60 protein-coding genes and 2 tRNA genes (2 of these 62 cut by a window edge) are annotated in these 57,671 nt (G+C 42.9%); 12 read left to right on the forward strand and 50 right to left on the reverse strand.

What is annotated here, in order from left to right:
- The 21 genes from rpsH to C8D84_RS08670 form a co-directional block, all read right to left on the reverse strand.
- Positions 1 to 79, reverse strand: partial view of a 30S ribosomal protein S8 gene (rpsH, locus tag C8D84_RS08565; protein ID WP_045446631.1) — the start only. The gene continues 320 nt to the left of window position 1, outside the view; 79 of the gene's 399 nt are visible here — the first part of the coding sequence; its start codon is at positions 77 to 79; its stop codon lies beyond the left edge, outside the window.
- An 11-nt stretch (positions 80 to 90) separates the two neighbouring features.
- Positions 91 to 396: a 30S ribosomal protein S14 gene (gene rpsN / locus C8D84_RS08570; protein ID WP_021813378.1), complete on the reverse strand. Its 306-nt coding sequence runs from the start codon at positions 394 to 396 to the stop codon at positions 91 to 93.
- A gap of 12 nt (positions 397 to 408) precedes the next feature.
- Positions 409 to 945 carry a 50S ribosomal protein L5 gene (rplE, locus tag C8D84_RS08575; protein ID WP_011512858.1) on the reverse strand — a complete coding sequence of 179 codons (537 nt, stop codon included), beginning with the start codon at positions 943 to 945 and terminating at the stop codon, positions 409 to 411.
- A gap of 21 nt (positions 946 to 966) precedes the next feature.
- Complete coding sequence (rplX, locus tag C8D84_RS08580; RefSeq protein WP_045446626.1) at positions 967 to 1,284, reverse strand: 50S ribosomal protein L24; 318 nt, start codon at positions 1,282 to 1,284, stop codon at positions 967 to 969.
- A gap of 8 nt (positions 1,285 to 1,292) precedes the next feature.
- On the reverse strand, positions 1,293 to 1,661 hold the full coding sequence (rplN, locus tag C8D84_RS08585) for a 50S ribosomal protein L14 (protein ID WP_010196702.1): 369 nt from the start codon (positions 1,659 to 1,661) through the stop codon (positions 1,293 to 1,295).
- 181 nt (positions 1,662 to 1,842) lie between these two features.
- The gene (gene rpsQ, locus C8D84_RS08590; RefSeq protein WP_045446623.1) at positions 1,843 to 2,115 is read right to left on the reverse strand and encodes a 30S ribosomal protein S17; all 273 of its coding nucleotides are present in this window, start codon (positions 2,113 to 2,115) and stop codon (positions 1,843 to 1,845) included.
- On the reverse strand, positions 2,112 to 2,309 hold the full coding sequence (rpmC, locus tag C8D84_RS08595) for a 50S ribosomal protein L29 (protein WP_011279794.1): 198 nt from the start codon (positions 2,307 to 2,309) through the stop codon (positions 2,112 to 2,114). The genes rpsQ and rpmC overlap by 4 nt, the downstream gene beginning before the upstream one ends.
- Entirely contained in the window at positions 2,309 to 2,722 is a 414-nt protein-coding gene (rplP, locus tag C8D84_RS08600; protein WP_055125273.1) for a 50S ribosomal protein L16, read from the reverse strand. Before rplP ends, rpmC begins: the two co-directional genes overlap by 1 nt.
- A gap of 3 nt (positions 2,723 to 2,725) precedes the next feature.
- Complete coding sequence (gene rpsC / locus C8D84_RS08605) at positions 2,726 to 3,454, reverse strand: 30S ribosomal protein S3 (RefSeq protein ID WP_045446618.1); 729 nt, start codon at positions 3,452 to 3,454, stop codon at positions 2,726 to 2,728.
- Positions 3,455 to 3,457: 3 nt separating this feature from the next.
- The gene (gene rplV, locus C8D84_RS08610) at positions 3,458 to 3,787 is read right to left on the reverse strand and encodes a 50S ribosomal protein L22 (protein ID WP_045446615.1); all 330 of its coding nucleotides are present in this window, start codon (positions 3,785 to 3,787) and stop codon (positions 3,458 to 3,460) included.
- Between the two features lie 10 nt (positions 3,788 to 3,797).
- Positions 3,798 to 4,073: a 30S ribosomal protein S19 gene (rpsS, locus tag C8D84_RS08615; protein ID WP_010196682.1), complete on the reverse strand. Its 276-nt coding sequence runs from the start codon at positions 4,071 to 4,073 to the stop codon at positions 3,798 to 3,800.
- Positions 4,074 to 4,085: 12 nt separating this feature from the next.
- On the reverse strand, positions 4,086 to 4,913 hold the full coding sequence (rplB, locus tag C8D84_RS08620) for a 50S ribosomal protein L2 (RefSeq protein ID WP_055125272.1): 828 nt from the start codon (positions 4,911 to 4,913) through the stop codon (positions 4,086 to 4,088).
- Positions 4,914 to 4,924: 11 nt separating this feature from the next.
- Positions 4,925 to 5,275, reverse strand: coding sequence for a 50S ribosomal protein L23 (gene rplW / locus C8D84_RS08625; RefSeq protein ID WP_010196677.1), 351 nt, complete (start codon positions 5,273 to 5,275; stop codon positions 4,925 to 4,927).
- The gene (gene rplD, locus C8D84_RS08630; protein WP_045446611.1) at positions 5,272 to 5,874 is read right to left on the reverse strand and encodes a 50S ribosomal protein L4; all 603 of its coding nucleotides are present in this window, start codon (positions 5,872 to 5,874) and stop codon (positions 5,272 to 5,274) included. The genes rplW and rplD overlap by 4 nt, the downstream gene beginning before the upstream one ends.
- 14 nt (positions 5,875 to 5,888) lie before the next feature.
- A complete protein-coding gene (gene rplC, locus C8D84_RS08635; protein WP_055125271.1) occupies positions 5,889 to 6,527 on the reverse strand; it encodes a 50S ribosomal protein L3 in 639 nt (212 codons plus the stop codon).
- A gap of 48 nt (positions 6,528 to 6,575) precedes the next feature.
- The gene (gene rpsJ / locus C8D84_RS08640) at positions 6,576 to 6,887 is read right to left on the reverse strand and encodes a 30S ribosomal protein S10 (RefSeq protein WP_010196670.1); all 312 of its coding nucleotides are present in this window, start codon (positions 6,885 to 6,887) and stop codon (positions 6,576 to 6,578) included.
- A 441-nt stretch (positions 6,888 to 7,328) separates the two neighbouring features.
- Entirely contained in the window at positions 7,329 to 8,939 is a 1,611-nt protein-coding gene (locus C8D84_RS08645) for an Rne/Rng family ribonuclease (RefSeq protein ID WP_109591473.1), read from the reverse strand.
- Between the two features lie 178 nt (positions 8,940 to 9,117).
- Positions 9,118 to 9,783 carry a Maf family protein gene (locus tag C8D84_RS08650; protein WP_109591474.1) on the reverse strand — a complete coding sequence of 222 codons (666 nt, stop codon included), beginning with the start codon at positions 9,781 to 9,783 and terminating at the stop codon, positions 9,118 to 9,120.
- A 131-nt stretch (positions 9,784 to 9,914) separates the two neighbouring features.
- A complete protein-coding gene (gene mreD / locus C8D84_RS08655) occupies positions 9,915 to 10,400 on the reverse strand; it encodes a rod shape-determining protein MreD (RefSeq protein ID WP_045446600.1) in 486 nt (161 codons plus the stop codon).
- Positions 10,401 to 10,561: 161 nt separating this feature from the next.
- Entirely contained in the window at positions 10,562 to 11,422 is an 861-nt protein-coding gene (gene mreC, locus C8D84_RS08665) for a rod shape-determining protein MreC (RefSeq protein WP_087814671.1), read from the reverse strand.
- Between the two features lie 189 nt (positions 11,423 to 11,611).
- A complete protein-coding gene (locus C8D84_RS08670) occupies positions 11,612 to 12,649 on the reverse strand; it encodes a rod shape-determining protein (protein ID WP_055125266.1) in 1,038 nt (345 codons plus the stop codon).
- A 633-nt stretch (positions 12,650 to 13,282) separates the two neighbouring features.
- On the opposite strand from C8D84_RS08670, the gene gatC reads away from it, so the two are divergent.
- The 5 genes from gatC to C8D84_RS08695 all read left to right on the forward strand — a co-directional run bounded on the left by gatC (position 13,283) and on the right by C8D84_RS08695 (position 18,095).
- On the forward strand, positions 13,283 to 13,597 hold the full coding sequence (gene gatC, locus C8D84_RS08675) for an Asp-tRNA(Asn)/Glu-tRNA(Gln) amidotransferase subunit GatC (RefSeq protein WP_045446594.1): 315 nt from the start codon (positions 13,283 to 13,285) through the stop codon (positions 13,595 to 13,597).
- A gap of 68 nt (positions 13,598 to 13,665) precedes the next feature.
- On the forward strand, positions 13,666 to 15,162 hold the full coding sequence (gene gatA / locus C8D84_RS08680) for an Asp-tRNA(Asn)/Glu-tRNA(Gln) amidotransferase subunit GatA (RefSeq protein ID WP_109591478.1): 1,497 nt from the start codon (positions 13,666 to 13,668) through the stop codon (positions 15,160 to 15,162).
- The gene (gatB, locus tag C8D84_RS08685; RefSeq protein WP_109591480.1) at positions 15,162 to 16,688 is read left to right on the forward strand and encodes an Asp-tRNA(Asn)/Glu-tRNA(Gln) amidotransferase subunit GatB; all 1,527 of its coding nucleotides are present in this window, start codon (positions 15,162 to 15,164) and stop codon (positions 16,686 to 16,688) included. Before gatA ends, gatB begins: the two co-directional genes overlap by 1 nt.
- A 114-nt stretch (positions 16,689 to 16,802) precedes the next feature.
- Positions 16,803 to 16,879 (forward strand) — tRNA-Pro (locus tag C8D84_RS08690).
- A gap of 211 nt (positions 16,880 to 17,090) precedes the next feature.
- Positions 17,091 to 18,095: a hypothetical protein gene (locus tag C8D84_RS08695; RefSeq protein ID WP_109591482.1), complete on the forward strand. Its 1,005-nt coding sequence runs from the start codon at positions 17,091 to 17,093 to the stop codon at positions 18,093 to 18,095.
- Positions 18,096 to 18,486: 391 nt separating this feature from the next.
- On the opposite strand, the gene C8D84_RS08705 is transcribed toward C8D84_RS08695, so the two are convergent.
- A complete protein-coding gene (locus C8D84_RS08705; RefSeq protein ID WP_109591486.1) occupies positions 18,487 to 18,789 on the reverse strand; it encodes a monooxygenase in 303 nt (100 codons plus the stop codon).
- A 140-nt stretch (positions 18,790 to 18,929) separates the two neighbouring features.
- Between C8D84_RS08705 and C8D84_RS08710 the strand changes: the two genes are divergently transcribed.
- Positions 18,930 to 19,892 (forward strand): DUF1853 family protein, encoded by a 963-nt coding sequence (locus tag C8D84_RS08710; protein WP_109591488.1) that lies wholly within the window; start codon positions 18,930 to 18,932, stop codon positions 19,890 to 19,892.
- Positions 19,893 to 19,959: 67 nt separating this feature from the next.
- Here C8D84_RS08710 and C8D84_RS08715 read toward each other — a convergent pair whose 3' ends face one another.
- The 10 genes from C8D84_RS08715 to C8D84_RS08755 form a co-directional block, all read right to left on the reverse strand.
- On the reverse strand, positions 19,960 to 21,222 hold the full coding sequence (locus C8D84_RS08715) for a DUF5723 family protein (protein WP_146192887.1): 1,263 nt from the start codon (positions 21,220 to 21,222) through the stop codon (positions 19,960 to 19,962).
- A 118-nt stretch (positions 21,223 to 21,340) separates the two neighbouring features.
- Entirely contained in the window at positions 21,341 to 22,798 is a 1,458-nt protein-coding gene (locus tag C8D84_RS08720) for a hypothetical protein (RefSeq protein WP_109591492.1), read from the reverse strand.
- A 247-nt stretch (positions 22,799 to 23,045) separates the two neighbouring features.
- Positions 23,046 to 23,576: a DUF2726 domain-containing protein gene (locus tag C8D84_RS08725; protein WP_109591494.1), complete on the reverse strand. Its 531-nt coding sequence runs from the start codon at positions 23,574 to 23,576 to the stop codon at positions 23,046 to 23,048.
- A 298-nt stretch (positions 23,577 to 23,874) separates the two neighbouring features.
- On the reverse strand, positions 23,875 to 25,071 hold the full coding sequence (locus C8D84_RS08730; RefSeq protein WP_109591496.1) for an SPOR and LysM peptidoglycan-binding domain-containing protein: 1,197 nt from the start codon (positions 25,069 to 25,071) through the stop codon (positions 23,875 to 23,877).
- Positions 25,072 to 25,147: 76 nt separating this feature from the next.
- Positions 25,148 to 25,273: a hypothetical protein gene (locus C8D84_RS13965; protein ID WP_265090312.1), complete on the reverse strand. Its 126-nt coding sequence runs from the start codon at positions 25,271 to 25,273 to the stop codon at positions 25,148 to 25,150.
- 56 nt (positions 25,274 to 25,329) lie between these two features.
- A complete protein-coding gene (gene folC / locus C8D84_RS08735; protein WP_109591498.1) occupies positions 25,330 to 26,733 on the reverse strand; it encodes a bifunctional tetrahydrofolate synthase/dihydrofolate synthase in 1,404 nt (467 codons plus the stop codon).
- 234 nt (positions 26,734 to 26,967) lie between these two features.
- Positions 26,968 to 27,930: an acetyl-CoA carboxylase, carboxyltransferase subunit beta gene (gene accD, locus C8D84_RS08740; protein ID WP_211181277.1), complete on the reverse strand. Its 963-nt coding sequence runs from the start codon at positions 27,928 to 27,930 to the stop codon at positions 26,968 to 26,970.
- Between the two features lie 256 nt (positions 27,931 to 28,186).
- A complete protein-coding gene (gene trpA / locus C8D84_RS08745) occupies positions 28,187 to 29,011 on the reverse strand; it encodes a tryptophan synthase subunit alpha (RefSeq protein WP_109591499.1) in 825 nt (274 codons plus the stop codon).
- A gap of 130 nt (positions 29,012 to 29,141) precedes the next feature.
- On the reverse strand, positions 29,142 to 30,416 hold the full coding sequence (gene trpB, locus C8D84_RS08750) for a tryptophan synthase subunit beta (protein ID WP_227679482.1): 1,275 nt from the start codon (positions 30,414 to 30,416) through the stop codon (positions 29,142 to 29,144).
- Positions 30,417 to 30,517: 101 nt separating this feature from the next.
- Entirely contained in the window at positions 30,518 to 31,201 is a 684-nt protein-coding gene (locus C8D84_RS08755) for a phosphoribosylanthranilate isomerase (protein WP_211181273.1), read from the reverse strand.
- Between the two features lie 210 nt (positions 31,202 to 31,411).
- Here C8D84_RS08755 and C8D84_RS08760 point away from each other — a divergent pair, with 210 nt between their 5' ends.
- A complete protein-coding gene (locus tag C8D84_RS08760; protein ID WP_109591503.1) occupies positions 31,412 to 33,094 on the forward strand; it encodes a cryptochrome/photolyase family protein in 1,683 nt (560 codons plus the stop codon).
- Between the two features lie 115 nt (positions 33,095 to 33,209).
- Here C8D84_RS08760 and C8D84_RS13755 read toward each other — a convergent pair whose 3' ends face one another.
- Both C8D84_RS13755 and C8D84_RS08765 read right to left on the reverse strand, forming a co-directional pair.
- Entirely contained in the window at positions 33,210 to 33,371 is a 162-nt protein-coding gene (locus C8D84_RS13755; protein WP_170108294.1) for a hypothetical protein, read from the reverse strand.
- Positions 33,372 to 33,539: 168 nt separating this feature from the next.
- A complete protein-coding gene (locus C8D84_RS08765) occupies positions 33,540 to 34,277 on the reverse strand; it encodes a DUF4230 domain-containing protein (protein ID WP_109591506.1) in 738 nt (245 codons plus the stop codon).
- 558 nt (positions 34,278 to 34,835) lie between these two features.
- Here C8D84_RS08765 and C8D84_RS08770 point away from each other — a divergent pair.
- Positions 34,836 to 36,554, forward strand: coding sequence for a proline--tRNA ligase (locus tag C8D84_RS08770; RefSeq protein WP_109591508.1), 1,719 nt, complete (start codon positions 34,836 to 34,838; stop codon positions 36,552 to 36,554).
- An 87-nt stretch (positions 36,555 to 36,641) separates the two neighbouring features.
- Here the strand turns inward: C8D84_RS08770 and C8D84_RS08775 are convergent, their stop codons facing one another.
- The 8 genes from C8D84_RS08775 to C8D84_RS08810 all read right to left on the reverse strand — a co-directional run bounded on the left by C8D84_RS08775 (position 36,642) and on the right by C8D84_RS08810 (position 43,377).
- Complete coding sequence (locus tag C8D84_RS08775; protein ID WP_109591510.1) at positions 36,642 to 37,043, reverse strand: lysozyme inhibitor LprI family protein; 402 nt, start codon at positions 37,041 to 37,043, stop codon at positions 36,642 to 36,644.
- 106 nt (positions 37,044 to 37,149) lie between these two features.
- Positions 37,150 to 38,025, reverse strand: a complete 876-nt coding sequence (queF, locus tag C8D84_RS08780; protein WP_109591512.1) for an NADPH-dependent 7-cyano-7-deazaguanine reductase QueF — start codon at positions 38,023 to 38,025, stop codon at positions 37,150 to 37,152.
- A gap of 63 nt (positions 38,026 to 38,088) precedes the next feature.
- Complete coding sequence (locus tag C8D84_RS08785) at positions 38,089 to 38,928, reverse strand: hypothetical protein (RefSeq protein ID WP_109591514.1); 840 nt, start codon at positions 38,926 to 38,928, stop codon at positions 38,089 to 38,091.
- Positions 38,929 to 38,955: 27 nt separating this feature from the next.
- Positions 38,956 to 39,825 carry a hypothetical protein gene (locus C8D84_RS08790; protein WP_109591516.1) on the reverse strand — a complete coding sequence of 290 codons (870 nt, stop codon included), beginning with the start codon at positions 39,823 to 39,825 and terminating at the stop codon, positions 38,956 to 38,958.
- Entirely contained in the window at positions 39,826 to 40,683 is an 858-nt protein-coding gene (locus C8D84_RS08795; protein WP_109591518.1) for a hypothetical protein, read from the reverse strand. It abuts the gene before it with no gap.
- Positions 40,684 to 40,746: 63 nt separating this feature from the next.
- Positions 40,747 to 41,520 (reverse strand): ABC transporter permease, encoded by a 774-nt coding sequence (locus tag C8D84_RS08800; protein ID WP_045446727.1) that lies wholly within the window; start codon positions 41,518 to 41,520, stop codon positions 40,747 to 40,749.
- Between the two features lie 29 nt (positions 41,521 to 41,549).
- Positions 41,550 to 42,512 carry an ABC transporter ATP-binding protein gene (locus C8D84_RS08805; protein ID WP_109591520.1) on the reverse strand — a complete coding sequence of 321 codons (963 nt, stop codon included), beginning with the start codon at positions 42,510 to 42,512 and terminating at the stop codon, positions 41,550 to 41,552.
- Positions 42,513 to 42,744: 232 nt separating this feature from the next.
- Entirely contained in the window at positions 42,745 to 43,377 is a 633-nt protein-coding gene (locus tag C8D84_RS08810; RefSeq protein WP_109591522.1) for a c-type cytochrome, read from the reverse strand.
- 358 nt (positions 43,378 to 43,735) lie between these two features.
- Here C8D84_RS08810 and C8D84_RS08815 point away from each other — a divergent pair.
- Positions 43,736 to 43,812, forward strand: a tRNA-Arg gene (locus C8D84_RS08815).
- Between the two features lie 162 nt (positions 43,813 to 43,974).
- On the opposite strand, the gene C8D84_RS08820 is transcribed toward C8D84_RS08815, so the two are convergent.
- Positions 43,975 to 44,343 (reverse strand): hypothetical protein, encoded by a 369-nt coding sequence (locus C8D84_RS08820; protein WP_109591524.1) that lies wholly within the window; start codon positions 44,341 to 44,343, stop codon positions 43,975 to 43,977.
- A gap of 35 nt (positions 44,344 to 44,378) precedes the next feature.
- Between C8D84_RS08820 and C8D84_RS08825 the strand changes: the two genes are divergently transcribed.
- Positions 44,379 to 45,179: an NAD-dependent deacylase gene (locus C8D84_RS08825; RefSeq protein WP_109591526.1), complete on the forward strand. Its 801-nt coding sequence runs from the start codon at positions 44,379 to 44,381 to the stop codon at positions 45,177 to 45,179.
- Positions 45,180 to 45,306: 127 nt separating this feature from the next.
- On the opposite strand, the gene C8D84_RS08830 is transcribed toward C8D84_RS08825, so the two are convergent.
- From C8D84_RS08830 to C8D84_RS08845, 4 genes are all read right to left on the reverse strand, one after another.
- Entirely contained in the window at positions 45,307 to 46,305 is a 999-nt protein-coding gene (locus C8D84_RS08830) for an adenosine deaminase (protein WP_109591528.1), read from the reverse strand.
- A 211-nt stretch (positions 46,306 to 46,516) separates the two neighbouring features.
- On the reverse strand, positions 46,517 to 47,041 hold the full coding sequence (locus C8D84_RS08835; protein WP_109591531.1) for a TPM domain-containing protein: 525 nt from the start codon (positions 47,039 to 47,041) through the stop codon (positions 46,517 to 46,519).
- Positions 47,042 to 47,126: 85 nt separating this feature from the next.
- Entirely contained in the window at positions 47,127 to 48,305 is a 1,179-nt protein-coding gene (locus tag C8D84_RS08840; RefSeq protein WP_109591533.1) for a TPM domain-containing protein, read from the reverse strand.
- Positions 48,306 to 48,567: 262 nt separating this feature from the next.
- On the reverse strand, positions 48,568 to 49,200 hold the full coding sequence (locus C8D84_RS08845; RefSeq protein WP_045456163.1) for a LemA family protein: 633 nt from the start codon (positions 49,198 to 49,200) through the stop codon (positions 48,568 to 48,570).
- 1,194 nt (positions 49,201 to 50,394) lie between these two features.
- Here C8D84_RS08845 and C8D84_RS08850 point away from each other — a divergent pair.
- The gene (locus tag C8D84_RS08850; RefSeq protein ID WP_109591535.1) at positions 50,395 to 51,942 is read left to right on the forward strand and encodes an alanine/glycine:cation symporter family protein; all 1,548 of its coding nucleotides are present in this window, start codon (positions 50,395 to 50,397) and stop codon (positions 51,940 to 51,942) included.
- 359 nt (positions 51,943 to 52,301) lie between these two features.
- On the opposite strand, the gene C8D84_RS08855 is transcribed toward C8D84_RS08850, so the two are convergent.
- The 3 genes from C8D84_RS08855 to C8D84_RS08865 form a co-directional block, all read right to left on the reverse strand.
- Complete coding sequence (locus C8D84_RS08855; RefSeq protein ID WP_109591537.1) at positions 52,302 to 52,907, reverse strand: fasciclin domain-containing protein; 606 nt, start codon at positions 52,905 to 52,907, stop codon at positions 52,302 to 52,304.
- 183 nt (positions 52,908 to 53,090) lie between these two features.
- Positions 53,091 to 54,041 carry a fasciclin domain-containing protein gene (locus tag C8D84_RS08860; protein ID WP_109591539.1) on the reverse strand — a complete coding sequence of 317 codons (951 nt, stop codon included), beginning with the start codon at positions 54,039 to 54,041 and terminating at the stop codon, positions 53,091 to 53,093.
- Positions 54,042 to 54,383: 342 nt separating this feature from the next.
- Positions 54,384 to 54,938 (reverse strand): fasciclin domain-containing protein, encoded by a 555-nt coding sequence (locus C8D84_RS08865; protein ID WP_109591541.1) that lies wholly within the window; start codon positions 54,936 to 54,938, stop codon positions 54,384 to 54,386.
- A gap of 561 nt (positions 54,939 to 55,499) precedes the next feature.
- On the opposite strand from C8D84_RS08865, the gene metH reads away from it, so the two are divergent.
- On the forward strand, positions 55,500 to 57,671 hold the 5' portion of the coding sequence (gene metH, locus C8D84_RS08870) for a methionine synthase (RefSeq protein WP_109591543.1). Its footprint extends 1,617 nt past the window's final position; 2,172 of the gene's 3,789 nt are visible here — the first part of the coding sequence; its start codon is at positions 55,500 to 55,502; the stop codon falls past the right edge of the window.

The raw sequence follows: 57,671 nt of genomic DNA on the forward strand, positions 1-57,671 counted from the left end.
TTGCTACCGATACTTTGTTAGCCATTTGTGCGTTACGGATACGGGTTAGCATATCCCCAACGGTATCTTGCATACTCATATAGTTACCCCTTACCAGCTTGCTTTACGAACACCAGGCACATCGCCTTGCATGACACGCTCACGCAGCATATTGCGTGATAAGCCAAACTTGCGGAAGTAACCGTGAGGACGACCGGTGATAGCACAACGATTGCGCAGACGTACTGGCGATGAATTGCGTGGAAGAGCTTGTAGCTCTAGCATCGCTTCCATACGAGTTTCGTCACTTGCAGTCATATCACTGATAGTTTCTTTTAGCTTGATACGCTTATCAGCGTACTTAGCAACCATTTTTTCGCGCTTTAATTCGCGGTTAATCATGCTCTTCTTTGCCATAACGTCTTTACCTTATTTAAATGGGAAGCCGAATGCTTTAAGCAACGCGCGACCTTCTTCATCAGATTGAGCTGACGTGGTGATTGTCACATCCATACCGCGGATACGATCAATCTTGTCAAAATCTACTTCTGGGAATACGATCTGTTCTTTGATACCCAATGAGTAGTTACCACGTCCGTCAAAGGCTTTAGGTGAAAAACCGCGGAAATCACGAATACGAGGAATTGCAATGGCAATGAGACGATCTAAAAATTCGTACATTTGCTCACCGCGTAGCGTTACTTTGCAGCCAATTGGCCATTCTTCACGAATTTTAAAGCCAGCAACTGATTTACGCGCTTTGGTGACGACAGGTTTTTGACCAGCGATAGCGGTCATGTCAGCTACTGCACCTTCAAGCAATTTCTTGTCTTGAGACGCGCCGCCTACACCCATGTTAAGTGTGATTTTAGTGATTTTAGGCACTTGCATCACATTAGCCAAACCAAGCTCTTCTTTGATTTGCTGCTTCAATTCTTCGTTATATAAAGATTTTAATCTTGCCATTACCATTACACCCTTAGTGTCTTACGCAGTCGCCACTACTTCACCGTTCGAACGATAGACGCGTTGTTTCTTGCCGTCTTCGCCGAACTGATAAGTAATACGATCAGCTTTTTGGGTTTGCGCATTTAATATTGCGACATTTGAGATATGTAGAAAAGCTTCTTTCTTAAGAATGCCACCTTCAACGCCAGTTGCCTGATTTGGCTTCTGATGTTTAGTGACAATATTAATGCCTTCAACTTTAATACGATCATTTTTTACAGCTTGTACAGTACCTTGCTTGCCTTTGTCTTTCCCAGCAATCACGATAACTGTATCGCCTTTACGTAATTTTGACATGGATTACCTCACAATACTTCTGGTGCTAGTGATACAATTTTCATAAACTGATCACCACGTAGTTCACGAGTTACCGGTCCAAAAATACGAGTTGCAATCGGTGCTTTATTTTGGTTCAACAATACCGCAGCATTGTCGTCAAAACGCAGAACAGAACCATCAGGACGACGAACGCCTTTTTTGGTGCGTACAACTACAGCATTCATCACGTCGCCTTTTTTAACACGACCGCGAGGAATGGCTTCTTTAACCGTTACTTTAATAATGTCGCCAACTGATGCATAACGACGATGAGAGCCACCCAGTACTTTAATGCACTGAACTCGTCTTGCACCGCTATTATCTGCAACTTCCAGCATCGATTCAACCTGAATCATAGCGTTACTCCACACGTATGAGCAATAAAAACCAGTTGCTGCCGCTAGCACAGTATGAGTAGTCGGCATTTTAATAATAATAACCGCTGCTACTCTTAATGTGAGTGATATACGCTCGGCGCAATCAGCATCCTTAAAAAGGCGGCTATTTTAACAGCTTCTGGCTTTTAATGCAATTTACTTAGATTTTTTCTACTTTTTCAACCACTTCAACCAAAGTCCAAGACTTGGTTTTAGAGATTGGACGCGTTTCTTTGATGCGGACAAGGTCGCCTTGTTGGCAAACATTATTCTCATCATGGGCTTTGATTTTTGTAGAACGACGAAGCTGCTTGCCATACAAAGGATGACGAACCAGACGCTCAATCAAAACTGTGATGGATTTGTCCATCTTGTCACTGACAACTCGTCCTGTCAATACGCTAGCATTAGCTGTTTGATTGTTATCGCTCATGAGTCGCCTCGTTGTTTCTCGTTAATCAAAGTCTGAAGCTGAGCAATCGCACGACGATTAACACGTACTTCATGGGTATTACCCAACTGACCAGTTGCTTTAGCCATACGAATACGGAAAGCATCAAGTTGCTTTTCATCAAGTAACTGAGTCAGTTCTTCTAATGATTTATCACGTAATTCACTGATCTTCATTACATTATCGTCCGCTTAACAATGGTAGTTTTAAAGGGCAGTTTTGCTGCAGCAAGCGTAAACGCTTCGCGAGCAAGTTCTTCTGAAACCCCTTCGAGTTCATATAGCACTTTACCAGGTTTGATTTCGCATACCCAATATTCTACAGGACCTTTACCTTTACCCATACGTACTTCTAGTGGTTTATTGGTAATTGGTTTGTCTGGGAATACACGAATCCAAATCTTACCACCACGCTTAATTTTACGAGTGATGGTACGACGTGCTGCTTCAATTTGACGGGCAGTCATACGACCACGAGTCAACGATTTTAGACCAATTTGTCCGAATGCAACGGTGCTTCCACGATGAGCTAGCCCAGTGTTACGACCTTTGTGCATTTTACGAAACTTGGTACGTTTTGGCTGTAACATAGTTTAACCTCTGTCTGTGTTTCGACGGTTTCCGTTTCCACGACCACGGCGTTTTGGCGCACGAGTCTGCTCTTCTTTAACGGGATTGTATACACTGTTCATACCGTCAAGGATTTCGCCACGGAAGATCCAAACTTTTACACCGATGGTGCCGTAAGTAGTTTCCGCACGTACTGACGAATAGTCGATATCAGCGCGTAGTGTATGCAATGGCACACGACCTTCACGGTACCATTCAGTACGAGCAATCTCAGCACCGCCAAGACGGCCAGACAGCTCAACTTTAATACCTTTAGCACCAGAACGCATGCTGTTCTGTACGGCGCGCTTCATAGCACGGCGAAACATAACACGACGCTCAAGCTGACTTGCGATACCTTCCGCTACTAAATGAGCATCAAGATCAGGCGAGGTGATTTCTTCAATGTTGACCTGAGCAGGTACGCCCATAATTTTGGTCAATTCTTTTTGAAGTCTTTCAATGTCTTCGCCTTTCTTACCGATAACAATACCAGGACGCGCAGTGGCGATGGTAATCTTAGCAGCACCTGTAGGACGCTCAATCATGATTTTGCTAATCATAGCACTATCAAGCTTTTTGCGCAGATATTCACGAACTTGAATGTCGTTGATTAGGTATTCTGAGTATTGTTTAGGGTTAGCATACCAGTTTGCGTTATGCTTCTTTACAACACCAAGACGAATTCCGATTGGATGTACTTTTTGACCCATAACTTATTCTCCTACCTTTATAGTGATGTGACAGGTACGCTTACTGATACGATCAGCGCGACCTTTAGCACGTGGTAGGATACGTTTTAGCGTAATGCCTTCATCAACGTAGATGGTTGATACTTTAAGGGTATCAATATCTAGACCGTTATTATGTTCGGCATTGGCGATGGCTGAGTTAAGACATTTCTTAACAAACACAGCGCCTTTTTTATTACTATACGTTAGGATATCCAAAGCACGCTCGATAGATTTGCCACGAACTTCATCGGCAACGAGTCTAACTTTTTGTGCCGATATGGCGGCACCGCGTAATTTTGCAGTTACTTCCATGGTAAGCACCTTATCTCTTAGCTTTTTTGTCAATGCCATGACCACGATACGTACGAGTCGGGGCAAATTCACCTAGTTTATGACCAACCATCTGTTCACTCACGATAACCGGTACATGAGTACGGCCATTGTGAACAGACAAAGTTAAGCCAACCATTTGTGGTAGGATCATCGAGCGGCGCGACCAAGTCTTAATTGGCTTGCGTGAGTTGGTGTCTAATGCATTCTCAACTTTGGCAAACAAATGCGCGTCTATGAATGGACCTTTTTTCAATGAACGAGGCATGAAATTCTTCCTTTATTTCTTCTTGGCGCGACGGCGGATGATCATATTGTCAGTACGCTTATTACTACGCGTTTTAAGTCCTTTAGACTTCTGACCCCAAGGGCTGGTTGGATGGCGACCTTTATTACGACCTTCACCACCACCATGTGGGTGATCAACCGGGTTCATAGCAACACCACGAACAGAAGGACGAACACCACGCCAACGTGAAGCACCGGCTTTACCAAGTGATTTCAAGTTGTTTTCAGTGTTAGAAACTTCACCAATAACGGCACGGCAGTTCACGTGTACACGGCGAGTTTCGCCAGAGCGCATACGTAGAATAGCATAAATACCTTCACGACCTAACAACTGAACGCTAGCACCCGCAGAACGAGCCATCTGTGCGCCTTTACCGATTTTAAGTTCGATATTATGGATCACAGTACCCAATGGGATGTTTTTCAGCGGTAAACAGTTACCTGGACGAATTGGTGATAGCTCACCTGACATTACTGTATCGCCAACTGCTTGTTTTTTAGCAGCAATGATATAGCGACGTTCGCCATCAGCGTACTTAAGTAAAGCAATGTGTGCAGTACGGTTAGGATCGTATTCAATACGCTCTACCGTTGCTGGGATATTGTCTTTAGTACGTTTGAAATCGATAATACGATAATGCTGCTTATGACCACCGCCAATATGACGAGTCGTTATGCGACCATTATTGTTACGACCACCAGTTTTACTTTTTGATTCGAGAAGCGCTGCAAACGGACGACCTTTATAAAGGTGTGGATGCACCACTTTTTCAACAAAACGACGGCCTGGTGATGTTGGCTTTGCTTTTACGATAGGCATGAGTGTAATCCTTATTCGTTGTTCGCTGTTTCACTAGTAGAAGCAGTCGTATTCGCGACCTCTTCACCAGCATCAGCCATTTGTACATCTTGACCAGCTTTTAAGGTAACGTAGGCTTTTTTGTAGTCATTACGACGGCCGATACTTTTACCAAAACGCTTTGTCTTACCTTTAACATTCAAAGTGTTTACTTTTAATACTTCAACACCTTCAAACATCATCTCAACCGCTTTTTTGACTTCAAGCTTAGTAGCGTTAGAGTCAATTTTAAATACCTGCACACCAAGTGAGTCGCCAAGCATTTGAGATTTCTCTGAGAATACAGGTCCTCTTAGGATCTGATAAAGTCTTGCGTTATTCATGCTAGTGCTTCCTCAAATTGTTTCGCAGCTTCGACTGTCATGATCACTTTATCAAAAGCGATCAAGCTCACTGGATCCACTTCACTTGTATCAAGTACATTGACATGTGGGATGTTGCGAGCAGCTAAGTATAAGTTTTCGTCAACTTCTTTAGTGACGATTAATGCACGTGATGCATTTAACTCACCTAACTTTGCAATCAACTCTTTAGTCTTAGGTCCAGAAACGCTTAGCTCTTCGACCAAAATCAAACGCTCTTGGCGAATCAATTCGGCTAAGATACACTGCATAGCACCGCGATACATTTTACGGTTAACTTTCTGTGACCAATCTTGTGGTTTAGCCGCGAATGCACGACCGCCCCCACGCCAGATTGGGCTACGAATAGAACCTGCACGAGCGCGACCAGTACCTTTTTGGCGCCATGGCTTAATGCCACCACCAGAAACTTCGGCACGGGTTTTTTGAGCGCGTGTACCTTGACGAGCACCAGCAAGATATGCGGTGACGACTTGATGCACTAGTGCTTCGTTGAATTCACGACCGAAAGCCGTATCAGAAAGCTCAACTGCCGCCCCTGTAACTGTTTTTAAATCCACGTTAATCCCCTTGCTTAGGCTTTGACTGACGGACGTACGATGACATCGCCACCGGTGGCACCTGGGATAGCACCCTTGATGACAAGTAACCCTTTTTCAACATCAACCGATATCACTTCTAGGCCCTGAACGGTAACGCGTTTGTTACCCATCTGACCTGGCATTTTCTTGCCTTTGAAGACTTTACCTGGTGACTGGTTTTGACCAGTTGAACCAATGGCACGGTGAGATACTGAGTTACCATGAGTGGCATCTTGCATGCTGAAGTTGTGACGCTTCACGCCGCCTTGAAAGCCTTTACCTTTACTGTTACCTGTGACATCAACCATCTGACCTTGTTCGAACAAGTCAGCTAGGATCTCACCACCAATTTCACGACCTTCAAGATCGCTATCATTGGCACGAAATTCCCAAACACCACGACCAGCGGCAACGCCAGCTTTAGCGAAGTGACCTTTTTGAGCTGCTGCTACGCGGCTGTCACGACGGGTACCTGTGGTAACTTGGATGGCTTGATAGCCATCTACATCAGTATTTTTTACTTGAGTAATGCGATTAGCACTGATCTCAACCACTGTTACAGGGATAGATGCGCCTGCTTCAGTGAAGACACGGGTCATGCCGCATTTTTTACCGACTAAACCGATCGCCATTTTAGACCTCTTTATATCTTATATTAATGGGTTGGGTGTTTATGTGCATTAACCCAAAGCAATTTGAACGTCAACACCCGCCGCCAAGTCAAGCTTCATTAGCGCATCCACAGTTTTGTCGGTAGGTTGAACGATGTCAACCATACGCTTATGAGTACGGATTTCGTACTGATCACGAGCGTCTTTGTTTACGTGTGGTGAAGTTAGAACGTTGAAGCGCTCAATGCGAGTCGGCAACGGTACAGGACCACAAACTTGCGCACCGGTGCGCTTTGCAGTATCAACAATCTCTTGTGCAGATTGATCAATCAGACGATGATCAAAAGACTTAAGACGGATACGGATTCTCTGGTTAGCCATGCCAGCAAGCTCCTAATATGTGCTTTTGTCATTTTTGCTTTGCAAAGATATGATCAAAAGCCGTTTGGTTAAATATTCACTTCAAGCGGCCTTCTGTTCTTAACCAGAATGAGTTCTTTATCCGAACTTGTAGCGTGCCAAAAGCAAAATAGTTTAAAGCCCCGCCGACCCTTCCATTATAGGATGTCAGCAAAGGCATAATGAAATAGTGCTAGAAACGATGCTCTAGCTGTCATAGCGCCCGCTGTTTGATTGGCGGCGCATATATAATTCAGTGGTGTATATTATACATAGTATTTCAGTCATTGCAAGGGTAATATCTGTAGCGAATTAGGATATTACCCTTTATAAACAGTAATATGTAAACAACAGTATCTGTGCTTAATAATCACGCTTATATGAATCAATAACTATACACTGTTAATCTAAAGCTATGAAACATCAATCCAAAACAATGTCATATTGCTCTTGAGTATAGAGATTTTCGACATCAAAGGTAATCACTCTACCAAGTAAATACTCTAAATCTGCCACCGTGTCTGACTCTGAAGTGAGAAGTAAATCAATGACTGCGGCATGGGCAACGACCGTAAATTTCTTGGGAGAGTTATAAGTACGAGCACAACGCATGATTTCACGGAATATCTCAAAGCACACTGTCTCAGCCGTTTTGACAAAGCCGCGTCCTTGACAGGTCGAGCACGGCTCACATAGCTGCTGTCCAAGCGACTCACGCGTACGTTTACGCGTCATCTCTACCAACCCAAGCTCACTGACCTGAGTAATCTTAGTTTTGGCATAGTCTTGTACTAGCTGTGATTGCAGGCTCTCTAACACATCATCTTTATGCTGCTGTTCAAGCATGTCAATAAAGTCTAGGATGATAATACCGCCTAGATTACGCAAACGCAGCTGACGGGCGATTGCATGAGTTGCCTCAAGATTGGTTTTATAAACCGTATCTTCTAACGAACGCCCGCCTACGAATGATCCCGTATTGACATCGATCGTGGTCATCGCTTCTGTTTGGTCGATAATCAGATAGCCACCTGATTTTAAATCTACGCGGCGTTTTAAAGCATCACGCAAATCATCTTCGACACGATGGACATCAAACAAGGATGGCTCAGCGGTATAATGGACAATGCGGTCATAGACAAAAGGCACAAACTCTTTGGCAAAGGATCTGACTTGTTCATAAATTTGTGCATTATCAATGATGACTTTCTCGGTATCCGCGTGTACCAAATCACGGATAGAGCGCAGCGGTAATGATAGCTCTTGATAAATAAGCTCAGAACTTTGATGTTGTTTCATCTCTTGGCGACGCGCGCAGATGGTACGCCACAGCTGCAATAGATAATAAATGTCTTCTTCAAGCTTATCGACAGGGACACGTTCAGCAGCGGTACGAGCGATGAGACCGCCTTTTAGATTGACCGTTTGCATCAGGCTACTAAGCTCAGTCTTCAGACGAGTGCGCTCTTCTTCGCCATCAATGCGCTGAGAGATACCAATGTGTTCGCTTGAGGGCAGATACACTAAATAGCGAGATGGCAAGGATATATTGGTGGTCAAGCGAGCGCCTTTACTGCCCAACTGATCTTTTGTCACTTGCACTAAAATACGTTGGCTTTCATGCAAGCGATGTTGAATCAACGTTTTAGACACAGGGATGACTTCGGTATTTTGTATACTAACCACCGGTGGCGTGACAGCCAAGTTATCAGTACTATTTTCTACCACAGCATCTTCTATATTGCTATCCGAGTTTTTATCGCTATTGTCAGCCGCTTTACTTTTATTTTCTGCTACTGGACGCGGCTCACGCTGCATATCATTGACATGTAAAAATGCTGTCCGCGACTGCCCGATATCAACGAATGCTGCCTGCATACCAGGTAAAACGCGTACGACTGTACCCAGATAGATATTGCCGACCAGACCCAATTTATGATGACGTTCAATATAAATTTCGCCCAAGATGCCATTGTCTAAAACTGCGACACGGGATTCCATTGGACTAATATTAATCAGCAGCTCTTCGGACATAATGTTTTTCTCTTATCTCTCAGCTTTCTTGTTAGACGTTCATCGTCTATTACCTTTATAGTGTAACAAATGCAGCTGGCTCTCGCCCATTACTCTCGCGTGTTATTATGTGCAGCAGGTTAGAGTGACAACCAATCTCTGAGAGACAAACAATCTCCATCAGGGTCTGTCTCGTATTTTACTTGACACTAATATCTGTGACGTTTTTAATTAACGCCAGCGTTTGTGGAAGTGGTAAACCCACGACATTGGTATAGCTCCCATTAATACGGCTGACCCAAATAGCACCCAAACCTTGTATACCATAACCACCCGCTTTATCAGCAGGCTCGCCACTTTCCCAATAGTTACTCATCATCTCTGCAGTGAGCGCTATAAAGGTCACTTCGGTACGCTCAGTGATTCGTTGCTGATTAATGATTTGAAATACTGGTTCATGAGTTGAGCTGTTAGCCACTTTAGAAGATAATGATACATAAGTTGCTTGAACTGCTGTCCATACTTCATGGACATTATCAGACATCTGTTGCCACATGCTATAAGCGTGCTCACGATCGACTGGCTTGACCAGCACTGTTTGACCATCTGCCAGCACACCGATGGTATCAGACGTTAGAATGATAAGTGAGTCAGAAAAACAGCTTTTATCCGTTTTCAAGCGTGATGCTAGTTGCTGTATGGCAGCCTCAGCTTTAGTGGCGACCATGCGCTCGATATAGTCTGTAGGTGACTCATCATCATGCTTTGTTTCATCGACATCTACACTCAATGTGCTAAATTCTAGTTGTGCTCTTTCTAACAGCTCACGACGGCGCGGCGAACCAGAAGCTAAAATAATATCCATCGCTACTCTCTTTATATCTGTATTTATCTACCTACTACCGAAAACTGCTGCCTGTTAGTGCATTAATATTAGTTAGTCATGATTAATAAACACCAGCGCTACAATCTTATGGGTTGGCAGCAGAATTTTTCTTATGACGCGAATTTGCGCAAAGCCAGTAGTACCAATGGCCAGCTGATGATACTCATCAACAGTGATAAGGCAGATTGTGCGACAAAGACATTCTGGATAAACATCTGCAATATCCATAAACATAATTGAAAAACAACCAATCCTAAGCTCGCTAATAACCATGCACTGATGGTATTTAGTTGCCTAATATAAATACTGGTTATTTTTATGAAGAAGGCGACTGCCACGGCGGCAAAGGCTTGCTGTCCCAAATGGGTATCCATGAGTAAGTCAGCAATGAGACCGATGGTAAATGCTGTAAAAATACCAACATAGCGTGGCTGAAATAACAACCAAAAAATTAACACCATGATCATGACCATAGGGCGTAAGGTAGCCATACTAGGACTTAACGGATAGACATTAAGCGATGACGCAATAACAAAACTTAGAATGATGGTAGCAATCAGTAGTACCGTTGCATTCTCAGAATCAGGATACGACATGGGTACTTACCTTAACGAATGTATTGATGGCTGCTGTTAAAGCATGAGTGGGCATTGATGGGATAAAAACCATGGCTAAAAATGTATCGACAAACAGACCAGTTAATAAATAGATGCCAGCCATTATCTGATTGGTGCTTACGTATTGAGCGCCTAACTTCTTAACGGTCATTGAGAGTCATATTATTTTTATTCACCAGCTTATCTTGCAGGACTAATACATACGCATTATCGATAAAGTTCGCTGCTGGGGTCACTTCTATACTTCTAAAGTTATCGGCTTGAGTATCTTTAATATGGGCGATACGCCCGACACGATACCCTGCTGGAATACGCCCACCCAATCCTGATGACACCAGCTCATCACCCACACGCACGTCTGAGGTTTTGAATACATAGTCAAGGCTTAATGAGGTTGGTATACCTTGCCCTGTCACGATAGCGCGTTGACCTGTGCGCTTGACTGTAACTGCAACTGATTGCTGCTCATCAGTAATCAATAGTAGGCGACTAGTATTGGGATAGACATTAATAATCTGCCCTAAAATACCGTCCTCATCAATCACTGTTTGTCCAACTTGAACCCCGTCTTGAACGCCTTTATTGAGCACCACGATTTGTCTGAGTAAGTTGGTGTCTGTACCGATTACCTGTGCCAAATTAAGATCAAATTGTTCAGGCTTGGTCGTTGATAAAATACCTTGCAGCCGCGCATTTTGTGCCAAAATATAATCTTGCTGCTGCAACTTGGCTTGCGCATGGATCAGTTGCGACTTTAGCTGCATATTTTCGCGGCGCAGCGCTTCTTTAGACTGTAAGCTGCCACCTGCCCAATGCTTGGCATAACTCGGTAACAGTGACAGCTCATAAATAGGCTGCATAGCGGCATGACTGGTACTACGTACTGGATTAAACCATTCTGAATTTTTGCTATCGAACCACATCAGTATTAGAGCTGCTATTAATACAATGGCAGTCTTACGAAGTGCTAACGGCTGGCGCGCAAAAATACTTGGGGTCATAAGTCGTCTAACTCAGGAGTTATAAAATAAGCAGTAGCCAGTACTGGGTTCTAGTTGATTAATGCAATTAAAGGCAGCGCAACTGGCTACCTTTAATTTTATACTGTTTTGACCCACTATTTTTACGCAAGCTATCATCAAGCACGACGAAGATAATTTATCAATACCGCAGTGCTTAACTAAAGCAATCTAAACAAAAATCATGTTCAAGCTTTTGTTATTGATAAAATCAAGCGCAATACCACCGCCGCGGCTAACACAAGTCAATGGATCTTCAGCAACGGTCACAGGTAGACCTGTCTCTCTTGAAATTAATTTGTCCAAATCACGTAACAGCGCACCGCCGCCCGTCAAGACAATACCACGCTCTGCGATATCTGATGAAAGCTCAGGTGGCGTCTGCTCAAGTGCAGCTTTCACTGCACTAACGATACCGCTTAGCGGATCACTCAGGGCTTTTTGTACTTCTTCTGAGTTGACAGTAAAGGTTTTTGGCACGCCTTCTGCCATGCTACGACCGCGAACTTCGACTTCTAGCTGACTGTCTTCATTCAAAGCAGAGCCAACTTCGTGTTTGATACGCTCAGCTGTCGTCTCACCAATCACACAACCATGGGTACGGCGCACATGGGTGATAATAGCGTCATCAAACATATCGCCACCGATACGAATCGACTCAGCATAAACGCAACCAGATAACGCGATAACGGCAATCTCCGTCGTGCCGCCACCAATATCAACCACCATCGAACCGCTGGCTTCATGAACTGGCAAGCCAGCACCGATGGCAGCAGCCATTGGCTCTTCTAACAATAGTACTTTACTCGCACCTGCCGAAGATACCGCTTCACGAATCGCTTTACGCTCAACCAGAGTAGATTTGCAAGGCACACAAACCACCACATTAGGCTGCGCCATAAAACGCTTGGCTTTTACCTTCGTGATGAAATGCTTGAGCATTTTTTGCGTCACTTCAAAGTCAGCAATCACGCCGTCTTTTAATGGGCGAATCGCTGTAATATTGGCAGGTGTACGACCAAGCATCTGCTTGGCATCAATACCAACAGCCGCAACGGTAGGATTTTGTGTACGATTACTTCGTAACGCAACCACCGTAGGCTCGTCAAGTACGACGCCTTTATTAGGAATAAAAATGAGAGTGTTCGCAGTACCGAGGTCGATAGCGATATTATTTGATAAAAATCCAAACAGGTTCATGACTAATATTTCCAGCGTATTACAAATGAGGCGAATGAGGCGAATGAGATTGACTGAGGCGTTACTCGTCAGCGTTGAGCAGGTCGTCGTTAGACATCACTTATGGCGAAATTTGAACCTCGCAACAAGTCAAACCTAAGCAATAATGATGAAATGGAAAAACTGAGCTAAATTATACCGATTTGGCTCAAAAAAAACACAGATATTTGCATCAGTAAGTCAGGATTTTGGTCTTAAACGCTAAAAGTTGTTACAAAGTTTAAAATAGCAGTAAACACCATTCGACTTAATGAAACATCATTTAATTCAATAACTAACAAGGCTCTACAGGCAAATGATAATTTTGCTTAGCAGCACAGGTGCATACTGTAACGTATTTCAGAACGTAATGGGTAAGCAATTGAGAATCAATCGTGAATTATACGGTCAATTTTGCAAATCATGCCATCTTGGTTGATATTGTGCATCAATCAAGCGTCATGCTCTGTAAACTTAAGCCAGATGCTTTATAATAAAGCCACTATATATACATCTTAAGATAAACCCCTTGTTTTAGTTTGTGTTAATAATTATCTATATCTAATGCTTGCCTATTTTAGCCGCATTCTACTCTAACAAAAACTGTCCTTCACTGGAGAAACTATGTCACAGCAACCAGCAACGTCTGACAGCAACGTCAGCCGTGAAGAAATCCTAGAAGTTGCCAACCTTGCACGTTTGGGTGTCGATGAAAGCACAGCCGATAGCTATGCCGACGATATTAGTAAAGTATTAAAACTTATGAATACGCTATCTAACGTGGATACTACAGGCATCAAACCCTTAGCAAACATTCATGAAGCTTGCCAAGAATTGCGGGCTGATGTGGCCAAACACGATATCAACCGCGCGCGCAATCAGTCAGTCGCCCCAGCTGTTGAAGATGGCTTATATTTGGTTCCACAAGTGATTGAATAAGCAGCGCGCTGCTTTAACCGCTACTCTATTTTACTTTATGCTATTCACATTTTGACGGACGACACCTTATGTCAGAACTTCATTTATTAAGTACCCAGCAGCTTATTACGGGCTTGCAAGACAAACAATTTAGCAGCGCGGAATTAACCGAACACTATATCAAGCGCATCAATGCGTTAGATGGCAAGATAAACAGTTTTATCACTCATACTTCTGAGACAGCACGCGCGCAAGCAAAGGCAGCAGACGAGATGCGCGCACAAGGCGATCAGCGTCCATTACTTGGCGTACCGATGGCGCACAAAGACATTTTTTGTACTCAAGGTGTACTGACGACTTGTGGCTCTAAGATGCTGCATAACTTTATCTCGCCTTATGACGCTACCATCGTTTCTAATATCGACAAAGCAGGCATGATTAGTTTAGGCAAGCTCAATATGGATGAGTTCGCGATGGGCTCAGACAACAGCAGCTCTTACTATGGCACTGTGCAGAACCCTTGGAACCTAGAGCGCGTCCCTGGTGGTTCATCAGGTGGTAGTGCAGCAGCCGTTGCCGCTGGTTTTACTCCTGTCGCAACAGGCAGTGACACTGGCGGCTCTATCCGTCAGCCTGCCTCATTTTGTGGTTTAACCGGTATCAAGCCAACCTATGGTCGCGTCTCTCGCTTTGGTATGATTGCCTATGCCTCAAGTCTGGATCAAGCTGGTAGCATGGGGCGCAGCGCTAAAGATTGTGCCTATCTATTGCAGCCAATGATTGGTCACGATCCACGCGATGCGACTTCTATCAAATATGACATGCCTGACTACGTACAAGACATCAATGATGCTGAAGGCGCGGCTGGTGATAAGCCATTTTCTGGCTTGCGCATTGGTGTTGCCAAAGAATACTTTAGTGCTGGACTAGACGCTGAGGTAGAAACAGCCGTACGTGCTGCTCTGAAAAAATATGAAGAGCTGGGTGCGACGATTGTGGAGGTGAATATCACTGACCCTGAGATTACCCTTGCCACTTACTACATGCTCGCCCCTGCCGAAGCATCATCAAACCTATCACGCTTCGATGGTGTACGCTTTGGCTATCGCTGTGAGAATCCAACCGATCTACTCGATCTATACACGCGTTCACGCTCTGAAGGCTTTGGTCCTGAAGTACAGCGCCGTATCTTGACCGGCACTTATGCGCTCTCGGCTGGCTACTTTGATGCTTACTATACCAAAGCACAAAAAATCCGCCGCTTAATCGTCAAAGACTTCGATGAAGCCTTTGCTAGCTGTGATGTGATTGCTAGCCCAACAGCACCAACCGCTGCTTACAAGCTTACTGACAACCTTGATCCTGCGACCATGTACTTGGGTGACGTTTATACTATCGCGGTCAACTTAGCAGGTCTACCTGCGCTCAGTCAGCCAGTTGGTCTAACCTCAGAAGGTTTGCCTGTTGGCTTACAATTAATCGGTAAGCATTGGCAAGAGAGCCAATTACTCACGACTGCTCACTTATTCCAGCAGCATACCGACCATCATCTACAACACTCTACCATCGCAAAGGAGACGGTATAATGAGTACAGCTACTACTGATAACAATGCCGTGCGCGAGCATGCCGTGCGTAAAGAGCTTTTCGTTGATGGTTATGAAGTGGTCATCGGCATTGAGATTCACTGCCAGCTCAATACAGAGAGTAAAATATTCTCAAGTGCGCCAACTGACTTTGGCCATGAGCCAAACAGCCAAGCCAGCATTGTCGACTTGGGTTTACCTGGCGTATTACCAGTTCTCAATGCTGGCGTGGTCGATCGTGCCTTAAAATTCGGTATCGGTGTTAACGCTGAGTTGGGTCTATTTAATACGTTTGACCGTAAAAACTACTTCTATCCAGATTTGCCTAAAGGCTATCAAATCACTCAGATGGCCAACCCTATCGTTGGCGAAGGCTATATCGACGTGGTGGTCAATGAAGGGGAAAAGAACGAATATCCAAAACGTATGGGCATCACCCGCGCACATTTAGAAGAAGATGCGGGTAAATCTGTACATGATGCCGTCGATGGTATGACGGGTGTTGACCTTAACCGTGCTGGTACGCCTTTAATTGAAATCGTCTCTGAGCCTGATATGCGCTCTGCTCATGAAGCGCTTGCCTATATCAAAGCCATTCATCAGTTGGTTACGTGGCTTGGTATCTCTGATGCGGTCATGGCAGAAGGCTCATTCCGCTGTGATTGTAACGTCTCTATCCGTAAGCCTGGTGCTGAATTGGGTACGCGTACTGAGCTAAAAAACCTCAACTCGTTCCGCTTTATTGAGCGTGCCATCAATCGTGAAATCGAGCGTCAAATTGATATTTTAGAGGACGGTGGCAAAGTACTGCAGGCAACGATGCTTTATGATCCAGAGCGCGACGAAACTCGTGTGATGCGTACCAAAGAAGACGCCAACGATTATCGTTACTTCCCTGATCCTGACTTACTGCCTGTGCGTATCGAACAGCATACGGTTGATAGCATTCGTGCAGCAATGCCGGAGCTACCCGTTGCTCGTCGTGCCCGTTTTGAAGAGGCGCTTGGTCTATCAGAATATGATGCTCGTATCTTGACTGGTAGTCGTCAAATTGCTGATTACTTTGAAGCTGTGGTCGCAGAAATTGGGCAAGCAGATGCCAAAATGGCTGGCAACTGGGTGATGGGTGACCTACTCGGTGCGCTAAATAAAGATGATAAAGAAATCACTGACTCCCCTATCAGCGCCAAGCAATTGGCTGGTATGCTAGCGCGTATCAAAGACGACACCTTGTCTGGCAAATTGGCGAAGAAAGTCTTTAGCGCCCTATACGAGCGCGAAGGCGGCGATGCTGATGATGCCGCTGACAAAATCATCGAAGAAAAAGGGCTTAAGCAAGAAACCGATACGGGTGCTATCAAAGCCATCGTTGAAGACGTCATCGCTAAGAATGCAGCCATGGTTGAAGAATATCGTGGCGGTAAAGAAAAAGCTTTTAACGGTCTGGTCGGTCAAGTCATGAAAGCCAGCCGTGGTAGTGCGAACCCGCAGCAAGTCAACCAAATCCTAAAAGAGCTACTCGGTTAAGGATAATTGCTGATTGGTTATGCTGACTGTGATACGTAAATTGGGGTTATAGATTTTGGCTAAAATAAATAGCTCTTGCAATATGCATAATTTTGCGTAAAATAGTCAGTCATTCGGGGCGTAGCGCAGTCTGGTAGCGCACTACACTGGGGGTGTAGTGGTCGCAGGTTCAAATCCTGCCGTTCCGACCAAACATAGCAGTAAAGAGAAAAGCCAATCATTGATTCAATGGTTGGCTTTTTTTTGTGCTAAATTTGGCAGGTGGTTGTATGATAGTTAATAAAGTAAAAATAATAAAAATCTTGCAAGGCATCATAGTAACCGAAAGCCAGCCGATCACGCACCTTTGGGCTGGCACTGCCTTGCACCTACTTTGATTTAAGGGTGTGTAAAGGTGTGAAAATGAGTAATAACGATATAGCATTAAGTTTTGATACTGCAGAATATTACAGCTTGCAAGAAGCTTGCGACTACTTAAATAGAAAGCACAAAACTAATAATATCACTCCAAAAAAGCTGTTGAAAAAAATATCTAGCAGGAATATTAATACGTTCATCTATTTTCGTATGGATAACCTTTTAAATAAGCCATTACGCTTACAAATAGATTTTTATGACTCAAATATACTTCCTTTAGATACGAGCATTTATAGTTTACCTGAAGAAGAGTTAAAGCCCATTGTTGACAGTCTTAATAAATTAGAAAAATTCGTATCTAATAGAATTATAGATGATTTATATATGGGTTCATTTTTATTTAGAGTGAGCAAGGAAACCTTATCTAATATGGCGTTGAGTAATAATCCTAACGATAAAATATTGTTATTTGGGTTCGAGGGCTTCATTCAAAGACCTAACTATAATGATGATCCATCTAAGCCGAGACAACTTGCAGAGTGGAAGATAACTGTAGAAGATAAAAGATATCACTTGCTCGAAATTGATTCTTTTTACTTTGTTATCGATTCTATAGACGACAAAGATTTAGCTGAGTTTTCTGAAAAATCACCTTTTTTATGTTCGTTCAATAAAAGAGGTGACTTCTCCTTCCCTGAATTTAACATCAGACTAAGCGACATAATAATATTACATAATGACTTATTAACCCTTGAAGAAGAAACTTTGAATAACAAACCTATTGAAAATAAAGGTAAATTTGAAGCTAGAAAAGGTATCAGTCATAAGAAAGTCTTAGCAAAAGAAATTGCAAAACATATAGCAGAGGAACAATGGATTCAAGATACTGAAAATAAAATAAAAATTGGGGAAATGTGCAACATAGTATGGGCTAAGCTAATAGAGTATAACCTTTCTAAAGAACTGCCTAACCATATAGACAACCTAAGACCTTGGATTAAAGAAGTATCACCTAGCTATGCTAGTGAAGCAGGCAGACCAAAGTCATAACTTAAATATACTTCAACCTAGCTTAATCTGTATAAACGTAGGTTTAGGGAATTTTCTTAATCAACTCTATTTCATAGAATAAATCCATACCAACCGTATCAATCAAGTTACGGCAAATATGGAGCTATGACATGAAACACTTAGAAAAAGCTAGAGTCTTAACCAGTACAAAATCAACAGTCCAAAAGCTATTTAATAAGCCACCCAAATGGTCGTTTGCTATATTGAAATTTCTGATTATTATCCTAGTGCCTTTACGATCAAATGCACCTGATATCCAGCTTAATTTTTATACCGTTAACATTCTATTTTAAGTTGAAAATCCACATAAAAAACCAGCCATTGAACCCAATGACTGGCTTTTTTATGCTCAATTCTTCTTCATTTATTACTACAAAGACGCTTTAGTAATCGCACTCAGCGCTTCATTGATGATAAATACTTTAGACCTAATATCAGTAAAACCAAATGAGGTCAGTCTTTGAGTATGCTTCTCTAAGTATCTGTTGGCATCCTCTAAGTTATCAAACACATAAATACCGCCCGCTTCTTGCGTTGCTTCGTTTTCTGTCCATAGCTTATAGACTAGACCGCTCTCGTTTGCGATGTCTTCAGCCAACTCTTTCATAGACTCAAAGAATTGATCGCCAAAAGGTCCGCTATAAGGAAAGTCGATTTGCAAAAGATATTTCATAAGTTAATCCTCATTATTATTAAATAGTCGGCAAAATATATGCTGCCAGATACTTTCAATCTTAACATAGTACGATTGACTATAGACTTTTGGCAAGCGAGCAGCTAGGGTAAATGTACCACTTTATGAAGGTTCAACCCATGTCTGAGGCTATCGCTCAGCCCCTCTCGACTTACCTTATAGATGACGCACCTTGGGACGTATACCAGCGACCTTATGTGCGTGATTTGGCTTATGCGCTGGCTTGTCCTAACGTCTTGACACAGTGGATAGACTTTGCACCGCATGAGAATACACATGCGATTTCAGTGCATAATGCCAGCTTTTGGCAGGCGCAGTTTGCAGCGTATCAGCCGCGCTTAAAAGAGTTGGATACCACTAAAGACTATCAAGAGCTGACCCGCTACTTATTAAAACGTCCTAGCCCAAATCGCTTGGGCTTTCATTTTGAAGGGTTACTATCGTTTTGGCTAGAAGATGGCTTTGCACGCAAGTTGCATCCATACGAGACGCTTGCCAACAACATTCAGCTATATAATGGCAAGCAGACAACAGGCGAGCTTGATTTGATTTTATACAATCATCAAGACAAGCTCACCGAACACTGGGAATTGGCGATTAAGTTTTTTATGGGCTCAGCGCCGTTTGCTCCTGAGAACTGGGTTGGAATTAACTCCAATGACAATCTACAGCGCAAAATGACCCATATGCAAACCAAGCAGTTTCGTACCGTATGGGTAGATACCGAAAATCATGGGCAAGTTAACATTGATAAGCGTTATGGGGTGATTAAAGGGCGATTCTTTTTGCCAATCAACACCACTAACTTTAATTATCCATCTTGGTTAGCACCAAGCTTTCCGATGCACGAATGGTGTGATAAAGATGATAAGCTTAATCTTGCGAAGATTGATATAAGGGCATTACGAGCCGCCCATTATATCGAATGGTTTACTAGGCGCGACTGCTATGATGGACGACAGCCGCAGGTAGCTTGGTTAAACGACGCAATGCCTATGCCTACGACAGGACTATACTTCGAAGGTCATAGTCCGATCGTCATTTATCCTGAACAGCGCGACAAAACGCATGACAAATTTTAGTAACGTCCACCGCATTATATGTACATCGACGCTTTAGCCATCTGCTTTATTAATGCAATGAATCAAGCTACCAAGCATAGCGTCCATACAAACTAATCTCACTGCGTTTGGCTTTTTCTGAATCGAGACTGTCAGTCAGCAATTTGATGCCAGCATAGCGACTGTCTACAGCGAGACCCAATGCTTGCGTTTGCGGCTCTATTAAGCCCGTCACCGTAATGGGGAAAGCATCATTGGACGTTTGGTAGCCTGCGGATAATTGATACAAGTCTTGAATGTCATTCACTTGACCATGTAGACCGAGCTGCCATTGACTGTCTAGCTGATGCTGAAGGCTACCTTCCACTCTCCATGGCAATGTCTGTGTGACATGGTCAGTACTAAGCTGCCCTTCAATCGTATAGAGAGGTCTGCCGTTGACGTCATAATCCAATGCATAACGAGTGCTTGGCATGTCTTTCCAGCGCATGCGTCCAAGGATATCGTAGCCACTCAGAGACAACTGCGTACTATCAGACAACTGACCTGTGAGCTGCAAATCGAGCGAATAACCATATCCCGAAGGTTTCGCGGGGTTCCAGTCTAGGTTTTCCTCCCCTAAAGCTGGTTCATCATAGTAATAATCGATGTAAGCGTTGGTTTTATCCAAACTGTCTCGTATGTCTGTCACCTCATTATTTGGTAACACTCTGGTGCTTAAATCGCCAACTATCTTACCTTCTAATGCATGCAGTCCTTGCCAGAGATTGGCCCGAGTCGTCAATTGCCAGTTAGGCATGAGCTGCTGCGTCAGACCAATATTAGCACCGAATCTTTCATTGTGCTTGGCTTCCAAAAATAACGGATAAGTTTGACTGGTACTTGAGGGCTGTTTATTTTCATACTGCCAATAAACTTCGGCAGTCTCTTTGCTAAACGTCATTAAATAATCATAACGCCAACCTAGACCGTAGCTAATCGCACTGTCCGCAGGACGAATCTCAAGCGACGTCCGACCTTGGGCATAAGCATGATCACCCGAATCCAGCGGTGCACTCCAATCGTCCAAAAATGCTGAGATAGGCTGTGTTGGACTATGAGCCGTTGCCATCACACTCCACTCTATCTGCGCGTTTGACTGAGCAATATGACTGTCTAGCAACCCTGTCGCTTGGGGGTAGAAATAAAAATTCGTATCAGCAGCTGATATATCTGCACTATCAGCAACCGCAGCGCTGGATATCATCATAGCGGCAATCGCTGGCGTAGTGATTAACTTGGTACGGCTGTATAAATGCGATGCTAAGCTTTTAGGTAAAAAACCATAGAGACTTGAAACGTTATATGGCATAAATTTCTCACGTTTATTAGAGAGCATAAAAAAGAGACAGGAATCTGTCTCTTTTTTTTGTTGCTATACCTCAATCGCTACTAACAACGGTTGAGAGTCGATGTGACACATGATTTGATTATAGAATAATTAAACTATCATCAGTAAACTTGGCAGTAACTTTGCCATCATTATCCATTAAATCACCGTAGTCCTTACCGTTAACCATGATATCGCCAAGCTTACCCATTTTATCTTTGATAAAATCACCATTGGCATCAACATTTAACTTGATCGACGCTTTATTTTGCTCAACGGTAAACTGGGTGCTAACCACATCATAGTTATTATCTAAGCTTGACTTACCGGTTACAAATAGCTTCTTACCCTCTACGCTAGCAGTCAGACCTTGTAGCTCAATAACATTACGAGCAGTACGTTTAAGATTGGCTTGGAAATCAAGTGGAATCGTCGTTGTATTCTCTTTCGTTACCTTGCCCTTAATCGCCAATACTATTTCCATACCTACGTATTTATTGGCGGCCTCTTCGATATCACCGACTTCATCGATTATGATAAATTTCTTTATATCAGCGTCATTGGCAGTCGCATTCAGTGTAATCTCTACATCAGTCATCGGTTTTTGCTTGGTCATCTTGCCCGTTATAGCAAACTTATAAGGAATTGTTCTAACCACCAGACTGTTATCTGCCAGCTTTCTGCTGACATCCAGTGCGGCAAATTCAAAATCTTTTGCTTCAATCACGCTATCATTAGCCGTCAACTTCAGACTGCTTAATTTGATGACCGCCTTTTCTAGCGTGATGCCTTCTCTATTTGCATCATTGATATCAAACTCATCATTGACCAAGACTTTATCACTGAATTGACCACTGACTGTTGCGCCTTTAGTACTTGAGTTGAGGGCAACGATATCAGTGCCAGTACCAATTTTAATACTCTTGAAACCCAAGCTGCCGTTAAAGTTATCTGTACTGGTGTTTGAGCTTAACGCATCTTCAAAACCATCAAATGCTGCCTTAAAATTGTCTTGATTGACGACAACAGGTCCGTACAAACCTGTTTGCGGGTTATACACATAATCGTATTCTTCGACATCTACTTTGGTTGTACCATTCAAGGTAAACTTACCGTCAGTACTTAGCGTTGCGACAAAACCATTTTCGGGCGTTAAAGTGATATTGCCTAATGCGACCTCAAATTTTGCATCATTGGCTAATGCTAAGATATCAGCTGCCGTGAGCTGTGATACATCATTCTCTTCCATATAGTATTTTAGATCACTTGGGATATCAAAGGTATAACCCAGACGTGTATCTTGCTTTTCTGTAAGGATATCACTTACATCTTCGTAAGCATCTGTAACCGCTTTATTGTCACTGACAAATAACTTGGCGGTACGAATCATCTCTTTCGCTTGCTCGATCTCAGACAAACTATTATCGACAGGCGGTTTGACTGGCACATCTGGCGTATTAGTACCATTACCAGAAGAGTTATTATTGTTGTCATCACCACAGCCTGCTAACGCTAACGTGCTGGCTAAGGCTAATGCGCTCAATTTAAAAAATTTCATAACACAGTCCTTTATAGAATGTTTTAAAAACGAGAAGCACCAAAATCTTTATCTAATTAAGCAAATAATGCCTTAATTCAAAAAAGCGCCTCTTAATTTAGAAAACTTAAGTTTGCTTTAAAATAAAATAATAATACTCTTATTTAAACAATTTATCTATAAAGTAAAAGAATATAACAGCAATGTTACACAAAAAAATAAATGCTGTTGTTGCGACTAATCTTGACTGTCTACCAAGGACACTTTATCAATAATTTTCAATCACTTGCATCAGCTCGTACCTGAGCATATCTGCGCTTGGCATGCGCTCAGCGTGAAAGCGCACAATAGCAATACCGGCACTAGCAAGGGCTTTGTCTTTTTTGTCATCCGCCTTTTGACGCGCTTTACTCGTGTGTGTCCAATCATCAAGCTCGATAGCAACCAGCGTGGTCTGAGCATCAATATCCACAATCACATAATCGACGCTTTGACGGCAGATACGATTGAACCAAAAGCTACGCTCGGAGGCCTCACTGCTATTGCCTTCGATAATGCGTGACAGTTGAACTTGAACGAAAATATGATATTCCGGCAACGCACTTTTTAGCTTATTAAAGAAAATGACTTCCGTATCCGTCATAATCGGCATCGGCGCAAACGGCCAAATAGCCAACTCATCGCCGCGTACTGGCTTTGGATCAGGCTCAACAACTGGGGGGTTTTTCAACAGCTTGGGTACAGTAATCAGCCCTAAAAATCCAACGGCCAATATTAAAAATATAACACCAAATGACATGGTTTTACCTTATACATGATTAAGGCAGCCAAATATGTAGGACGACTTCCATAAAGTGACATACATACTCAACTGCGACAGGGCAGCCCTTATAGGCTGACCCGTTATACAGAAAAAATCAGGGGCAATCGGCGCACATCGTAGCTAAGCTTACGCCAATCAGCAAACACTAAAACAAAAAACACGACAATAAATGTCGTGTTTGAATAAAACTCAGATAAAACAATAACATCTAACCAAGACTCTGCTGTTTATTTAGCAATAATAGTCATCCGATTATAGTGATTTTTACACTATTTTAGCGCCAGTATAAAACCCAAGCACTGGTCGTATTGACCTTGGGATCGCTATTGATTTTATCTTTTAACGCTAACGCCGCTACTTTACCGCGCTCAGGACCGACGATGACGCGAACCCCGCGGCTGGTAGGGCTGGTCTTAACTTGGTAGCCTGCGGATTTAAATTTCTTTGCCAGCTCATCCGCTTTGGCTTGATCGTTTGCCAATGCTACTTGCACCCCAAAGCTGCCTTTGGCGTCGGTTTCTTTGACTTCTTTACGGGCTTCGCTGAGTTTCTGCTGTGCTTCACGCTTAGCATCCGCTGATTTTTTGGCTAAAGCCTCTTCTTTCTGACGCTTGTCTTCACGTGCCTGCTCAGCCGCTGCCGCTTCACGTGCTAATCGCTCGACCTGCTTACGTGATGGAATGGTGATGTTTTGACCCAGTTGTAGCGATGTCGACGGTGACAGATTATTCGCTTGTGCCAATACTTCTACTGGCATATTGTATTGCCGCGCCAGTTTAATCAGCCCATCTCCTCTTTTAACTTGATAATCAGAAGGCGATTTTGGTGGCTCATTCTTAGCCGCTTCTGCTGCCGCTTGTTTTTTCTCAGCCGCAGCATCCGCTTGTTTCTTAACTTCCGCTTGTCTTTTTGCTTCCGCTTCTTTTTTACTGTCTGCTAGTTTCTTTGCGGCAGCCTGCTCTTTAATCGCCGCTTGCCTTTGAGCTTCTTGTTGCGCTTGGGCAGCTTTTTGCTGGTTGCCAGTGTTTGTCTCACTTTCAGCTGACTCAGCAGCGCTAGTCTTTTTTATTGGCGTTGTAGCGTCATTTTTTTCCGCATCGGATTTGGATTTATCACTCTCTTCAGCAGCTGCCGCACTACTGGCCATATACTGCTGACTTTCTGCACGGGCTTTTGCCAATGCTTCCGCCTCAGCGGCTTCCTGTTCAGTTAAGAACTGCTGGGCACGTTTTTCTTGTTCAGCCACACGAGCAGCGCGCTCTTTTTGTTTCTCTGCCAAGATACGTTTTTCAGTCTCGATATCCGTCGTCAGCGGCTGAGGAGACTCTTGCTCAGGGCTTGGCTTATCTACCATTGCTGACGCTGGTTGTGGTTCATTACTATCACCAATCTGTTGCACCATGGCGTATAGCATCACGCTACCGCCGATAATCATCCCAATGCCCAATAAGGCTTGTCTCGAAAAGTTCATCCGTTTACGTCTCTTAGTTGGTAATAAGGTTGATTGAGCGGCGCAACTGCCGTCTCAAAACTGTGTTTAGATAGTTTTAATAGCCTTGATAGGTGTCATTGCCACCAGTTGCGTCCATCCGTTTTTGAATGTTATGCCAAGCGTTTAATGCCATTATAGAGCAGCTTGCCAAATCACTTTGATTATAAAGCATATTTTTCATACTGTCTGCCATCATGCTACTGCTAAGATTAACATTAAATAAGCACCATTTTAATGTTAATTATCAACCGCCAGTGCTGCCAGTGCCTCGCCGATCGTATGAAAGGAGCCACATACCACGATAAGGTCTTGCGGCTGACTGGCATTGATAACCGCATCGGTCGCTTCTGATAAACGTTTAAATTCGTGTATTTGAGCATTATCGACATAGCTCGATAGGATACCTTGCAAGTGCTCAGTGCTCGCAGCACGTGGATAATCAATCTCAGCGATATACCAATCGCTAATCGGTAAGCCCGCTATCGTCAAATGCTGCACGACTTTATTGATATCTTTATCACCCAACATAGAAAACAGCATTTTAATGCTGGCAGGTTTTCCTGTAGTTTGATTTTTTTGGCTACTATTTGGATTACTGCTATGATTGAGAGCCTCAGAGTTATTTTGATTTGCTAGATGCTGTTGCCAAAGCGGTAATAGTTGCGCCAATAAAAACTCGACGCCTTGCTCGTTATGCGCGACATCAAACAGCCAATGGCGATTGTGGGTCTCACGATAATCAAAGCGACCGGCGAGCCTAACCGTTTGCAGCGCCTGCTCGATAGCAGTGCTATCGACATTTAACGAACTTGCGAGCACTGCTGATAACGCAGTGGCAGTATTGGTCAATGACAGTGCTGGGCGCGGTAACTGCATGGTGACCGCAGCATTGCTATATTGCCAAGCGCTTGCATCCACTTCACGATAATCAAAATCTTGCCCAACTCGACAACAAGTTGCTTGATGCTTATCAATCGCTTGCTGCACACTGACTGGCATTGCAGTAGCACCATAAACCACGCTGATACCATCACGTAAGATACCTGCTTTCTCACGGCCAATAGCTTCAACATTGTCACCCAGCCAATCGACATGATCGATAGCGATATTGGTAATCACTGCCATATCAGGATCGATGATATTGACCACATCTAAGCGCCCACCCAGACCGACTTCCAACACCCAGACATCACAGTCCGCTTCGGCAAATATTAATAATGCGGCAAGTGTGGTCATCTCAAAAAATGACAAGGTCAGCTCACACGCTAATCGCGCTGCTTCTACCTTGCTAAAGGCTTCAATTAACGTCTCGTCACTGACCATCTCGCCATTGATACGCACGCGCTCATTGAATACACTTAGATGCGGTGATTGATACAGAGCCGTTTTATAGCCTGCTGCTTGACACATCTGCGCGATGACAGCCGTCGTTGAGCCTTTACCATTGGTGCCCGCCACCGTGAATACATAAGCATCGTCTTTGGCTGACTGTACCACGCCTAACGCCTCGGCAACTGGCAAAACTCGCGACAACCCCATATCTATCGCCGATACATGAATCTGCTGCATATAATCGAGCCATTCGGTCAAGCTAGAATGCTTGTTGGGAGTGTTAGGGTTAAAAAGTAGAGAGTCGGACATGGACACAGCCTATATTGAAATATTTGAATAAAAAATGGTCAATGATAAAGGATTCATTAAGAAAGTACAGACAGTATATAACTACCTGTCCAAAAAGCAAAAATAGCATTTACCGCTGTTGACGATAAATGCTATTGATTGATCTTACTTAGTCAGCAAAATTGAGCATGCTACTAAGCATAAGTCATGCGGAATATTAAACTCAGTTATCCGTTAGTCAAGCCGATGAGCAAGTTAGGCATCAACATTAGGCATGCGGCTTAACTTTGCTAGCAGACGATAAATAGTATCAATCATTTGATGACGATGTACCACTTCATCGACCACACCGTGCTCTAACAAGAACTCGGCACGCTGGAACGGCTCTTCTAGCGTCTCACGAACCGTTTGCTCAATCACGCGCTTACCTGCAAAGCCAATCATGGCTTTTGGTTCTGCTAAATGAATATCACCTAACATAGCGAGCGACGCAGTCACACCGCCATAAACAGGATTGGTCAATATCACGATATACGGCACGCCAGCAATTCTCAAACGCTCAATTGCAGCAGCCGTTCGTGCCATCTGCATCAAAGACAGCAAACCTTCTTGCATACGTGCGCCGCCAGAGGCAGCAAAGCAGACTAAGGGCACTTTATCTTTAAGGGCTTTCTCAGCCGCCTCTACGAAACGGTCACCAACTACAGAGCCCATAGAACCGCCCATAAAGCGGAAATCAAAGGCACAAGTAACGATATCAAGATTGCGCAATTTACCGTACATCACAATCAGCGCCTCAGACTCGCCGGTTTTGTCCTGTGCTTCGGTCATGCGCTGCGGATACGGCTTACTATCCACAAAGCTCAATGGATCTTTGGCAGTGAACTGCTGTCCTAGCTCACCTTCTACTTGATCGAGCAACCAGTTTAAGCGCTCACGAGCACTCATCGGTAAATGATGATCGCAATGCGGACAAACATAGCAGTTAAAAATCAGTGCCGTATTGGTAATCATCGAATGACAATTACTGCACTTGGTTGACGGTTCGGTCTCTACTGCTGTCAAAGGCGCTGTCAATTGCTGTTTAATACCCGGTATCGGGCGATTAAACCATGATTGCCCAGCTGTATTACCGTTTGGCTCAACGTTGCTTTTTTCAGCATGGTTCAGAGTTGTCATATCAGGTTTTATTATCGTATCAGTCATATTATTCGCCATTATCAAAGGCTTATCGACAAGCTGGCTCATGCGCTTGTCCCTAAGAATCGATTTATAAGGATCAGTTTAATCGTCACATATTCTCATAACTTTCGCAGTTATAAAGCACGCTTTCTTGAAACTGTAACAATTTATATGTGATGTTAGTTTACACACGTAAACTAACTTTAGCAAAGTCATTTAACCCTGTCTTTATAAACATTGTTATTCATATTGCCATGACGATTTAAGTGACGATAATTTAACTTTATTTAATTCAGGCACTCAAACTATCAAGTGCACCGCGTAGCTCATCCATTTTTGCCATGATTTTTTGCTGAGCGGCGGCAACCGCAGTGCTATCATTTGCATCTATATCAGCAAAATTCTGCACCAAGGCACTACCGACGATAATACCATCCGCATGCGCTCCAATCGCTTTGGCAGAAGCCGCATCACGAATACCAAAACCCACACAGACTGGCAAATCAGTCGCTGCTTTAATCGCTTGCACTTGAGTCGCAACATCATCAGTATCAAGCGTTGCCGAACCCGTCACGCCTTTTAATGACACATAATAAATATAACCACCGCAATGGGTCAATACTTGCTCACGGCGCTCAGGTAAAGTGGTTGGTGACAATAAGAAAATCTCATTCATCGCATGGTCAGTCAAATGCTGGGTAAAACTGCCCGCCTCGCTTGGTGGTAAATCAACCATCAAAATACCATCGACACCTGACTGCTCACATAGCGCCACAAAGTTATCATAACCGATGATTTCAACTGGATTGAGGTAACCCATGAGGATAATCGGCGTCTGCGTGTCTTGCTGACGGAATTCCGCGACCATTTTTAGGGCATCACGTGTACTCGTACCTGTGGCTAATGCACGCTCTCCAGCTAAAGCGACGACTGGGCCATCTGCCATCGGATCAGAGAACGGTAAGCCTACTTCGATCATATCCGCGCCGTGCTTCACTAGGTCATGCAGCAGACCTACAGTGGTCGCAGGATTAGGATCGCCTGCCATGACATAAGGAATCAGGGCTTTTTTATTTTGAGCTTTTAGGGTTTCAAAAGTGCTTTCAATTCTGGTCATAGTGGTCTCTTGATTATTATAAACTGGCCTAGTTAACCCTTTATTTAAGAATCAATATTAAACAAAGGGTGTTAAGCAATTTTTCTTATAATGGATAAAATCGTAAAATAGCTTATAAAAATAGAGGCCACTACAACTCAATCCCTTCTGCCTTCATCACTGAATGCAAATCTTTGTCACCACGCCCTGACATATTGACGATAATGGTTTGCTCAGGAGTCATCGTTTTAGCCAGTTTAAGCGCATAAGCGACAGCATGAGCAGATTCAAGCGCAGGAATGATACCTTCTTTACGCGTGACTTCATGGAAGCCTTCTAGCGATTCTTTATCGGTACAACCGACATATTCAACACGCTTCATGTCTTTTAAGAAGCTGTGCTCAGGACCGACGCCAGGATAATCAAGACCAGCTGAGATAGAATGCGTTTCTTGAATTTGACCTTCATCATCGGCCATCAGATAGGTACGGTTACCATGCAGTACACCGATACGACCAGCAGCCAGTGGTGCAGAATGACGACCGGTTTCGATACCGTCACCCGTTGCTTCCACGCCATACATTTTGACCTCAGTATCATTTAAGAAGTCAAAAAACAGACCAATGGCGTTCGAGCCACCGCCAACGCAAGCCACTAGAGCATCTGGTAATTTACCCGTCATTTGCAGATGCTGAATACGTGCTTCTTTGCCGATAATCGCTTGGAAATCGCGTACCAATAGCGGATAAGGGTGCGGACCGGCAACCGTACCGATGATGTAATAGGTGCTATCGACATTAGTAACCCAATCACGCATCGCTTCGTTCATGGCGTCTTTCAGTGTCCGTGAACCTGAAGTCACTGGCACAACCGTTGCACCGAGCAAACGCATACGATAGACGTTCATCTTTTGACGCTCGACATCGTCCGCGCCCATATAAACGATACATTCAAGCCCTAAGCGCGCAGCAATCGTCGCCGTCGCTACGCCATGCTGACCTGCTCCAGTTTCCGCAATAATGCGTTTTTTACCACTCATTTTGGCAAGTAGCGCTTGTCCAATGGTGTTATTAACTTTATGTGCGCCAGTATGGTTTAAGTCTTCACGTTTAAAATAAATTTGCGCACCGCCAATCTCATCACTGAGACGCTTAGCATGATATAAAGGCGTTGGGCGGCCGACATAGTTGACCAAATCGTTGTGATACTCTTCCCAGAATGCAGGATCGGCTTTGACCTTGGTATATAACGCTTCTAGCTCTTCTAGTGCTGCCATCAAGGTTTCAGAGACAAAACGACCACCATGCACACCGAAATGTCCGCGTGCGTCAGGGTATTGGTTAAAGTCTTGAACGTTCTCTGGATTGGTGAAGGTATTGATAGCTTTAGCAGTAGCCGATACATCTTTGCTTGCGACATGACTCATGATAATTCCTACTATAACAAGTGGTATTTTTTAAGATAAATAAGGGGGAAAATTTTCCAAGTAATTAGCTATTTAACGGATAAAAATTCACGGCTAAAACACTAGTTACTGATATTCGAAGGTTCGCCAAGCGTCTCATTTTGCCATCGGTCGCGTTTTACCGCTTTCATAAAGGCACGCATTTTGGCAGCGTCTTTTTTGCCTTTGTCAGACTCAATCCCACCGCTGACATCGACCGCATAAATAGGCAAGTCTAAAGTGGCAGCGACATTATCGGCATTCAGTCCGCCCGCTAAAATAATAGGTAGCGAGCTGTCTTGCGGTAGCAGACTCCAATCAAAACGTGCCCCTGTGCCGCCATATTTATGGGGATGATAAGCATCCAATAAGATACTGTTCGCGCCAGCGGCAGCAAACTCATTAATCTCGGCGCTTACGCTAGCGGCAGTGTGTTGGTCAGCATTGATACGCAGCGCTTTTATCCAGCGTTTATTGACCGCACTGGCCAGCTGCGCACATTGCTCCGGTGTTTCATCACCATGGAATTGAATGATATCAAAAGCGACCTGATTCGCTAATTCTATCAGCTCTGCGCGCGGCATATTCACCACTAGAGCCACTATACTTATAAAAGCTGGCAAAGAAGCACTTAACGATTGCGCCTGCTCGATAGTGACAGCGCGCGGACTGGGCGGATAAAATACCAAGCCAACCGCATCAACACCCAACTGGGCGGCAAGTTTAATATCATTAGGCTGGGTAAATCCGCAAAACTTAACGTGCATGATGTGACCTTAGATATAACACTTAGTGCGACATTATTAGACTGTCTTCGCTACATTGACGGAAGGTAAACGTCAATTGCCAACGCTAAAGCGTAAATATGAGGATTTGTTAATTGAATCGTAAATTCATTGCATCCAAAAACTTATCCTAGCATACTTTTATTACCAGTTTTGTTTATGATTGCGATTGATTAATAGAGGGATAGTTGAATGTCTAAAACGGCGGCGGAAACGTCTCATAGCACAGATAGCACCGAAACAAGCAACGTCAACAATAGCGACGATGCCATTAGCGTAAACCCACCGCATTATTTAATGTGGTTTCGTCGTGACCTGCGAGTTCATGATAATACCGCGCTAGCTGCGCTTTGCGAGCAGGCAAATGCGGATAACGCCTCAGTAAGCGCTGTTTACTTCGTGACGCCTGAACAATGGCAAGCACATGACATGTCGCTGACACAGCTCGACCATATCGCTCGCACTTTGCCTATCCTAGCCAAATCCCTGCAAACACAATTAAATATCCACTTAACAGTACAGCTCTGTCCAAGCTTTACTGACTGTGTTGAGGCGATGCTAGATATCTGTAGCGCGAACCAGATCAGCACTGTGATGGCAAATCACGAGTACGAAGGCAATGAAATTAAGCGTGATGAGCAATTAACCAAACAGCTTGCAAACAACGATATAGAATTTATCCGCTGGCATGATCAATGTATCTTGCCACCACAAACCATCACCACGAACGATGACAGCATGTATCAGGTGTTTACCCCATTTTATAAAAAATGGCGTCATACCTTGGATATCGGCACCATGCAAATGCATGAAGCATCCGCCATAAATGGCAACACTAAAGTCAAACTAGAAGTCTCGAACGCCAGTGCTACTATCGAAGATATAGAAAGAGTAAGTAAAAAAGTAGTCGAAGATTATCAAAAGGCACTGCAAAATACTGGCTTATTAGAGCACATTGATATAGACGTACAGCTTGAGCACGCTCGGGCAGCCTACCCTGCTGGCGGAGATGCAGCTTGCCAGCGTTTAGAGGACTTCATCGCTGAGGATATCGACAACTATGATGTGAGCCGTGATGTACCCAGTTTAAATGCCACCAGTCAGCTATCTGCCTACCTGACTATTGGCGCAATCAGCCCCAGACTTTGCTACTTACAAGCTACCCTACAATTAAGCAAAGCACTGAGAGAATTACATGGGAATGACGGTGACACCTTAGACAGCGGGGATAACTTTGACAACACTGATAATAATGACATTAACCGCTGGATAAGTGAGCTGGCTTGGCGAGATTTCTATCGCCATGTTTTAGACTATAAGCCCGAGCTGATTCGCCATCAAGCGTATAAACATGAGACTGATAGCAAGATTAATTGGTCATACAATCAAAATGACTTTGAAGCATGGTGCGTAGGTAAAACTGGCGTGCCGTTAGTCGATGCGGCAATGCGCTGCCTGAATGCGACGGGCTTTATGCACAATCGCTTGCGGATGGTGACGGCGATGTTTTTGACCAAGGATTTATTGATTGATTGGCGCTTAGGTGAGCGTTATTTTATGCAGCAGCTGATAGATGGTGACTTTGCGTCCAATAATGGGGGTTGGCAATGGAGCGCGTCGACTGGCACCGACTCTGCACCTTACTTTCGTATTATGAACCCTTTTAGCCAAGCCAAAACCCACGATACCGATGGCGAATTTATCAAGACGTGGCTGCCTGAGCTAAAAGCCATTCCTACCACCATCTTGCATAGCGAGGATAAAATGCGTCAAACACTAGCAAAGGGCGGTAAGTTTGCTGATATTGATTACCCATTACCGATGGTCGAACATAAAGCGGCTCGCCAATTAGCGATTGCTGAATTTAAAAAATAGTGACGTATTACATCAATACTAAAGCCTCAATTTACTAAGAATTTCATTAGCTATTTTTAGCCCATTTAGAAAGTAATCGATTGAATTTAGGACACGCCCTAGTATCAGCTAGAGTTTACAAGATACGGGTTTGGATAACATAAAGAGCATAGGCTAATAAAGTGAAGCTTATAATTAATAGCACCCATGTCGCAAAAGAAAGCGATTCTTTCGATTTAGGGCGCTTATTAAGCTGACGTTCAGGCTTAGAAGACGGTTTATTATTAAGAGTTGTCATATACGCCACCTTTTATATAGGGTTGTATTACCAACGAAATTCATAAGTTGATTATGAATAATAGATAAGCTCTACTATACAATATAAATGGCGTTACTTTAAGTGTTTCCAATTAATAAGCTAACGTATGACTATCTAGTCTATGGCTCTAATAAAATTATGTCTGCATTATTTTACTGGCATCTGGCACGCGCCTGCACCTTGAGTCGTTACCGTCACTACTGCACCAGTTAACGAAAATAGCTGTTGCAGTTGGGTTTGCGCATTTTCTAGTGCCATATTCATGACATCACCACGACAAGCGCGTTCGAGTACTTCTTTTTTTGCCATACTTTGCGCTTGTTGCAATATTTTTGGATCGACTTGCATCATGCCAAAAGCACCCGTCTGCCAATCATAAATCTCGATATCGTCTAGATAAACTGAAAATATCTCTGATGGTGGGATGGTAATATTGATTTGCGGCATCACTGAGACTGGCGTATTGGCACCCGCTTCTTGTACCTCATCGACGTTAATTTCAGGCTGCACCACTTGTACCATCTCAGGGGTAAGTGCACTTAAATCAATCCCCGCCTCCACTCGTCCGCGCGCGATAAACAAACCCTTTTGTTCGTCTTGCCACAGCTTCATCCAACTGCCAGGGCGCTGGCTAGTAATGACGGTATCGACACTAAACGCCACCGTTTCCAAACGATTCAATTTTTGGATTTGTGTGACCACGCCCTCACGAGTAATGGTTTCTATCGGCTCTTCCTTGGTTATATTCTGCACACTATAAATAGCAAAAACGATAGCGGCTAAACCGATGAGCAATATCATCCACGACATCATCGCAATGGGTTTTTTCGCTTGTGAGTTAGTCGCATCATTATTAACAGGAGATCGATTGTCAGGATTATTCATATAAACACCCTCAGAGTTTTATCATTTATTTTTATTAAACGTATAACAAATAACTGTCTAAATGATAAATGCTACTTTTGAGCAGCAACTTCAAGTAATAACTACCAATACGCTACATAATGACTAGCGCTACCATTTACTATAAATACCCTAAAAACTGGTAAATAATCGAGTTGTAGTGACCTCATTTGCTTGTTTAAGTCACGTTCTGTCTGAAAAAACAAAAAGTCATTGCGTCTTAGGCTAACTTTACCTAACATAGTCAGATTGTATAAGCAAAATGTTGGCGTACATCTATTTTTCTGGTCTTTATGCGTAAAGTATGACGCTGCCAACATCAACGTTTTAATACAAAATGAAAAGTTCCAGCCTTTTTGTAAGGCGTTTTATGAACGCACTTTCTATTCATGTACTGTTTGTCGCAGTACTTTTTAGCTAGGCATGTCCTAGACTATTACCAAGTGATACAAAGGTAAGCTTGCGTCGGCCATCAAAGCACACGCTCAACATCCTACTATTTCTTATTTATTTTATCGTTGATAAGGTTACGCTTTATTTATGAAAGCCAGTCAATTTTTATTTGCCACTCTAAAAGAAACCCCAAGTGATGCCGATATCGCCTCAAGCCAATTGATGGTGCGTGCCGGTCTTATTAGAAAGATTGCTTCTGGGTTATATATTTGGTTGCCCATGGGGCTACGCATCTTGCAAAAAGTCGAACGTATTGTTCGTGAAGAGATGCAAGAAGTTGGTGCACAAGAAGTGCTCATGCCGATGACCCAGCCTGCCGAGCTTTGGCAAACGACCGGACGCTTTAACGATTATGGTCCTGAGCTATTGCGCTTCAAAGACCGTCATGATCGCGATTTTGTGTTAGGTCCGACACATGAAGAAGTCATCACCAATCTGGCGCAAGGCGAGCTACGTAGTTATAAACAACTACCAATCACCTTTTTCCAAATTCAGAATAAATTCCGTGATGAGATTCGTCCACGTTTTGGGGTGATGCGCGCACGCGAATTTACCATGAAAGATGCTTACTCGTTCCACGTTGATCAAGCATCGTTGGCAAAAACTTACCATGACATGTATGACGCTTATACGCGCATCTTTACCCGTTTGGGCTTAGATTTCCGTGCAGTACAGGCAGATACAGGCTCTATTGGTGGTTTCGCTTCACATGAATTTCATGTCTTGGCAGACAGCGGCGAAGATGATATTGCCTTCTCTGATTCTTCTGATTATGCGGCCAACGTTGAGCTTGCCGAATCAGTGAGCACCGCTGAGCGTCAGCCACCGAAAATGGCGCGCGAAGACGTCCTAACGGAAAATATGACCAGCTGTAAAATGGTTGCTGAACATTTAGGCTTACCATTAGAAACGACGGTCAAAACGTTAATCGTCCATGGTCATACCGAAAATGATGAGCCACAGCTTATCGCTATCGTATTGCGCGGCGATCATCAGCTAAATACGATCAAAGCTGAGAAAATCGAAGAGGCCAATGTGCCGCTGACAATGGCTTCTGATGAAGAACTGAAAGCTGCTGGTCTGTATAAAGGCTATATTGGCGTTAATTTGGATATGCCCGTCTTCGTTGATCGTTCGGCAGCAACTTTGTCAGACTTTATATGCGGTGCCAATGAAGTCAATAAACACACCACTGGTATGAACTGGGCGCGTGATGCGAGCATTACTCGTGTCGTTGATGTACGCAATGTGCAGGAAGGCGACCCTTCTCCTGATGGTAAAGGCAGCCTAAAAATCAAACGTGGTATCGAGGTCGGTCATATCTTCCAGTTGGGTGATAAGTACTCGCAAGCGTTAAATGCTACCGTATCTGGTGAAGATGGTAAGCCTGTGACCCTAATGATGGGCTGCTACGGTATTGGTGTGAGCCGTATCATTGCCGCTGCTATTGAACAGAACAACGACGAAAATGGTATCATGTGGCCACAGACGCCAACGGTTAATGATTCAATCGCTCCTTTTGAGGTCGCTATCATACCGATGAAGTCAAAAGAAGAGACCGTTATGCAGACAGCGACGGCGCTGTACGAAGAGCTAAAGGCTCAAGGTATCAATGTGCTACTCGATGATCGTAACGAGCGTCCAGGTGTTAAGTTTGCTGATCTTGAATTGATTGGTATTCCACATCGTATCGTGGTTTCTGACCGCAACCTTGCTGAAGGTAAGTACGAATACGTCAATCGCCGTGAAGCAGAAAAGCAAATGCTCAGCCGTGAAGACGTCATTGCAAAAGTAAGCGGTAAATAGTTTTACTCGTTAAAACTGTGCCATAAAAAGCGCCTGTCTCATTAAATGAGATAGGCGCTTTTTCGCGTGTAACATAGCTAAAAAAAACTACTTAATATTATATCTTTTAGCAATGACCTTACTGCGTTTCTGTGTCTCATTAGCGGTGCAAACATTAGCGCTAATCTGGGCGTATACCACAGAATTATTCATTGGACCGTCATATTCAAAGTCACACTTATCGCTGCGACTCTTTAACCATATACGCTGTTCTTTATCCAACTGCTGTTGTTGTGTCGTATTCAAAGTACGATAAACGCTCATATAGATTTTATTAAGGCGATTTTTTTCGACTACAATCGCATCGTTACCACAATCATAAGCCACTTCCATATAAGCGTCTTCACAGTTATATTGATTTTCCACAAATGCAGCCTGTGCCAACTGAAAGGTAGCTAGAGACAAAATAGCAGTCCCTAGAGCGGTTAAAAATCCGGTTTTTAACTTCATAGCTGCATCTCAATATTAATAAAATAAGGTTTATTGAGTATAAGAAAGAACGCTCATCTATGAAAGCTAAAAATCTTCATTATTAAACATGGTAGTGAACATTCATTTACTGGCGAATCAAACGACTTGGTTTAGGTAGCAAGGTTATATCACTCACACGGCAAGGATTGATGTCAATACCGCCACGGCGTGTATACCATGCGCGCACCATCAGCTCACTTGGCTCATAATATTTACTTAAGTCAGCAAATATCTGCTCAACACATTGCTCATGAAAACCATTATGCTGACGAAAACTTAAGATATAACGCAGCATTCCAGCCTCATCGACTGTTTTATTACTGGTCATCGAAACTGCTAATGTACCCCAATCAGGCTGATTGGTCACCGGACAATTACTGCGTAGCAGATTAGAATAAAAAGTGTAGGGCTGAGCGCTATCGACTCCTGAATGAGCACCCGTTTGGTCATCATTCAATAACGACGCGTCAGGATGTTCGCATAATGCGACTTTTTCACTACTATTGGCAAGCGCGTCATCGATACAAATACCCTCAGATTGAGCCACCAATAACCCTGATGTCTTATCATGCAGGTCGTCATTTAAGCCAAACAACTCAACTTGCACGTCTGCTTGTACACAGGCTGATAAGTCTTTAGCAATCAGCGCTTGCACTTCTGCCCAACTAACGAATTCAGTAAAGTTGATACTGTTTAAATAGAGCTTAAGTGACTTTGACTCAACGATAAATGGCGAGCTGGCCGGAATACCAAAGCGTGCTATCGCAACCTGCGAGATACCCTGTTGATTTAACCAAGACATCTCAAATGCCTGCCACCAATCGATGCCAACCATTAACTTATCGTCTTGCCAGCCAATGACATCGCGACCCATACTGCGAGCAATAGGATACAAGGTCTCTGGACTATACTCGGTTGGATAGTCAGTGGTTTGCTCACCCAAGATACCGTGAATACTCATAAGTTACTTACCTTTCATGCTTAAATATAATGAAATAAAAACCAGTCATTTTACAGCAATGGGCTATTTTATGGGAATCATTTGCCACTCTGATGCGGGCTCTGTATTCACATAATTAAATCGTACTCGATAAGCAATAGTGTCATGCTCACTCATATTAAAATAAAAATCTACCAATAAGCTATCATTGGTAACCCATTCAAGCTTTGCACTATAAGGCATTGGACTATACTTCCGACTGTCATAAAACTTGAAATGTTGCCGAAAATTTCCATAATCCATATTGTTTTTATCATACTGATAGCTACCGTACTTGTCCTTTTTCCAAATGATAACCTCTTCTTCTTCTGGAAACTCAACTTTAACCGTGGCTGCATAAGTCATGTCTGGTGAAAATGTCAAATGCGATCCTTCAAACTCTTGTATAACACCCGTGTTTAGATCAACCAATACTGTGTTATTAGTTTCATAGGCTTGTCCAGATAGATAAAGCCAGTTTTTATTTTTATCATAGCTATTTATAAGATAAACATACCTAAGGCCATCCCCGTTTTCGTCTTGTACAGGCTTATCAGTCAATATGATAGGAGTTTCATGACTGGGTATCGTAATAGTGGTCTGGTTTAGCTGAGGAGAAATATATTTTGATAATTGTAGTTTTTCGATGAGGTTTTGATTATAAATCATCAAACTCTGATCCAAGCAATCTTGATAAATCCGCTCATTTCTACTATTACAATCCTTACTCCAGTTAGGATAAATAGGCGCTTCTATAGTCTCCCAAACATAGTCATCCATCGTCGCTTTGGGCAGGTCTGCTTGTGCTGGCATTGACAGCATTAGCAGTATTGCACTCGTCATACAGATGCGAATTTCAGTGGCTACTGATAGAGTTATTTGCATATGAGAGCTAGACCTTTTTATTGTTTTTTAATCGTTGGTATTAACATCAGGTAAAACTCTCTGCCATTTACCCTCTTTATTATCAGCCGCATAAATATAGCGCACGCGAAATGCTACCGTGTCAGTGGGATTGACTCTGTAATAAAAATCAACGTTAACTTTATTATTGCTTGTCCAACTGATATCTCGCGCTTCGTACACCTCATGTTTTTTGTCATTATCATAATCTTGTTCATATAATTCATTACTAGCAAATATCGTTGCATAGCGTCCGTCATTGTCAGCTTTTTGACGCTCCCATATTATGATATCTCTGGTCACACCTTGCCTACCATTAAACCCTACCACTTGATTCATATCGCTAGAAAACTTAAGATTGGTCGCATACAGCTCTTGCCAGCGCCCTGTGTTTAAATCGACAATGACAGTCGCTTGAGTCTCATACATCGTACGTAGTAACTGCAACAGATGATGTGATTTATCATAATCCTGCAATTGATAATGAGCCCTATACTCTTCTTCAAACGGTTCAAGATAATCCTTAAATACCAATGGTTGCTTATGGTTGGGTGTATTAATATAAATGGTATCTTTTTCTCGAATAACGCGGTCACTCAAGCCCCACTTTCGGCTTTGTGCATTATCAGCTTGGGCTAACGATTTAAAAATACAGTTTTCATAATCTTTAAACGTTCGATATTCAGTATGATCGTATCGACAGCTGTCTTCATACCAGTCTATCGCTACAGGCGCAGCGACTTTTATCCATATCTCTTCACCTGTCGATGGCTCTAAAGCTAAAGGCGCTGCCTGTGCATCTAAGGCTGCTATTGTGGTCAATATAAATAGTCCTGCGACAGTCAACACCGTCTTTATACAATGAGAGATAGCGATCATTTATCTACTACCTTCATACAGTTGCCACTTATTCGTTGAGGTATTTTTAATAAAGGTATATCGTACTCTAAAAGCCGCTGAATCCGCTTCATTCAACTTATAAAAAGAATCTGCATAAAACTTATCATCATTTATCCAAGTAAAGGTTTCGCTATCATAAACCTGCTGTGCTTTATCTGCTTGATAAAACTTTTTATGACTGTCGTAGTTTTTTGAATCGTAACTACTACTATAGACTTGTTTATAGTAGCCTTCATAGTAACCGCTATCTTGTCGCTCCAAAATATTGACGTGTTCCGTCGCTCCCATTTCACTTTCAAAACCGACTATATATCTCATATCAGGAGAGATATTTAGCTTTCTGAGACTAAAATCTTGCCAAAACCCAGTAACCAAATTCACTACCGTCAAGCTCTCTCCTTCATAAAAGCTTTGATGTATTGTCAGTAATTTCCGTGATTTATCGTAGTCTTGTAGCGAATAATAAGGATTAAAATCCTCCTCATAAGGACTGGAGTAATCAACAAATACTAGTGGGTTTTTCCGATTAGCGACTTTGATATAAACCGCATTTCTCTCTCTAACGACTTTATCGCTGATACTCCATTGCTTACTAAGCGCATTATCCGCATCTTCCCTCAAGTTATACAGACAGTTTTGTAGCGCATCATAAGTTTCATATTTGTAGTCGTTATGGCAATCATACTTATACGTTGCAGGATCTACAGGCGTCTCCATGACAACCCATTCATAATCATCCATTGCCGCAAGTGGCGCTGCGATGGCAATGCTCGTGATTGTACTCAATAAAGTGGCTGTAAAAGCCTTACTCATACTTCTGACAAAAAAAATTTTCATAAAAAAAGCCCAACAATGTTGGACTCTTATAATAAGGTGACAAGCTACATTTTACAAACTAATCTACAAACGCACACGTGAGCCATTACTGAGTAAGCGATAGGCAATGGTATAAAACACTGCGCAGAATACAAAAATAGCAGCCATCGAGTACCAAACATTAACATCAGAATAGCCAAGAATCCCGTAGCGAAATGAGTTGACCATATAAACAATAGGATTTAATAGCGAGATATTTTGCCAAAATGGTGACAAGTTTTCCATCGAGTAAAACACACCGCCAAGATATGTCAATGGCGTAAGCACAAAACTTGGAATGATAGAGATATCATCAAATGAGCGAGCAAACACGGCGTTTATAAAGCCACCAAGTGAAAATAAGATAGACGTACCCAGTACCGTAAATACCGTCACAAATAAATGCTCAATGCCAAGGTCGGTAAAAAATAGTGCGACTATCGAAACGATGATACCAATGGCCAGTCCACGAAAGATACCACCACTGATATAACCCATCAAAATCGCATGTTTGGATACGGGAGAGACCAACAGCTCCTCGATACTGGAGGTGAATTTGGCACTAAAGAAGCTCGATACCACATTAGAGTAACTGTTGGTAATAATCGACATCATAATGAGGCCAGGCACGATAAATTGCATGTATGGTACGCCGCCCATTTCACCGACACGCGAGCCAATCATCTTACCGAAGATGACAAAATAGAGACTCATCGTAATAACTGGTGGCAGCAAGGTCTGTGGCCAAATACGCAGAATTCGGCGAACCTCTTTTAACAAAATGGTGCGAAAAGCAATCCACTTTTTATTCCATGACATGGTTTTATTAGGATCTATCATTTCTTGACTCACAATCCTGCCTCCTTCATGCTGTCTGCACTTTGGATATTTTTGTCTACTAAGCGCATAAATAGCTCTTCCAGTCGATTAGCTTTATTACGCATGCTAGCTACCGTAATACCTTGCGCGGATAACTGATCAAAAACGCCATTTAACGATTCGCCTTCTGTTAGCGTAACTTCAAGCGTCTGATCATCAGGTTGCGATGTGTCTGTCACTCCTGCCAAAACCAATTGACGCGTAAGCGGTGTCTCCAAATCAAAAACAAAAGTCTCAACCGATAGCTGCGCTAGCAAGTCCTTCATCTCGGTATTAATACGAATCTCACCATGATCCAAAATAGCAATGCGTTTGCATAGCTGCTCCGCTTCTTCAAGATAATGAGTCGTCAGAATAATCGTGGTGTTTTCTTCGATATTAATCTGCTGCATAAACTCCCACATAGAGCGGCGTAACTCGATATCTACCCCAGCGGTTGGCTCATCCAAAATCAATAATTTTGGCTTATGAATCAGCGCCCTTGCAATCATCAACCGGCGCTTCATACCACCTGATAGCTCACGTGACTTGCTATTGCGCTTGTCCCACAGACCTAACGCCATTAATAATCGTTTTGCCCGTGGGCGTGCTTCTTTGGCAGGAATACCAAAGTAACCGGCCTGTGTAATCAAAATATCTTCGACTTTTTCGAACATATTAAAATTAAACTCTTGTGGGACGATACCAAGATACTGTTTAGCGACAGACGGATTCTCTAGTAAGTCGGTGCCAAAGATCTTTACGCTGCCAGTGGTTGGTTTAAAAAGCGAGCTAATAATACCGATCATGGTTGATTTACCAGCACCATTTGGTCCCAGCAACGCAAAAAAACCTCCTTGCGGGACGGTTAAACTGACATCTTTGAGTGCCGAAAACCCATTGCTATAGGTTTTGGATAAATTCTGGATAGCAAGTGCTGGTACCTCAGACATGAAAACCTCTTTATTGGTTATAAATTTATGTAAAAATGTTTTTAGAATATAAACAGACAGAAGAGACTGTGTAGTGTCATAAAGTGAGGCTAGTATTGGTGAATTTCAACTGTAATGCCTTAGAAGTACTGTATTGATAATACTCATCATTAAAAAAGCGCCTATCTCATTTAATGAAATAGGCGCTCCACTGATATATAGGGTAAAAAGCTTAGCCAGATAGTCAATACAATTAGCTTGCTTCACCAACCATATAATCGACAGCGTTTTGAACTTCTTCATCAGGGATATCAGCGCCACCTTTAGCAGGCATGGCGTTAAAACCATTGATAGCATGAGTGTATAATGTTTCTTTACCCTTGGAGATACGTGGTCCCCATGCACCAGCGTCACCTAAGATTGGCGAGCCAAGTAGACCTGCAGCATGACAAGTCTGACATACGGCATTGTATACTGCTTTGCCATCACGAGGACCATCACCCGCTGCTGGGCCAGCGGCGCGTGCCGTCACATCACAAACTTCATCGTCTTCAAAGCACACTTTAGCAACTGGCTGAATGCGAGCAATTAAGTTAGGATACAAAGCAATCAGCTTTTGCACTTGCGGCGTATCTTGCGGAATAGGCTCTTCATCAACCGCAGGTGCGGCAGCGGCAGTTTCTGCGGCAGGTGCCTCGCCATCAGTCGTATCTGCAGCAGCTTGGGTATCATCACCCAATTGCTCAGGCGCATTTGCTACCACTTCCTGCGCTGCTGCTACATCAGAAACAGTTACAGGAGTGTCTACAACACTTTCAGCTTGGCTCACCGCGATACTAGCGATTCCTAGAATGGCAGCTGCCGATAACATAACTACTTTTCTCATTCGTCACGTTCTCTTATTACATATACAAAGGCTCATACGGCTCAGACATTCTGCTTGTCCTCCTTTGACAACCAAATAGTTATCAATAGCAAACAGCCATCCCGCGTACTAGCACACTTGTAATCGGTGATTATAAATATGAATTCTCCCTGTCATTATAAGGGAAAAGGCAGGTAGATTGCCATGCCTGTTTAATGACTATCCTGTTTTTTCTTAAAAAACATCAATCACTGTCTTCATTCATTGGCTTTATGGATTTTATTTGTTAGACTAAGCGGTCTTTATTTTTCAACATCTTTACTGCTCATAACGCTCGTTTAGGCATGATGTTGATAATACCGTACGCCGTTGTTATTATGCGCTCGTAGCTCAGTTGGATAGAGTATCGGTCTCCGAAGCCGAGGGTCGTGGGTTCGATTCCCGCCGAGCGCACCAATCATCGTATTTATAATATTTGTTTCATCCTTCCCTAGTAACATCCTAAATCTCAAATACCCATTAACTCCGTGCTCAAAATATTTGCGGATTTCACTGTGCATACTCGTCTATTGATAAACAGTTCTCTTATATGATAGGCATTTTGCTTATAACACTCGCCTATTCTGCTTGCTGCAAATTAGCCGCTAGCTGGGCACGGTTGGGCACACGATGATAATTAATCACGGGCACGTTACCCAACAGGCGCTGACCTGAAGCAATTTTCTTATCCATCGTAATCATTGCAATTTTCCTATCTTGTTTACTGAGCAATAAGTGATTGGTCTTGCGTGTGACTCGATAATCAGGAAAATACTGTTTGATCAGCACGGAGGTTTTTTGCAGGTCGTCATTAATAGGTTTTTTCACGCTTTTAGACGATTTATTATGAATTGTCTCACCCACTTTTACGCCGCGTGACTTTGCCAACAACCATAAAGCGGCAATAACGGCAAACAATATGACAAGCCACCAAATTCCATCTATCATTAGAAGAGATATCCATTATTAGCAAGGGTTGGCTCATGTTAGCAGAATTATCACCAGCGTTAATAGCAGAAGTAGAACTTGCTGCTAAATTATTGACATCCAAACAGCATATTTGCATCTTAACGGGTGCAGGGATTTCAGCCGAAAGTGGCATTCCAACTTTCCGAGATAAGCAAACAGGCTTGTGGGAAAACTATGGTGTGGAAGACTTGGCGACACCTGAGGCTTTCACTCGTGATCCAAAACTGGTGTGGTCATGGTATCAATGGCGCAGACAACTGGTAGCGGATAAAAAACCGAACCCTGCACATGTTGCCTTAGCGCAGTGGCAATACCAGACTCAGTCGTCCAATCAATCATTAACGCTTATCACTCAAAATGTTGATGATTTACATGAGCAAGCTGGCAGTAAGGCAACTCATTTGCATGGCAATCTGTGGCATAACCGCTGTAGTCAATGTGAGACAGCCTGCCAAAGTCAATCGAGGGGTTCGTATCATAGCGAGGATACAATCAATTTTGATGACACACTGATGACCTGTCGCCATTGCGATGGCTATATCAGACCAGATATCGTTTGGTTTGGCGAAGCATTACCAGTACAAGCATGGCAAACGGCAGAAGATGCGGCGGCGAACTGCGAGGTATTTATCAGTATTGGCACCTCCAGTCTCGTCTATCCTGCCGCTGGACTCGCACAGTTAGCGAAGCAAAATGGTGCCAAAATTATTGAGATAAATCCCAATCCAACGCCGAATACTATTGTGGATATCACCTTAGCGGACAAAGCTGGTGTGATTATGCCGTTATTAATCCAGAAAATCACTGCGCTCTAGTCACTTGAACTTAAGTCACCTAAACTTAAGTCCCTTGAACCTAAAAAGCATACCGTGTGAAAAAGAAAAGGCTTAACGATTGATATCAACCGTTAAGCCTCGGATCTAAAACCTAATCATAATTGGTTTATTTTAGTGCCAGATCGACTTTCGCCAAATATGCTGCTTTTAATTCATCACTAATAAATGAGGCATTAAAGGAGTTCTTTACCAAAGTAACAACATCATCTTCTGTTAGCGGTAAATTTTCGCATATATTTATAAAGTTCTGATTCATATAACCTTTGAAATAGGCTGGGTCGTCTGAGTTTATGGTGATATTTAGACCATAATCTAGCAGCTCTTTGATATTGTGTTCTTTGTAATGATCAAAGACTTTCAGCTCAATATTTGAGTTCGGGCAAACGGTCAGCGGCATTTGCTCATCTTTCAGTCTTTGCATCAACTCTGGGCTTTTTATCGATTGCACACCATGATCGATTCTATTGATATTTAATAAGTCCAGTGCTTCATAAATGTACGAAAAATCTGCCTCTTCACCAGCATGGGCGACCAGCTTAAAACCTGCTTCTTTAGCTTTTTTGAAGACATCTTTGAATTTCGATGGTGGATTGCCCAGCTCTGACGAATCAAGACCGACACCGATGATGTCATCTTTGAATACCAGTGCTTGCTCTAAGGTCTCAAACGCTTCTTCTTGCGATAAATGCCTTAGGAAACACATGATAATACAAGAGGTGATACCATATTTTTCTTTGGCATCTGCAAGCGCTTCTTTGATGCCTGTTATCACCACTTCAAAAGGTATACCTCTTTCAGTATGCGTCTGCGGGTCAAAAAATATCTCTGTGTGAATGATATTATCTTCAACACACTTAAGTATATATTCCCACGTTAAATCATAAAAATCATCTTTAGTGATCAGGACATTTGCGCCTGCATAGTAGATATCTAAAAAGGTTTGCAAGTTGGTGAAGTTGTAGGCGTTGCGCACATCTTCTATGTTTTTATAGGGAATCTCTATCTGGTTCTTTTTGGCCAATCTAAACATCAGCTCAGGTTCTAGTGAGCCTTCAATATGTAAATGCAGCTCAGCTTTTGGTAATTTCTTTATTAAATCAATCATAGGATTCCAGTGACGGCTTTTTGTAGTAGAGTACTTTTGAGAAGTGCTTTTGAGAGGTGCCTTTATAAATGCAAAGCCTGTATATACGCTTGAGCAATATATCAATCACCCTCAATTTATAAAGGCGCTATTATATTGTAATTGATGCCGAAACCCTATAAAAGAACACGATGCTAGCAAAATAACAAGCCATCAGATTCCCTCATCAACGTTACTTCAAAAACACCACAGTATCAGACAACTCGTTACCCGCTGGATCCTGCTCCAAATGATAATACTGACGCAGCACTTGCCCAACTTCATCTAACAATTCAGCCAAGCTTTCTTCGGTTTTTTGATTGGCAATACCTGACACAGCCTTGTCACACATCGCCCGCCAAACGGTGGGGCTGACATGAGCACTGATACCACGATCAGCTACGATCTCTAACTGGTGCTCGCAAATATTGACATACACCAAGACGCCCGTATTCTCTTCAGTATCCCAAACTCGATACTCACTAAACAGCTCAATCGCACGTTCGCGACAGCCAATATAATACGCCTCTTGAATCGGCAGATGGTTTTCTACAATCAAAAACACCTCACCCCGATGCCCTCGCTCTGCATGGGTCACCTCGTCTGTTAAACGTGCTTTGGCCGCTGCTGTTAACCATTTACTATGCAATATAGGAATAAATAAGACTTGACGCCACCAGCGGGCAAAACTGGGATTTGACGCGTTGTTTTCTGACATTTTACTATTTCCTCAAATACGTCATTGCTGACGGTCGTTTAGTATCTGTTCTTACTCAAGCATCTACCAAGCATCTACCAAGCGTCTACCACGAGCCACCAGCACCGCCGCCGCCAAAACCGCCGCCGCCACCACCGAAGCCGCCACCACCGAAGCCGCCGCCGCCAAAACCACCACCGCCAAAACCACCACCGCCAGAGCCCATACCAGGTAGAAATACTATGCCGCCGCCTCTACGACCGCCGCCAGATCCACCTTTACCTCCGCCGCCGCCACGTGAAATCAAAAATAGCCATAAGAATATAGCCATAATAACGGTCATAAAAAAACCACCGCCTAAGGCTAACGATCCCGCAAAAAACCCACCAGCAGTAATAATAGAACCAAATACACGACCAAAAATACTGGTAATAAAGCTTCCAAATATCATTGCCATAATGAATAAAAATATGGGCGATGGTAGCTCGTCTGAATCTTGTTGTGCACTACGCTCGGCTGCTTGCGCATCAGCACGAGCCAATACCTCAGGATCAGCAGTCAGCCGCGTTTTGAGTGCGTCAACGCCAGCTATTATTCCAGCACCATAGTTATTTTGCTTAAATAACGGCGTGATATCTTCACGAATAATACGATTGACGGCAGCATCTGGTAAGACACCCTCTAGTCCATAACCCGTCAAAATGTACATATCACGGTCATTGACGGCGACTACCATGAGTAAGCCATCATCGATGTCTTTATTGCCCAGCTGCCACTTCTCAGCTACTTGTAGAGCATAGTCAAAGATAGGGACGCCATTGGTCGTAGGAACGATAACCACCGCTGCTTGGGCAAGACCTTGCTGATAAATATTTCTAAGCTGCGCCTCTAGACGCTGTTTTTCTTGCGGATTTAGAATATTGGCCTGATCAACCACAGGATTATTTAATATGAGCTTATCAGCATCGACACTGGGTGCATTTGACTGTATAGGAGAAGGATTTGCGGCTGTTGACCCAACTATTGCCTCATTATTAGCCACATTAGGGTTAATCGCCTCATTACCTAAAATGGCATTATTGATTGCATCATTACCCAATACAGCGTCATTGATCGCTTCATTAGACTCGCCCGCTTTGGCAATCGCTACCAAGTCCTCAACACTACGACTTTGCATGTCTGAGGTGCTATCAATGGCTTCATTAGGCGCAGCATACAACACAGGCGCACTACTGATGCTGAGTGTGAACAGTAATACTGATAGGATTGCTTTTGAATTGTTCATCTAATCTATACCACCTCAAGTGACATCTGTACTGAGTGAATCTACGTGATACCATTCACAAAAATTAGCATAGCAAAGAAACCATATTTGACACAGCTAATCGTACTTTTTGGATTTGGTATTAAGTTTAATAGGCATTCATATCCATCAATACCTTTAAAAATGTGGCTAAGCAAACTAGTGGCTAACTAAGCTAAACGATAAAAATTTAAACAAACAGAGCGGCAAATCCCGCTCTGTTTTCATCTCTATTTAATCATCACTACTCAGCTGTCGCTGACTTATCATCACCGAAGTCAACACTTGGTGCAGTTGAAATAGCGTCTTCATTCGCCACGCTAAAGTTTGGCTTGGCATTCATACCAAATACTTTTGCTGTAATGTTGGTTGGGAACTGGCGCACCGTCGTATTATAGCTTTGCACTTCTTGAATATAACGGTTACGAGCGACGGCAATACGGTTTTCAGTGCCTTCGAGTTGGGCTTGTAAGTCTTGGAACAAAGCATCTGACTTTAGCTCAGGATAACGTTCAGAGACAGCCATCAAACGTGATAATGCACCTGTCATCTGTTCCTGTGCAGCTGCATAACGCTCCATCGCTTCTGGATCATTCAGTACTTCTGGCGTCACAGTAATGCTACCAGCACGAGAGCGTGCCTCAGCTACTTGAGTAAACACTTCTTGTTCTTGCTCAGCATACTGCTGCACGACTTTGACTAAGTTTGGTACCAAATCAGCGCGGCGTTGATATTGGTTCACCACTTCTGACCACGACGCGGTAACTTGCTCATCTTGAGCTTGCAGGTTGTTGTAGCCACAACCGCTTAGACCAACGGTAGACGTCGCTAACACGGCTGCGAGCAATATGGGTTTTACAATTGATTGACGCGTCATCATTGTTTCTCCTAATAATGGTAAATAACAAATAGCCAGTAGCACTTTTTTAATAATTTTTTAAAGCTTATATTTTGAAGCTGATACATGAGGTCATGCAAATGTATGTCTATTTATATTGAAGCCGCATATTTTCTATAATAAAGGCGCATCACTTATATTAAAGCCACACTAAACATAAAAACAGCAGTTAGTGAGTACGATAGCAATCGTATGCCGCCCTATGATCTCGTCTTATCAACGAAACGAACCTATAGGATAAGATATCTTACACAATGATGGCGCTATCTCGGTATTTTTACAATTAGCCGTTACCAAAACACAACCGCAAAACCACACTGCTATCCCATGACTATTGCTCGTTTTTATTACCTATTATTGATAACATCTACATCACAGATCTCATCGAACGACTGACGTTATCTTTAGTGCATAGCTTGTCCAGCATAGAGGAGTGACAGATGAGCGATGAATGACCGCTCTGTTTTTGTGTAGTCGATGTGGCTTTATCTATTGATTCGATATCTAACAACGGTCAAAACATGCGATATTTTATCGTTATTTGTAGTCATATCTGCCTGACTCAATATGAATATATATGCTTCTGTACAAAGAAAATTCTAGTAATTACTACAAAAATATGGCAAATTGCAGTTACGTAGCCGTACGGTTTGAATACATTTGGTAGTGGACTTATGGCTTGATTAGTATTAGCGAGTTGTTGATTTCTATGTAAAATATTACTCAATTATTAGAGATTCGCTTAATCGTTTCAATCAGCCACACCAACCCTGTAGTCAATCGATACCGCTCACAAAAAGTTGAATGCTATCGGCATGATAAGTATTTAATATTATAACCGCCTGTTTTATCCACTGGTCTACTGAACATTCATCTGAGATATTAAGTGATAAGATAAATGTCGCAGTAATTGAGACAGCTTACGCCTTGCAACTATGCTGATACGCATATCGTCGGTAATAAGCTTAAGCAAACTGTCAATATTACTGATAAACCAAGCGGATAACGACAGACAACTACAGTCCATTCTTAGTGGCTAAGCGCGTATGAGACTTAACGGATATATATGAGTCGATGTAGATAATTTAACTGCTTAACTTAAATAAGTAAGTTAACCAGTTAGCTTACTCCTAGCATACAGAGCCACTTTGAGACAGTACTAGGAATATACATATGGAAGGTTTAGTTAACTTAGTAAACGGAATTATCTGGAGCCCCGCACTGATCTATCTGTGCTTGGGCGCGGGCCTATTTTATTCCATTATGACGCGCTTCGTACAAGTGCGTCTGTTCGGTGAAATGATCAAATTACTCTTTACTGGTAAATCTAGTGATCAAGGTATTTCATCATTTCAGGCACTTGCCGTATCACTCGCAGGACGCGTAGGTATGGGTAACATCGCTGGGGCAGCTGCGGCTATCGGTTTCGGTGGCCCAGGTGCCGTATTTTGGATGTGGGTCGTGGCCTTCTTAGGCGCATCTACTGCTTATGTTGAGTCTACGCTCGCACAGATTTATAAAGAAAAAGATGTCATCACTGGCGAATATCGCGGTGGCCCAGCGTACTATTTTGAGCGCGCACTTGGCCAAAAATGGTATGGCATCCTCTTTGCAATCTCATCTATCCTCGCTTGTGGTATATTTTTACCAGGTGTACAGGCAAACGGCGTTATCAATGCTTTCGCACAGGTAATGGGCGAAGGATCTGTTATGAGCATTGGCGCCTTAGAAGTTGGCTCAATGCGTCTAGTAGCCTTAGCCATTATCCTTGTGGTATTAGGTATTATCATTTTTGGTGGTATCAAGCGTATCGCAACGTTTACCGAGTATGCCGTTCCTTTTATGGCATTGGGCTATATCGTTCTTGCACTGATCATCATGTTTACTAACTTTGACATGATTCCACAAGTATTCGGTCTAATCGTTAGCGATGCCTTTACTGCTCAAGCAGGTTTTGGTGCAGCGATTGGTTGGGGTGTAAAACGTGGTATTTACTCAAATGAAGCAGGTCAAGGTACAGGTCCTCATGCTGCTGCTGCTGCTGAAGTTGAGCATCCATCACAGCAGGGTTTGGTTCAGGCATTCTCAGTATATGTCGATACCCTATTAGTATGTTCTGCTACTGCCTTCATGATCCTAACCATGGGTACTTACAACATTCAAGGAACATTACCAGACGGTCAGTTCATCGTACAGAATGTCGCTGCTACCACTGAAATCAACGCCCCTGCATTCACGCAAATGGCGATGGAATCTGTTTATGGTGGTTTTGGTAACACCTTTATCGCTATTGCTGTCTTCTTCTTTGCCTTTACCACTATCTTGGCTTACTACTACATCGCCGAAGTGAACGTTGCTTATCTAACGCGCTTTGTCGGTCGCAGTGCCAACAAGACTGGTCTATTCTTAGTCAAAATCTTAATCATGGTGATGGTTGCTTACGGCGGCCTAAACTCAGCTGGCTACATTTGGGCTATTGGTGATATTGGTGTTGGGCTTATGGCTTGGTTGAACATCGTTGGTATTTTGGTCATCTTCATTGTGGCTCGTCCAACGCTTACTATGCTAAAAGACTATGAAGCACAGCGTAAAGCAGGTGTTGAGCGCTACAGTTTTGATCCTGCAAAATTCGGCATCAAAAACGCCCCTTATTGGGAAGAGCGTCATCTAAAAGAGCAACAAAGAATGGCAGCAGATCCACTACGTAAAGAGCATAAGTAATATTCTATAACGTAGCTATTATTCTTTAACATGATTATTATTCAAACCTCCAAAACAAAAGCCCGAAACAATCGTTTCGGGCTTTTTTGTTTCAAACCTTTGCATTTATAAACCTCCAATAAACGTCTTATATAAGTCATCATTACTCTTTAAATTTGCATTAGTGTGAACCAATGAGAGGCTCATTTATCTTACTCTCCATTTCATTGAACCGTTTTCATGCGACTGACTTATATCAATGCTATGGTAAACATTAGTTATCCCCCAAACGCAAAAAAGCCCAGCTCAATAGCTAAGCTTCTTCGACGTCATTATTTAAATAATTAATTAATCATAAATAAAGAGACTATCAAAACAACTTACTCAGGCATCAATACTGCATCGATAGTGTGAACCACACCGTTCGTTGCCATGATATCTGTACCAGTAATATTAGCCGTGTTACCAGTCGCATCAGTGATGACATTAGCATCGCTAATGTTGATAGTAGCACCATTTACAGTAGCAACATCAGTACCATAAGGAATGTCAGCTTCCATAACAACCACAGGCACTACGTGATATGGAAGTACTTTTTTCAGTAGATCTGTATCGGCTAATAGCTCTTCTTTAGTAACGCCTAGCTTCTCTAACACAGGAGCAAAGGCATCATCAGTTGGTGCAAATACCGTATAAGTCCCAGCATCCATCATCATTGTATCTAAGCCAGCAGCTTGTAATGCAGCCGTTAGAATCGTTAGATTTTCGTTGCCAGCTGCTATTTCAGCAATGCTTTGCGTCGCAGCAGTATCGGCCATTGGATCGGCTTCAGTCATTGGCTCAACTTCGGCAACGGGCTCTACAACCACTTCTTCAGTAGTCACTTCAGGCTCAACAGGATCAGTAGCTGCTTCTTTATCATTACAAGCGGCTAATGACATGGCAGCTGTAACTACAGCAATAGAAAGTAAGTTTTTCTTCAACATAAGTATTTCCTTATAAAGGGATGGTCTGTTAAGTGACTTGTTTGACAAATAACTTAACCCAGTTAATGTATATAACAGCGAACCACTTATCTGTTGCAAATGATAGCAACTAAACAATAGTAATAATGTCGCCTCTGCTATACCAATAACTATAATTTTAACTGATTAATTTCGGATTAATGCTTACTTAGGTAGCAACACTGTATCGATCACGTGTACAACTCCATTGTTCGCTTGTATATTCGCGGTCACGATATTAGAGGTACGATCTCTCCCATCGGTAATTTGTTTTTTATCGTCAAATGTGATGCTGCTGCCTTCGAGCATCTCTTGACTGCCTGCCATAATTTCAGAGGCAAAGACGCGGTCGTCTTCAATCACATGATAGGTGAGCACTTTCGTCAACAGCGGCTTATCTTGTAATAGCTGTTCTTTACTTATCTCAAGTTCAGCTAATAATTTAGCAAAAGCGGCATTATTGGGTGCAAAGACGGTAAAGTCAGCTTCTTCATCAGCCAGGGCGTCAGCCAGTCCTGCTGCTACCACCGCTTCTTTGAGGATACTGAGATCCTCTGTGGCAACGGCTAGATCGACTATAGACTTGTCAGTAGGTAGCAATACGTCGTCAATGAGGTGAATGACACCATTAGTGGCCAGTACATCTGTTTTGATAATTTTAGAGGTATACCCACTTGCATCCATAATGATATTGGCATCACTAATAGAGAACGCTTGACCATTGACTGTTTCGATACTGTCGCCATAAGGAATGTCAGCAGCTTTGACTGTCATATTGGGGATAACATGATAAGTTAAGACCATGGTTAATAGCTCTTTGTCAGCCAATAACTCTTCTGACGTCACATCAAGCTCTTCCAATAATTCAGCAAATGCAGCATCAGTAGGTGCAAATACAGTAAATTCGCCCTCTGATGACATCAAAACTTTATCAAGTCCAGATGCCTTTAGCGCAGCATTAAGAATGGTTAAATCTTTATTTTCAGCAGCAATTTCTGCAATATTTTGTGTTGGCGCTTCTACAACAACTGAAAAATCATTGTCGTCGTCATTACAAGCGGCTAGCGGCAAAACGGTCATGGCAAGCGCCAGAGATAATAGGGTTCTTTTTAGCATGAGTATATCCTTATGTATGAGTTCAGATGAACCATCTACTTTGTCAGTAGCATCCGTCGAATGATTGAAATTGTTAAATGATCAAAGCTTTCAACAAGAAACAAAGATGACTGTCGTTTATTGTCGTAGTGTTAAACAATAATGATGACACGCTTAAAAAATATCTCAAACATTCTAAATACCAGCAATTTCATTTAGAAAAGCTTCATCTAAAATAGTTGGCAATTAAAATAGCGTGTATTTAACAATCATGTCATCAAAGACGGTAGCTGGTACTCATACCAGCTTCATCATACAAAGTAATAGGGATATAATTCTTTAACTGAAATTTTGAGATCAATCTTATTTGGGCAGTAATACTCTATCAATAACATGTACTACGCCATTATTAGCAGCAATATCGGTTTTTATGATATTGGTAGTACGACCATTTTCATCCATCAATTTGCCCTGATTGGTGACCATCAGAGTATCTTTACTGAACATAGTAATATTGCCCGGTTTAACGTCTTTCGCATATACTGGCGCAGCACCGTTAATCACGTGATAGCCTAAAATCTTAGTCAATAGTGGCTTGTTGGTAAATAGTTGTGCTTTGCTCATGCCTGTTTCTTGCAGGACTTGTACAAATGCGGCATTGGTCGGCGCAAATATTGTATAGTTTGCATTCGGGTTAGACAAAGCACCCGCCAAATCTGCCGCTACGACGGCTTCGACCAGTAGCGAGAAGTCAGGATTACTTTGGGCAACTTGTACCACATTCATTTTTGCCATAGATTGACTGTGCATAGGTGCTTTCATCGCTGCGCTTTTGCTTGGCATCATATTATTACAAGCGCTTAAACCAGCGATTGAGAGTGCTAATGTACCGATGGTAGCAATTTTAGTAAGCTTCATAACATTATCCTTAATGATTGAGTATTTATTGACTGTTCTATAACTGTCTTGCAGATTAGATCGTCTTCCCTTATAGCAAATACTAGCGCTAATAATAGTGGTAAATGTTAGATGTCATTGAATACAACTATTAACATTTACTAGTAAGTATTGCTTATGAAACATCAATCCTTCTGAAATTAAATTAACATATAACCAAGCTTTATCAATTCCTCTTTACGCAACTTTTTGTAGTACAGGTGTAAACTCTGTCTGACTTTTAAGCACAATCGTTGTGCTTTCATTTATAGATACAAAGCTTTATGTAATCTTTAAGCGAAATGATATTCATTTGTTCCTAATCGCTTAATGCCATAAACTTTGAACATCATGCTCCCTCAATCAACAGGCAGATTTTTTGTCTAGCATATTGCCAAAGAGGAATAAGTACTGTCCCACGTGAGCTATGATTTTCATGCTAGAATAATGCGGATTTGCCCACGCCTTTTATGAATGTTGCACGCTATTTATTATTCTTATTACTCTCCCTTTTATAACATTGACGATATAAGCAGCGCTCCTATGACTCAAACGATGACTTCTCAATCTGATCCTACTTCTAGTCCATCATCCGCTGATGACTTTATTTTAACGCCACCTGCCGTGTTTCCTTATAAAGAGCAGCAATTGACGGCACGTGCACGTATCACCGAGCAAATGGCATCACGCATCTTGATGTTAGATGGGGCGATGGGTACACAGATTCAGACCTATAAATTAGAAGAAGCAGATTATCGTGGTGAGCGTTTTGCCGATATCAATCAAGACGTACGCGGTAACAATGATTTATTAGTACTGACACAGCCGCACATGATTAAAGACATTCATCACGATCATCTGCTAGCTGGTGCCGATATCATCGAGACCAATACCTTTAACGGTACGCGTCTGTCGATGGCTGACTACGATATGCAGTATCTAGTGCCTGAGCTGAATAAGACAGCAGCCAAGATTGCCCGTCAAGCAGCGGATGAATTTACGGCAAAAACGCCTGAGAAGCCGCGTTTTGTCGCTGGTGTCGTAGGGCCAACCTCACGCACTTGCTCGCTATCACCGGACGTCAATGACCCTGCTTTTCGTAACATTACCTTTGATGAGTTAGTACTAAATTACCGTGAAGCGACCTTATGTCTGATAGAAGGCGGTGTCGACCTCATCCTCATCGAAACAATATTTGATACGCTAAATGCCAAAGCCGCAATCTTTGCCATCACAGGCGTGTTTGATGATATTGGCTTTGAGTTACCGATTATGATTTCGGGGACGATTACCGATGCCTCAGGTCGAACGCTATCAGGTCAAACCGCCGAAGCCTTTTATAATTCAATCCGCCATGCCAAGCCATTATCGGTTGGCTTTAATTGCGCATTAGGCGCTGATGCGCTGCGTCCGCATATCCAAACGCTATCGAACATTGCTAATACCTATGTGTCAGCGCATCCGAACGCAGGTCTGCCCAACGAGTTTGGTGAATATGATGAAACAGCTGAACAAACCGCCGCCCTACTCGAAGGCTTTGCCAAAGCAGGTATCTTAAACATCGTGGGTGGCTGTTGTGGTACGACGCCTGAGCATATCCGCCAAATCGCTAAAATGGTGGCAAATTATCCACCGCGCGTCATTCCAGATATCCCACCTGCCTGCCGTTTGTCAGGTCTTGAGCCATTTACGATTACACCTGAAAGCCTGTTCGTCAACGTCGGTGAACGTACCAACGTGACAGGCTCTAAAAAGTTTTTACGCTTGATTAAAACCGAAGCCTACACCGAAGCACTCGATGTGGCGCGAGATCAGGTCGAAGGCGGCGCACAAATCGTCGATATCAACATGGACGAAGGCATGCTCGACTCTAAGCAAGCGATGATTCATTTCGTCAACCTCGTGTCTGGTGAGCCTGATATTAGCCGCGTACCGCTGATGATTGACTCGTCTAAATGGGACATCATCGAAGAAGGTCTTAAGCGTATCCAAGGCAAGTCCGTCGTCAACTCTATCTCATTAAAAGAAGGTCATGCTGAGTTCGTTGAGCGTGCCAAGCTTTGCATGCGCTACGGTGCCGCCGTTATCGTCATGGCATTTGATGAAGACGGTCAAGCCGATACTTACGAGCGTAAGATTCAGATTTGTCAACGCAGCTATGATGTGTTGGTCAATGAAGTTGGTTTCCCATCAGAAGACATTATTTTTGACCCGAACATTTTTGCCGTTGCCACTGGTATCACTGAGCACAATAATTATGGTGCGGACTTTATCAATGCCACCAAATGGATTACCGATAACTTGCCCAATGCGATGGTATCGGGTGGTGTCTCTAACGTCTCGTTTAGTTTCCGTGGTAACCCTATCCGTGAAGCCATCAACTCCGTATTCCTCTATCATGCGATTCAGAATGGTCTGACGATGGGTATCGTCAACCCTGCCATGCTTGAGCTATATGATGATATTCCGAAGGAAGCTCGTGACGCCATCGAAGATGTGATGCTCAACCGCAACCAAGGTGAGAGCGGTCAAGATGCCACCGAACGTCTGATGACTGTGGCTGAGAACTACCAAAACGGTGGTAAGAAAAAAGACAGCACCGTTGATATGAGCTGGCGCGAAGGCACGGTAGAAGAACGCATCGCCCATGCACTGGTCAAAGGCATCACGACCTTTATCGAAGCGGATACCAAAGAAGCATGGGAGAAATACCCC

Origin of the sequence: Psychrobacter immobilis, assembly GCF_003148585.1 — a bacterium.
Classification (GTDB): Bacteria; Pseudomonadota; Gammaproteobacteria; order Pseudomonadales; family Moraxellaceae; genus Psychrobacter; species Psychrobacter immobilis.

What these genes read in the sequence shown, in the direction of transcription:
- C8D84_RS08650 (WP_109591474.1), bottom strand. Translation starts at nt 9,783, where the DNA reads ATGGATATTATTTTAGCTTCTGGTTCGCCGCGCCGTCGTGAGCTGTTA.
- mreD (WP_045446600.1), bottom strand. Translation starts at nt 10,400, where the DNA reads ATGTCGTATCCTGATTCTGAGAATGCAACGGTACTACTGATTGCTACC.
- C8D84_RS08850 (WP_109591535.1), top strand. Translation starts at nt 50,395, where the DNA reads ATGGAAGGTTTAGTTAACTTAGTAAACGGAATTATCTGGAGCCCCGCA.
- rpsQ (WP_045446623.1), bottom strand. Translation starts at nt 2,115, where the DNA reads ATGAGCGATAACAATCAAACAGCTAATGCTAGCGTATTGACAGGACGA.
- C8D84_RS08825 (WP_109591526.1), top strand. Translation starts at nt 44,379, where the DNA reads ATGTTAGCAGAATTATCACCAGCGTTAATAGCAGAAGTAGAACTTGCT.
- C8D84_RS08790 (WP_109591516.1), bottom strand. Translation starts at nt 39,825, where the DNA reads ATGATCGCTATCTCTCATTGTATAAAGACGGTGTTGACTGTCGCAGGA.
- C8D84_RS08845 (WP_045456163.1), bottom strand. Translation starts at nt 49,200, where the DNA reads ATGACGCGTCAATCAATTGTAAAACCCATATTGCTCGCAGCCGTGTTA.
- C8D84_RS08800 (WP_045446727.1), bottom strand. Translation starts at nt 41,520, where the DNA reads ATGTCATGGAATAAAAAGTGGATTGCTTTTCGCACCATTTTGTTAAAA.
- C8D84_RS08830 (WP_109591528.1), bottom strand. Translation starts at nt 46,305, where the DNA reads ATGATTGATTTAATAAAGAAATTACCAAAAGCTGAGCTGCATTTACAT.
- C8D84_RS08835 (WP_109591531.1), bottom strand. Translation starts at nt 47,041, where the DNA reads ATGTCAGAAAACAACGCGTCAAATCCCAGTTTTGCCCGCTGGTGGCGT.
- C8D84_RS08770 (WP_109591508.1), top strand. Translation starts at nt 34,836, where the DNA reads ATGAAAGCCAGTCAATTTTTATTTGCCACTCTAAAAGAAACCCCAAGT.
- C8D84_RS08855 (WP_109591537.1), bottom strand. Translation starts at nt 52,907, where the DNA reads ATGTTGAAGAAAAACTTACTTTCTATTGCTGTAGTTACAGCTGCCATG.
- rplE (WP_011512858.1), bottom strand. Translation starts at nt 945, where the DNA reads ATGGCAAGATTAAAATCTTTATATAACGAAGAATTGAAGCAGCAAATC.
- rplW (WP_010196677.1), bottom strand. Translation starts at nt 5,275, where the DNA reads ATGAATAACGCAAGACTTTATCAGATCCTAAGAGGACCTGTATTCTCA.
- rplC (WP_055125271.1), bottom strand. Translation starts at nt 6,527, where the DNA reads ATGGCGATCGGTTTAGTCGGTAAAAAATGCGGCATGACCCGTGTCTTC.
- gatB (WP_109591480.1), top strand. Translation starts at nt 15,162, where the DNA reads ATGAGTACAGCTACTACTGATAACAATGCCGTGCGCGAGCATGCCGTG.
- C8D84_RS08785 (WP_109591514.1), bottom strand. Translation starts at nt 38,928, where the DNA reads ATGCAAATAACTCTATCAGTAGCCACTGAAATTCGCATCTGTATGACG.
- C8D84_RS08760 (WP_109591503.1), top strand. Translation starts at nt 31,412, where the DNA reads ATGTCTAAAACGGCGGCGGAAACGTCTCATAGCACAGATAGCACCGAA.
- rplB (WP_055125272.1), bottom strand. Translation starts at nt 4,913, where the DNA reads ATGCCTATCGTAAAAGCAAAGCCAACATCACCAGGCCGTCGTTTTGTT.
- C8D84_RS08695 (WP_109591482.1), top strand. Translation starts at nt 17,091, where the DNA reads ATGAGTAATAACGATATAGCATTAAGTTTTGATACTGCAGAATATTAC.
- C8D84_RS08860 (WP_109591539.1), bottom strand. Translation starts at nt 54,041, where the DNA reads ATGCTAAAAAGAACCCTATTATCTCTGGCGCTTGCCATGACCGTTTTG.
- C8D84_RS08810 (WP_109591522.1), bottom strand. Translation starts at nt 43,377, where the DNA reads ATGAGAAAAGTAGTTATGTTATCGGCAGCTGCCATTCTAGGAATCGCT.
- rplP (WP_055125273.1), bottom strand. Translation starts at nt 2,722, where the DNA reads ATGTTACAGCCAAAACGTACCAAGTTTCGTAAAATGCACAAAGGTCGT.
- rpsC (WP_045446618.1), bottom strand. Translation starts at nt 3,454, where the DNA reads ATGGGTCAAAAAGTACATCCAATCGGAATTCGTCTTGGTGTTGTAAAG.
- folC (WP_109591498.1), bottom strand. Translation starts at nt 26,733, where the DNA reads ATGTCCGACTCTCTACTTTTTAACCCTAACACTCCCAACAAGCATTCT.
- trpB (WP_227679482.1), bottom strand. Translation starts at nt 30,416, where the DNA reads ATGAGTCATGTCGCAAGCAAAGATGTATCGGCTACTGCTAAAGCTATC.
- C8D84_RS13965 (WP_265090312.1), bottom strand. Translation starts at nt 25,273, where the DNA reads ATGAAAAATATGCTTTATAATCAAAGTGATTTGGCAAGCTGCTCTATA.
- C8D84_RS08645 (WP_109591473.1), bottom strand. Translation starts at nt 8,939, where the DNA reads ATGTCCGAAGAGCTGCTGATTAATATTAGTCCAATGGAATCCCGTGTC.
- gatC (WP_045446594.1), top strand. Translation starts at nt 13,283, where the DNA reads ATGTCACAGCAACCAGCAACGTCTGACAGCAACGTCAGCCGTGAAGAA.
- C8D84_RS08710 (WP_109591488.1), top strand. Translation starts at nt 18,930, where the DNA reads ATGTCTGAGGCTATCGCTCAGCCCCTCTCGACTTACCTTATAGATGAC.
- C8D84_RS08730 (WP_109591496.1), bottom strand. Translation starts at nt 25,071, where the DNA reads ATGAACTTTTCGAGACAAGCCTTATTGGGCATTGGGATGATTATCGGC.
- accD (WP_211181277.1), bottom strand. Translation starts at nt 27,930, where the DNA reads ATGGCGAATAATATGACTGATACGATAATAAAACCTGATATGACAACT.
- C8D84_RS08720 (WP_109591492.1), bottom strand. Translation starts at nt 22,798, where the DNA reads ATGAAATTTTTTAAATTGAGCGCATTAGCCTTAGCCAGCACGTTAGCG.
- C8D84_RS08795 (WP_109591518.1), bottom strand. Translation starts at nt 40,683, where the DNA reads ATGAAAATTTTTTTTGTCAGAAGTATGAGTAAGGCTTTTACAGCCACT.
- C8D84_RS08805 (WP_109591520.1), bottom strand. Translation starts at nt 42,512, where the DNA reads ATGTCTGAGGTACCAGCACTTGCTATCCAGAATTTATCCAAAACCTAT.
- C8D84_RS08865 (WP_109591541.1), bottom strand. Translation starts at nt 54,938, where the DNA reads ATGAAGCTTACTAAAATTGCTACCATCGGTACATTAGCACTCTCAATC.
- rpmC (WP_011279794.1), bottom strand. Translation starts at nt 2,309, where the DNA reads ATGAAGATCAGTGAATTACGTGATAAATCATTAGAAGAACTGACTCAG.
- rpsS (WP_010196682.1), bottom strand. Translation starts at nt 4,073, where the DNA reads ATGCCTCGTTCATTGAAAAAAGGTCCATTCATAGACGCGCATTTGTTT.
- rplX (WP_045446626.1), bottom strand. Translation starts at nt 1,284, where the DNA reads ATGTCAAAATTACGTAAAGGCGATACAGTTATCGTGATTGCTGGGAAA.
- C8D84_RS08725 (WP_109591494.1), bottom strand. Translation starts at nt 23,576, where the DNA reads ATGTCATTTGGTGTTATATTTTTAATATTGGCCGTTGGATTTTTAGGG.
- C8D84_RS08840 (WP_109591533.1), bottom strand. Translation starts at nt 48,305, where the DNA reads ATGAACAATTCAAAAGCAATCCTATCAGTATTACTGTTCACACTCAGC.
- gatA (WP_109591478.1), top strand. Translation starts at nt 13,666, where the DNA reads ATGTCAGAACTTCATTTATTAAGTACCCAGCAGCTTATTACGGGCTTG.
- mreC (WP_087814671.1), bottom strand. Translation starts at nt 11,422, where the DNA reads ATGACCCCAAGTATTTTTGCGCGCCAGCCGTTAGCACTTCGTAAGACT.
- C8D84_RS08775 (WP_109591510.1), bottom strand. Translation starts at nt 37,043, where the DNA reads ATGAAGTTAAAAACCGGATTTTTAACCGCTCTAGGGACTGCTATTTTG.
- C8D84_RS08765 (WP_109591506.1), bottom strand. Translation starts at nt 34,277, where the DNA reads ATGAATAATCCTGACAATCGATCTCCTGTTAATAATGATGCGACTAAC.
- C8D84_RS08705 (WP_109591486.1), bottom strand. Translation starts at nt 18,789, where the DNA reads ATGAAATATCTTTTGCAAATCGACTTTCCTTATAGCGGACCTTTTGGC.
- rplN (WP_010196702.1), bottom strand. Translation starts at nt 1,661, where the DNA reads ATGATTCAGGTTGAATCGATGCTGGAAGTTGCAGATAATAGCGGTGCA.
- trpA (WP_109591499.1), bottom strand. Translation starts at nt 29,011, where the DNA reads ATGACCAGAATTGAAAGCACTTTTGAAACCCTAAAAGCTCAAAATAAA.
- C8D84_RS08715 (WP_146192887.1), bottom strand. Translation starts at nt 21,222, where the DNA reads ATGCCATATAACGTTTCAAGTCTCTATGGTTTTTTACCTAAAAGCTTA.
- C8D84_RS08755 (WP_211181273.1), bottom strand. Translation starts at nt 31,201, where the DNA reads ATGCACGTTAAGTTTTGCGGATTTACCCAGCCTAATGATATTAAACTT.
- rpsJ (WP_010196670.1), bottom strand. Translation starts at nt 6,887, where the DNA reads ATGGCTAACCAGAGAATCCGTATCCGTCTTAAGTCTTTTGATCATCGT.
- queF (WP_109591512.1), bottom strand. Translation starts at nt 38,025, where the DNA reads ATGAGTATTCACGGTATCTTGGGTGAGCAAACCACTGACTATCCAACC.
- rplV (WP_045446615.1), bottom strand. Translation starts at nt 3,787, where the DNA reads ATGGAAGTAACTGCAAAATTACGCGGTGCCGCCATATCGGCACAAAAA.
- C8D84_RS08820 (WP_109591524.1), bottom strand. Translation starts at nt 44,343, where the DNA reads ATGATAGATGGAATTTGGTGGCTTGTCATATTGTTTGCCGTTATTGCC.
- C8D84_RS13755 (WP_170108294.1), bottom strand. Translation starts at nt 33,371, where the DNA reads ATGACAACTCTTAATAATAAACCGTCTTCTAAGCCTGAACGTCAGCTT.
- rpsN (WP_021813378.1), bottom strand. Translation starts at nt 396, where the DNA reads ATGGCAAAGAAGAGCATGATTAACCGCGAATTAAAGCGCGAAAAAATG.